This is a genomic window from Vicinamibacterales bacterium (genome assembly GCA_036496585.1).
GTDB lineage: Bacteria > Acidobacteriota > Vicinamibacteria > Vicinamibacterales > 2-12-FULL-66-21 > JAICSD01.
Genome location: DASXLB010000080.1, coordinates 1 through 57,671, shown reverse-complemented (window position 1 = coordinate 57,671; position 57,671 = coordinate 1). Strand labels below are relative to the sequence as shown.

The window sequence follows — 57,671 nt, the reverse complement described above, 5'->3', positions numbered from 1 at the left end:
GACAGCGTCGACGCGGCCGCGGTGCAGGTATTGACGCATGTCGACGCCGCGGCCCAGACTCGCTCGGGCCTCCGCCGTCTCGAGCAGATAGCCGCGAACGGTATCGTGCATGCGCATGTCGTAGACGCCGTTCCAGACGACGAAGGCGAGCGCGAACCAGAGGATCAGCAGTCTCTTCTCGATCCGCGACGTGGGGTTGCGCCGCTCGGCCTCTCCGGCGCGCTCTTTCGCGGTCGGTCGTTCACCAGCCATCGCGGGTGGCTCATCGGACATCGGCTAGCGGTCACCGGCGCCATAGCGGAGTACCAGCGCCGTGATGTCGTCACTCTGTGGAGCCCCCTTGGTGAACGCCCGCACGTCGGCAAAGATCTCTGCTAACAGATCGGCCGGCTCGTCGCCGCGGTTTTCCGCGGCGACGGCCAGGATACGCGTCTCCCCGTATTCCTCGCCCGACACCGACAGGGCTTCCGAGACGCCGTCGCTGAACACGATCAGCCAGTCGCCCGGTTCGAGGATCACCGTTTCTTCCTGGTAGGTGGCCATCTCGAAGAGACCGACGATCGGCCCGCCGGTCTCGAGGCGGCGCACCCCCTGTCTGCCGACGACCAGCGGCGGGTTGTGGCCGGCGTTGCAGTAGGTGAGGCGGCCGTCCGGCTCGAGCGCGCCGTACATCAGGGTCACGAACCGCGACTCGATCCCTCGCTTGTAGAGGGCGAGGTTGACGCGCGTGATCGTCTGGCACGGCGAATCCGAAGAGGCCGCCTGCGCCGCAAAAATCCCCTGCATCATCGCGCTGAGCAGTGCCGCCGGCGGTCCCTTGCCCGCGACGTCGCCGAGCGCGAACCCGAACGCCCCGTGCGGCAGGTCGACGTAGTCGTAGAAGTCGCCGCCGATCGAGCGGCACGGAATCGAGGACGCGGCGGTGCGGAAGAACGCGCCAGAATGGCCGGCGCGCGGCAGCAGCGCCTGCTGGATCTCGGCGGCGATGCGCATCTCCTGCTCCATCTTCGCCTTCTCCATCGTCTCGCGATAGAGCCGGGCGTTCTCGATCGCGACCGCCGCCTCGGTCGCCAGCGTCTCGAGCGCGCCGCGCGTGGAGTTGGAGACAAACGAGCCCTTCTCCCGGCTGTCGAGATAGAGGACGCCAATCCGGCGTTCTCCCGCCACGTCGTCGGCGCGATCGACGTAGCGCACGAGCTTCAAGGGCACGCACTGGACGCTGCGGATACCGAGCGCGACCGTGCCCATGTTGACGTTGGCGAAGGCGTCGTCGAGCAGGTCCATCACGAGCTTGGGGTCGCCGGTGCGGAAGACCTCCTCGGGGATCTTGCGGCTGGTGGCGAACGTCGTCCCGGGCAGGGTCTGGTGGCGGCGGCCGCGCGCCAGCTTGAACTCGAGTGTGTTGTCGGCGCCGGCCAGCATGATGAATCCGCGCTCGGCGCCGGTCACCTCGATCGCCGAGTCGAGCACGAGCGCCAGCACGTCGTCGAGGACGCGACCGCTGCCGAGTGCCCGCAGGCCCTCGAGCAGCGCCGCGATCTGCCGCAGATCGCCGATCGCCGTGGTCGTCGCCTTGTCCTGGTGCGGCGCGGTGTCAGCCAGCAGGAAGACCAGTTCGGCGCCGCCGGAGCGGCCCAGCCGAATCCGATCCCCGTGCGACAGCGGCCGCTCGCTCACCTGCTCGTCGTTGACGAAGGTTCCGTAGCGCGATTGCTTGTCGCGGACGAGGAAGCCGGTGACGCCCGAAATGATCTCGGCGTGGTCGCGCGACACCTCGCTGCCGGCCAGCCGCAGATCGTTCGTCTCGCGGCGGCCGATACCGAACGCGTCCTTGGCGATCGGCACGATCCGTCGACCGAGCGCGTCGGTAACCTCCAATCGGGCGTCAGGCATGGAACGCGGGAGAGTCTATCAAAACGGCTGAGAAATCCACGGCATCAGTGACAAGGAACTCGGTGCCGAACACGTGGGCGCGGCGGCCGACATACCAGGCGAGCACCGCCAGCAGGACGACCACCACGACGATGACCACCGGCTGGAGGGGGGAACGCCGGGCGCGGACCGCCGCCGGCTTCCGTGCAGGCTCTGTCGTACCCGCCCCGCACCGGTAGCAGACGATGGCTTTATCCGCGATTTCCGTCCCGCAGCTACGGCAGACCATCTACGGATGATACAATCCCGATAACGTGATCAGTCTCGCCGGCTTTACGCGGCGGCGCAAGGCACTGGTATCGGCGTTCCTGCCCTACCTGCTGCTGTCGGTGTTCGTGGACTTCGTCCACCTGCACCGGCTAATCAACGGCCCGGTGTCGGCCTCCGCGGCGTCGGCTCACGCCGATGCCGGCGACCCCGCCGGCTCGAAGCCCCCGGAAGCCTCGTGCGCCATCTGCCAGTGGATGCGCGCCGGCACCGGCATGCAGGCGGCGGTCTCGACCGAGCACGCGCCGGCAAGCGCCGCGACGACCCTGGTTGCTCGATCGACCTCCCCCGCCTCGCGTCCGGAGATCGGCTCCCCTGATTTCCGCGGTCCGCCTCCCGCCCTCTCCCGCTAGTTCCATTCGTTTTTCCGGCATCGTTGTTTGCCGCGCGGCCAGACGCCGTGCGGACAGTGGCGTATACGCAGGCCACGCCGAACCGCCGGATCGGCCGTTTCTCTGGAGAGGTTCATGCGCGCAGGTTTTCTAGGTAGCCGATGCGCGGCAACGGTCCTCGCGACCGTGCTTCTGCCGTGTGCCGCCGCGGCTCAGGTCGGGCCGCCGGTGCCCCAGCTGTCGATGGACGATGCCGTCCGCATTGCGCTGGCCCGCAACCGGGCGATGATGGCGCAGCGGCTGTCGGTCGACGCCTCGCGGGCCGACGAAATCACCGCCGCACTCAAGCCGAACATCAATTTCTCCTTCGGTGTCGCCGGGTTCACCCCGTTCACGCCGAGTACGCTGACCTTCGACTTCCTGCACAACGGCGCCAGCTACGACGTGTCGGCTGCCTATCTCTTCGAGCGCGGCGGGAAGCGCGACAACCGGCTGGCGGTGGCGCAGGCGACGACCGAGCAGACCGGCCAGAACATGCGCGACGCGGAGCGCCAGCTGCGCTTCCAGACCGAGCAGGCGTTCATCGGCCTGCTGTTCGCGAAGTCGACGCTGGACCTGGCGCAGCAGAACCTCAAGAGCTTCTCCGACGTCGTCGACGTGAATCGCCAGCGGGTCACCGCCGGCGATCTGGCGGAGGGTGAGTTCTACAAGATTTCGCTCCAGAAGCTGCAATTCGAGCAGGACGAGTCGGCCGCCGAGGTCGCCCTCGAGCAGGCGCGCGCCAATCTCCGGCAGTTGGTGGGCTTCGACACGGTCTCGGAGACCGTCGAGCCGATCGGCGATCTGGCCTACACGAGCCACGCGGTGGACCTCGAGGCCATCAAGCAGCTGGCGGTGATCGCCCGCACCGACCTGCAGGCGGCGCAGAGCGGCGTCGATCTCGCCAGGAAATCGTTGACGCTCGAAAAGAGCAACAAGGCGCGCGACATCACCGGCGGCCTCGACTACACGCACACCGGCCCGCAGAACGTGCTCGGGGTCAGCGCGTCGCTCGATCTGCCGATCCACGACCGCAACCAGGGCAACATCGCCAAGGCCGAAGTGCAGGTGCTGCAGGCGACCGACACCGAGCTGGCGACGCGCTACCAGGTGCTGACCGACGTGGTCAACGCCTACTACGGCTTGCGGAGCAGCGAGAAGGTCGTCAAGCTCTACGAGTCGGGCTATCTCGATCAGGCGAAGCAGTCGCTCGACATCAGCCGCTACGTCTTTCAGCGCGGCGCCGGCAACCTCCTCGACCTGCTCGACGCCGAGCGTACCTACCGCGACACCCAGCTCGGATACCGGCAGGCGCTGTCCAACTACATGACCAGCGTCGCGCAGATCAACTTCGCCGTTGGCAGACAGGTGATTCCATGAAGCACTGGATACGCGGGTCTCTCGTCCTGGCGCTCGCCGCCGCTGCGGCCTGCTCGCGGAGCGCGCCGCAAGACGCGGCAGGCGGCGCGCCGGCGCCGGACGCGTCGGCCGGGACGGCGCCGGCCGCCTCGTATTTCAGCGTGCCGCAGGAACAGCTGTCGCACATCGAGATCGCGCCGGCCCACCGCGCGCCGTTCGCCACGGAGGTCAAGACGACCGGCACGGTCGACTGGGACAACGACCACACGGCGCAGGCGATCACCCAGGTCAGCGGCCCGATCACGCGGATCCTCTACGACACCGGCGTCCACGTGACCGCGGGGCAGCCGCTCCTCTACGTCGCCAGCCCCGACATCACCAGCGCCTTCTCGACCTACCGCAAGGCGCGCAACCGATTGGGGCTGGCCAAGCAGAACCTCGATCGGAACAAGGACCTCCTCGAGCACAAGGCGATTGCGCCGCGTGATTTTGAGCAGGTGCAGGCCGACTACAACGACGCCCAAACCGACGTCGAGACGGCGCTGGAGGGCCTGAAGATCCTCGGCGTCTCAGAAAAGGAGACGGCCGACGCGGAACAGCAGACCGGCACGGTGCGTCCGGAGCTGCCGATGCGATCGCCAATCGCCGGCACCATCGTGCAGAAGCTGGTGAATCCGGGACAGGTGATCCAGGCGGGCTCGACGACCGCGTTCGTGATCAGCAACGTCTCGACGGTGTGGGTCCAGGCGCATGTCTACGAGAAGGACCTGCGCAGTCTCCGCGTCGGCGACGCCGCCGACGTCCGCAGCAACGCCTTCCCCGACGTCTTCCCGGGCCGGGTCGGCTACATCGGCAGCATGCTCGACCCGGCGACGCGCACGACGCCCGTCCGCATCGTCACCGGCAACCCGAACGGCTTTCTCAAGAAAGATCAGTTCGTCGACGTGACCGTTCGCGACGCCTCGACGCGGCAGGCGCTGGTCGTACCCACCTCCGCCATCCTCTACGATGCCGAGAACCTGCCGTTCGTCTACGTCAAGGTGGAAGCCGGCAAGTTCGCGCAGCGGCAGATCGGGATGGGCCTGCAGCAGAACGGCGCGACCGAGATCACCCAGGGCCTCAAGGACGGCGAACCGGTCGTGACGCAGGGCAGCTTGTTCCTGCAGTTCGCCAACAGTTACAAGGACTGAGTCGCCGATGATCGATCGTCTCGTCTCTTTCGCCCTGGCGCAGCGGTTCATCGTCGTGGTCCTGATGCTGGGCCTGTCGATCTGGGGCATGGTCTCGTTCAAACGGCTGCCGATCGACGCCTATCCGGACCTGGCGCCGCCGCGCGTCCAGATCGTCAGCCAGTGGCCGGGCCACGCCGCCGAGGAAGTCGAGCGGCTGATCACCATTCCGCTCGAAGTCGAGATGAACGGCATCCCGAAGCTCGACGCGCTGCGGTCGATTTCGCTCTACGGGCTGTCGTCGATCACCATGAACTTCGACTACGACACCGACCCGTACTTCGCGCGGGCGCAGGCATTCGAGCGGATCCCGAACGCCTCGGTGCCGCAGGGAGTGTCGCCCGGCATGTCGCCGCTGTTCTCGCCGAGCGGCCTCATCTACCGCTACGTGCTCCAGAGCCCGGACCGTTCGGCGCAGGATCTGAAGATCCTCAACGACTGGGTGCTCAGCCGTAAATTCCGCTCGATCCCCGGCGTCGCCGATCTCTCCGGACTGGGCGGCACGACGATGCAGTACCAGGTGCTGCTGGATCCGGCGCGGCTCTTTTCATACGGCGTGACGGTGCAGCAGATCACCGACCAGCTCGCCGCCAACAACGCCAACGCCGGCGGCGGCTTCTACTCGCAGGGGGGGCAGTTCTTCTACGTGCGCGGCCTCGGCCTGGTCAGGAGTCTCGCCGACATCGAGCAGATCGTCGTCGCCACCCACGCCGGCATTCCGGTCTACGTCAAGGACGTCGCCACCGTGACGATCGGCTACGCGCCGCGGCTCGGCCAGTTCGGCTACATGCGCCAGGCCGACGCCGTCGAAGGGGTTGTCCTGATGCGGACCGGGGAGCAGGCGCAGAACGTTCTCCAGAGCGTCCAGGCGATGACCGAGACGCTGAATCGCACCGTCCTGCCGCCCGACGTCAAGATCGTCCCCTACTACGATCGCACCGACCTGATCCACGAGACGACGCTGACCGTCGAGAAGAACCTGGTGCGCGGGATGGTTCTGGTCCTGGTGATTCTCGGCGTGATGCTGTTCAGCGTCCGGACGGCGCTGATCGTGTCGGTCACCATCCCGTTCGCGCTGCTCTTTTCGTTCATCTGCCTCGACTGGGCGAACATCCCGGCCAACCTGCTGTCGATCGGCGCGATCGACTTCGGGATGATCGTCGACGGTGCCGTCGTCATGGTCGAGAACATCTTCCGCGAACTGGCGTCGCGCCACGGCACGAACTATGACCTGACCGAAGTGATCCGCCGCGCCGCCCGCGACGTCGAGCGGCCGATTTTCTACGCGATCGCGGTGATCATCGCCGGCTACCTGCCGATCTACGTCCTCACCGGACCGTCGGGACGGCTGTTCCGGCCGATGGCCGACACGATGTCGTTCGCGCTGGCCGGCGCGCTGCTCTGCACCCTGATGCTGCTGCCGGTGCTGTGCGCGTTCTTCATGCGCTCGAACCTCAAGGAGCCCGAGGTGCCGCTCTACAAGTCGGTCGAGCGCGCCTACGACCGGCTCCTGGACACCTGCCTGCGCCGCCGCTGGCTCACGGTCGCCGTCTGCACGCTGATCTTCGCCGCGTCGCTGCTGCTGCTGCCGTTCATCGGCGCCGAGTTCATGCCGCACCTCGACGAGGGCTCGCTGTGGGTGCGCGCGACGATGCCCTACACGATTTCGTTCGAGGAAGCGTCGAAGCTGGGACCGCAGGTGCGCGAGACGCTGCTCGGCTTCCCGCAGGTGACGACCGTCGCCAACGAACTCGGCCGCGACGACGAGGGCACCGATCCGATCGGCTTCTTCAACGACGAGTACTTCGTCGGCCTCAGGCCCTACGGCGACCCGGCGTGGCGCGGCGGGATCCGGACGAAAGAGCAGCTCGTCGCGGCCATCCAGAAGAAGCTGGACGCATTCCCCGGCATCATCTTCAACTTTACGCAGCCGGCCGAAGACGCCGTCGACGAAGCGTCCACCGGCCTCAAGAGCTCGCTGGCCGTCAAAATCTTCGGGTCGGAGCTCGAGACGCTCGAGAGCAAGGCGGAAGCGGTGCGGCGGACGCTGGCGGCGGTACCTGGGATCACCGGCATCACGCTGGTGCGCGAGCTCGGACAGCCGAGCCTCATCATCGAGCCTGACCGCGCCCGCATCGCCCAGTACGGCCTCAACGTGTCGGATATCAACACGCTGATCGAAACGGCGATCGGCGGCGCGGCGGCGACCCAGGTGATCCAGGGGGAGCGCGAGTTCGATCTCGTCGTCCGGCTGCAGGAGCCGTTCCGGCAGAACATGGACGCGATCAAGAACCTGCTGATCACCACCCCCGACGGGCAGCACCTGCCGCTCGGGCAGTTCGCGTCCATCCGCATCGAGCAGGGGGCGTCGTTCATCTATCGCGAGTCCAACTCGCGGTTCATCGGCATCCAGTTCAGCGTGGAGGGACGCGACCTGGCGAGCGCCGTCCAGGACGCGCGGGCCAGAATCGCGGCGGCGGTGCCGCTACCGCTCGGCTATACCTACGACTGGGGCGGCGAATACAAGGACTATCTGGCCGCCCGCGCGCAGATGCTCATCATCGTGCCCTTGACCATCGCGCTGATCCTGCTGATCCTGTTCGCGCTCTACGGCAACTTGAAGTTTCCGCTGATCATCATGTTCAGCGTGCTGGTGACCGTGCCGGTTGGCGGCCTGCTGGCGCTCAAGCTGACCGGGACCCACTTCAGCGTGTCGTCCGGCTTCGGATTCGTGGCGCTGATGGGCGTCGCCGTGCAGACGAGCGTCATCCTGTATTCGTTCATCAACAAGTTGCGGCTCGAGGGCAAGGACGTGACCACCGCTACCCACGAGGCGTCGCTGCTGCGGCTGCGGCCGATCCTGATGACCGCGCTGGTCGCCTGCATCGGCCTGCTGCCGGCCGCGATGTCGACCGGCATCGGCAGCGATTCGCAGCGGCCGTTCGCCATCGTCATCGTCGGCGGCCTGATCTCGCGCCTGGCGCTGTCGATCTTCCTGGCGCCGGTGCTCTACAGCCTGGTCGCCGGCAAGGACGACGTGCTCAAGGTGTAGCCGGTCCTCGAGCTTGAGCGGGACGCCGTCACCCGCGATCCCACCACTTCGACAGCCCCGCCTCGGTCGCCCGCGGGTGGTCGGCGTAGTGGGACGTGTCGTTGAAGAGCATCAGCCGCGCGCGGACGGGATCCTTGAAGTCGACGACGTTCAGGCAGGCTGGCGACTGATCGAGCCGATCACGGTAGCCGCGCGCATCGAAGCCGAGCAGGCTGCTGAGCACGAGACGCAACGTCGCCTTGTGCGAGACGACCACGACCTGGGCGCCCGCGTGCGTGGTGACGACCTCACGGACGACCGGCAGCGCCCGCGCCAGCACCGCCACGCCCGACTCCCCCGCTTCAGGCGCGAACGTGAAGGGATCCTCGCTCCACGCCGCGTATTCGGCGGCGAACTGCTGCGCGACGTCGGCGCGCTTCATCCCCTCCCAGTGCCCGTGCCCGATTTCGCGCAGACCGTCGCGGACGAGGGGCTCGAGCCCGCAGCGGCTGCCGATGATCCGCGCGGTGTCGAGCGCGCGCGACAGCGGACTCGCGTAGATGGCGGCGACCGGCAGCGCCGCCAGACGCTCGCCCAGCCGCGCCGCCTGCCAGCGGCCCTCGTCTGAGAGCTCGGCGCCGCTCGATCCGGAAAAACGATCCTCTTCGGTCGCGGTGGTCGCGCCGTGGCGTACGAGGAGCAGCCGGGTGATGGGCATGATGGGAGCAGTATGATCGAATTTCCGCATGTGGACCACCCTCATGGCGACGGCGACGCTGCCGATCGCGCTTCTTCCGGCCCGCGAGATTGGCGCAACCGCGTGGGCCCCCGACGTCACCGCCACCTACGGCGTCCACCGACACGTCGGCGCGTGGGATCTGATGCTGCACGGCAACGCCTTCGTGCAGTTCATCTACGAGCCGCCGCCCAGCGTGCATCGCACCGGCGGACCCGCGACCACGCAGACGACCAGCGTCAACTGGGGCATGCTGATGGCCCGCCGCCGCGCCGGCGCCGGCCGCGTCGGGGTCGAGCTGATGCTCAGCCTCGAGCCGTGGACCGTGCCGGCCTGCGGCACGCTGAACTACTTCCAGACGGGTGAGATGTGCGCCGGCGACACGATCCACGATCGGCAGCATCCCCACGATCTGTTCATGGAGATCGCAGCCGAATACGACCGGCCGTTCGCCGCCGGCATGCGGTGGCAGATCTACGGAGGGGTGGCAGGGGAGCCGGCGCTCGGCCCGCCGGCATATCCCCACCGCCTGTCGTCCATCGACAACCCGGTCGCCCCGATCACCCACCACTGGCTGGACTCGACGCACATCAGTTTTGGCGTCGTCACCGGCGCGCTCTTCACCGACACGTGGAAGCTCGAGGCGTCGGTCTTCAACGGGCGCGAACCCGATGACCACCGGACCGACCTCGACCTGGGGCCGCTCGATTCGGTGTCGGGCCGTGTGAGCTGGCTGCCGACGCCCCGGCTCGCGCTGCAGTTCTCGGGCGGCCATCTCACCGACGCCGAGCAGCAGTTCGCGCCGTATCCGCGCACCAGCGACGCGCGTGTCACGGCGTCGGCGATGTATCAGCGGATGACCCGCGCGGGCTGGTGGGCGTCGACCGCCGCCTACGGTCTCAACGGCGCGCACATCCTGCTGCCGGGCGGAATCGACGCGTTCCGTTACTCGAACGCGGGCATAGCCGAAACCACGCTGATGATCGCGGAGCGCCACGCCGTGTTCGGCCGTCTCGAGCTCGTCGGCAAGCCCGCGCATGACCTGCACCTCGATTCCGATCCGCTGGCGGTGCTGCCGGTCTTCAAGATGCAGGCCGGTTACACGCGTCATTTCTCGGCCGGGCCGGTGCCGTTTGGCCTGGGCATCTCGCCGACACTGAGCCTGGTGCCCCCGGAGCTGCAGGCGCGCTACTACGGCCGGTTCGCCAAGGGTCTGGACGTGTTCGTCGTCATACGGCCGCCGCGCCACACGATGTAAACGCGCGCCTACTCGGCGAGCGTCTGGTGCACGAGCGAGATCGCAGTCGAGCCCTCTCCGACGGCGGAGGCCACGCGCTTCATGCTGCCGCTACGCACGTCGCCGACCGCGAAGACGCCCGGCAGGGTGGTCTCGAGCACGTGGGGTAGCCGCGTTCGCGGCCAGCGCGCCGCCTCGAGCTCGGCCGCGCTCAACGCCGTTCCGGTCTTCACGAAACCTTTGTCGTCGAGCGCGAGGCAGCCGCGTACCCAGCCGGTGTTGGGCACGGCGCCAGTCATCATGAAGACGTGCCGGATGTCGCGGGTCTCGGTGCGGGAGGTCTGCTGGTCGCGCCAGACGACACGCTCCAGGTGCGCCCCTCCCTCCAGCGACACGATCTCCGTGAGGACGTGGAGTTCGATGTGTGTGCTGTCGTCGATCCGCCGGATGAGATACCGCGACATCGTCGAGGACAGCCCCGCGCCTCGCACCAGCAGGTGGACGCGGCGCGCCGCCGCCGAGAGGAAGACCGCGGCCTGCCCGGCGGAGTTGGCGCCCCCGACGACGACGACCTCTTCGCCGCCACAGAGCTGGGCCTCCATCGGCGTGGCGCTGTAGTAGACGCCGGCGTTCTGGAAGCGCGAGAGGTTCTCGATCGGCGGATGCCGGTACTCGGCGCCGGTTGCGAGGATGACGGTTCGCGCCGGAATCGGCACCCCCTCGTCCAGCTGCACCGCGTAGGGCCGTTCGCCACAGTGCAGCGACACGGCGCCCTTCGCCACCAGGACCTCCGCGCCGAACTTCTTTGCCTGCATGAGGGCGTTGTCGGTCAGCTCGCGCCCCGAGATCCCCAGCGGGAAGCCGAGATAGTTCTCGATGCGGGAGCTCGAACCGGCCTGCCCTCCCGGCACGTTCGATTCCACGACGAGCACGTCGAGCCCCTCGGAGGCGCCGTACACCGCCGCCGCCAGTCCCGCCGGACCGCCGCCGACGACCACGACGTCGCGCACGTGGCCGCGATCGACGCCGGCGTTGAAGCCGAGGCAACCCGCGATCTCGTCATTCCCCGGCTTGCGCAGGATCGTGGTGCCTCGGCAGACCACGACCGGGACGTCGGCGCTCGAGACCTGAAACAGGTCGAGCAGCGACTCACCGTCGCGGTCGTGATCGAGGTCGACGTAGGTGAACGGATGGCCGTTGCGGATCAGGAACTCCTTGACGCGGAGCGTGCCGGCGCAGTGCGCCGATCCCAGCACGATGACGTCGCCGAGCCCCTGATCGATCAGCTGGGCGCGGCGGTAGAGATACGCGCGCATCATGACGTCGCCGATCTCAGTGTCGGTCTGGATGAGCGTCAGCAGCTCGGCGCGCGACAGCTCGACGGCCTCGCCTGCCTCGACGACGCGGACGCGGGTCATCGGCGGACGGCCGAGCAGTCCGTTCGCCTCGCCGGTGAACGCGCCGGGGCCGTGCGTGACGACGAGCTGCTCGCCGCGCGGCGTCTGGCGCAGGATCTGGATGCGTCCGCTGCAGAGCACGAAGAACTGCGCCGGCATCACGCCGGGTTCGACGAGCGTGTCGCCGTCGACGAGCGGGCGGAGGCGCCCGTGCGCGACCACCCGTGCCAGCTGCGCGGCGGTCAGCGCCGGGAACATCAGCACGGCCTGTTCCGGGGTGACGGTGATTGCGGCGGGCAACGCCTCGGCCATCTCCACAGTCTAACGCCTGGCCGGCGCGCGTCTTATACTCGCTGCATGTTCCCGGTCAGCGACGTCATCCCGTCGCGGACGGTGCCGGTCGTCACCATCGCCCTCATCGTCCTCAACGCGCTCGTCTTTCTCTATGAGGTGACGCTCGGTCCGACCGAACTGCGGGTGTTCATGGCGTCGTACGCGGTCGTGCCGACCTCGTTCTGGTGGCCGTCGCTCGTCACCAGCCAGTTCCTGCACGCCGGCTGGATGCACATCATCTGGAACATGGTCTACCTGTGGATCTTCGGCGACAACGTCGAGGATCGGCTCGGTCATGTCGGGCATCTGGTGTTCTATCTCGGCGCCGGCGCCGCCGCCGCGCTCCTCCAGGTGCTGTTCAACCCGTTTTCCGCGATCCCGATGGTCGGCGCGAGCGGCGCCATCGCCGCCGTGATGGGGGCGTACTTCGTCCTCTACCCGCAATCGCGGGTGCTCACCGCGGTGTTCCTCCTGTTCTTCTTCGATCTCGTCGAGATTCCGGCGGTCGTCTTCCTGGGCTTCTGGTTTCTCATGCAGCTGCTGAGCGGCGTCGGATCCCTTGGCGTGAGGAATGCGGCCGCCGGCGGCACAGCCTTTTGGGCCCACGTCGGAGGATTTGCGGTCGGGGCGGCGGTCGGGTTCGTGCTGCGGCGGCGAGGCCACTCGTGGCACGACGACAGTTACGTGGCGTGACGCGCCCTCATCTGCCCTCGCCCTGTCTGGCGCGGATCTCGCGCGAGACGCGCGCGAAGGCGACGATCAGGCGCTCGAATTCCAACTGGTAGTCCGCAGCCGTCAGCAGCAGGCGCCGCTCCTTGAGATCGTCGAGATCGACCTGGATGGCGGCTCGCTTCTGCAGCAGCAAGAGCAGCGCCTCGTCGGTGGGCGGCGCACCCGGAACATCGAGATCGAGATAGACGCGCGCGGCCGCCGCGCCGTCGTTCCCCTCGCCTCCCGCCTCCCGTCCGATACCGTCACCGTTGTCGTCCATCAGCGCGCGCTCGGTCGCCAGGCGGCCGCGCTGCGTAAAGTAGCGCCGCACGCCGAGGCTTGCCGCGTTGAATGCCTCCCAGACCGAGATCCGGCCGTTCTTGTCGAGATCCGCATCGGGGTCGGCGAGCGCATGGATGAAGTATTCCGGGAAGACCGTGTCGAAGCGCTGCGTCACCGAATCGGTGGCGCTGATGACGATCCGCCGCGGCGATGCGAGTCGCTCGAGGAAGGGAAAGCTCGCGGCGCTGGCATCGACGAACACGAGCGTCCCAGCCAGCGGCTCGAGCAGCGCGGCCCACTCCGAGGCGGACAGATCCGGCCCGACCAGGTTGAACTTGGCCTCGGCGCCGTCGAACGAACCGTGGCCAAGGAGAACAACCAGCACCAGATCATCGGACTTCACGCGCGTCCGCAGTCGGCCGATCGCCCGGCGCACGCCGGACGCCGTCGAGGCGTGGTCGGCATCGCCGCCTTCATATAGCGTCATCACCGCGCGCGCGTCGAAGCCTAATCGCTCGATGAGCGCGACGGACGCGGCCTGCCGCCACTCGGCATATTGCGGTCCATAGCTCTCTTCACCATGCGCGCCGGTCACGATCAGCGCGTAGCGTTCACCGGCTGTGGCCGCAGGCGCTGCGATGGTCAGGAGCGCCACGCACAGCCCCGCGTACCGGGACCATCGCGCCGCGAACTGCCGCCCGGCGTGTCTCATCGCAGCCCCGCGGCGCGTCTGGCCAGCCATTCGAGCGCCAGCAGACCGGCAAGGATCGCGAACGACCAGCCGGTGTGCCACAGATCCACCCGGGCGCGAAGCGCCGCAACGGGCGCCGCTGCCTGCAGCCGATCGAGCAACGCGGCGGTATCGATGCCCTGCGCGGACCCGATCACGGCCCCGCCCGACGCGCGCGCCACGCGCCGCAGCGCCTCCTCGTTCAGGCGCGGATCGACCATCTCGGCGTCGACACCGCCGACCAGCAGCGTACCGAGGGAGGCGCCGAGCGCAGTCGATCCCTCCCGCGCGTCGGCGGCGAAGCGGTAGACGCCGGGTTCCGGCGCGCGCAGGGTCGCAAGGAACGTCCCACCTGGACGCGGCGCGGCGCGCACGGTCTCGATGCGGCCCGAAGGGGCGGTCATGCGCACGTCCACGATGGCGTCGGGGCGCGTCACGAAGGCACGGTCTCGGACCGCGACGCTGACGGCAATGCCGTCGCTGGGCGCCGACGCCGCCGGCAGCGTCATCGACACTGGATCCGGCGCCGCGTGCGCCAGCCAGCGGATCGCCTGCCTCCAGAATCGATCGTAGGACTGGTCGCCCGCCGGCAGGTTCATCTTCCAACGCCAGGATGCCTCGCCGGTGAAGATCATCGATCGGCCTTCGCCGAAGCGTTCCACCGCAACGAGCGCCCGCGGCACGCCGCCCGGACCGCCGCTGATCGCCAGCACGCTGGCGCCGGCCCTCGGTCCGCCGAGCGCCGACACCGACGCCAGCGCCGGAATCGCCGCCCACCGCCGCTCGTTCTCACCTGCCGCGGCGGTGAGCTGCATGATCGGGTGTGCCCGGCCGGCGGGTGTCAGCGCGACGCGATCGCGCCCGGGCTCCCCCACCGGCGGCAGCGCACCGCCGCTCTTGTCGCCGAGCTCGAGCGGCAGCACCTCCTCGAGCGGGGTGTTGCGAAGCCCCTGGTGCTGGAGGGCGCGCGCCCCGAGCAGCAGCAACCCGCCGCCGCGCTCCCCGACGAATGCCCGCGTCATCGCCAGCTGCGCGGTGCTCAGTAGATCCGGATCGACGTTCGAGAGCACGATCGCGTCGTAGGCGAAGAGCGCCTCGCGGGTCGCCGGGTAGCCGCCGATGAGCGCCTGGGCGCGTGATGGATCCGCCTGCACGTAGAACGTCTGCGCGCCGGAGTCGTCGCGTCCCTTGCGGACCACGGTATCGACTTCGAGCGCGCGATCCGTGATCCACGCCCGCCGCAGGAACGCATGGTCGAAGCCGGGCGCCCCCTGCACGAACAGGATGCGACGGGGCCGATCGGCCGGGGGAACGAGCACGCTTCGCGCGTTGTTCTCGGCGACCAACTCGTCGCCGGCCGCGGGAATCTCGACGGTGTAGACGGTCGGCACGTCGCGCGCTGGCGACACCCGAAAGGTCTCGCTGACCGGTACGCCATCGGCCGCCGGCGTCGCCCTCCGCAGTTCGACGGACCGCCCGTTCTCGAGCAGCCGCAGTTCGATCGGCGCCGCGCCGTAGCCGTGCGCCACGGCCTCGGCGGTGACGTCGATGGTTGCGTCGCTCATCACCGACTCTGCGGCCGTCACGCTGACCAGTTCGCGATCCCGGGAGGTCGCCGGCGATCCGACACCGATCGCCAGCACCGGCGGCCCGCCGGCCGCCGCCGCGGCCGCGTCGGCCACGCCGTTGTCGCCACCGTCGCTGACCAGCACGATGCCGGCGACGGGGCGCCCGCGGTAGCGATCCGTCACGGCGCGCAAGGCGTCGGCGAGAGCGGTGCGGCGATCGGTCGCCGAGAGATCTGCCGGCGTCGACGCGGCCATCCGATCGCCGAAGCGAAGCAGCTCGGTCTGGAAACGCGGTGCGATCGCAGGCAGCACTTCGCGCTGGACGACGTCGCGCGCGCGATCGATGCGGCGGATGCCGCCCGCGTCGGCAATCCCCATGCTGCGTGACGTATCCACCAGGATCGGCACGACGGCGTCGTGAAGCGCCGCCGCCGACGGCCGCCCGACCGGCCGCATCAGGCAGACGACAATCCAGAGCAGCGTGGCGCAGCGGAGCGCCGACAGGGCGCGGCGCCGGAGGGGCCCGATCGGCACACTGCGGTAGGCGAGTGACGCCACGCCCGCCGCTGCTGCGACGACCGCGACGAGTCCCCACCAGGGCAGCGGGTTCTCGAAGGTCACCGGCCGCCTCCCGACCCGGCCGCGATCGCCTCGAAATAGCGCGACACCTGCCGCCGGTACGCGTCCGGGACGCGTTCGCTGCCGCCGGCCGCCAGCCGATCGCGGGCCAGTGACGACGACAGACGAGCCGAGGTCGTCCGCTCGGCGCGCTCGAGCGCGCGGCCTGCCTCCGCCGTCAGCGACTGCCAGCGGCCGTAGTCCTGCTTGAACGCTTCCGTTCCCGGCGCGGAGTGGCTCCACTCGTGCGCTTCCGGCGTCGCCCCTCGGCCGCCCGACTGCGCATCGGCGCGCGGCAGGCGATCGAGTAGATCCCTCGTCCGCGACAGTTCCTGATCGAGCCGGCGCTGCAAGTCGTTGACGCCGGCGTCACCCGCGCCGCCGCGGCGGTCCGACCCTCCCGAGCGCTGGCCGCCCTCGTGCTGAAGGTCGCGCATCTGCCGCTCGAGCCTGGCGATGCGGTCGCGCGCGTCGCGCAGCTCGTCGAGATCCGCGGCAGTCTGCGCGGTGGCGCCCTGCGCCTCTCCGCCGGCTCCGTCCGCGCCAGCGGCTCCGAGCCGCCGGGCGATACCATCGAGGGCCTCCGCCATCTGCTGCTCGGCGGGCGCGCTCGTAGCCGAGTGGCCGTCGCGCAGCTGGCGCGCGGTCTCGCGCATGCGGCGGCCCAAGTGGGCGCCGCTGAGACTGCGCGCCGCCTCCCCGGCCGCCGGCAGCCGGCCGGCCGACTCCTGCAATGCGTCGACGCGATCGGCCAGGCGATCCTTGTCGCCGGCGAGCCGACGCCGCGCGTCCGCGGCGCCGCCCCCTTCCTGATCGAGGCGACCTGCTTCGCCGGCGATCCGCCGCTGCTCTTCAGCGACCTGCTGCGATTCGAGCTGCAGATCGCCGAGGGCGCGTTTCCGGGCGTTCGGTGTGCCGGTCTGGAGCTGCGCTTCGGCGCGGCGCAGCGCCTCCGCCGCCTGCTGTCCCCGGGCCGCCACGGCGGACGCGTCCGCCTGCTGCCCTCCGGCCGCGGCGTCGCGCATCTGCTGCAGCGCATCGGCCAGATCCGGCTCCGGCCGGCCGCCGCGAGTCTGCTGGTTGACGGCGTCCTGGAGCTGCCGCCGCAGCGCTTCCTGCTCGCGGGTCAGCCTTTCGAGCTGCCGAGCCGCCTCGCCTGCGTCGGTGCCCCCCCTGGCAAGATCGCGCTGCTGCCGCGACAGCTCTTCCTGGCGTCGCGCCAGGTCGCGGATCCGGTCGAGCGCGTTTTCGACGCCAGCGGGTTCCTGCTGGTTCCCGGCAGGCGCCTTGTCCTCGTAGTTGCTCTTCTGCTGCCGCTTCAGCTCCCGGTCGAACAGGCTCGACAGATCCACCTGGTTGCGGTTGCCGAACGGATTGCCCGCGCCAGACTGCTGCTGCGCCACCTGGTGTTCCCGAATCTCGGACTGCGCCCGCAGCAGTGCGTTGAGCGCCGCCATCTCGTGCGGCATTGCGCCGGCGGTCTGCTGCCCCTGCAACTGTTCGGCGGCGTGCCCCATCGCCTCGACCGCCGCCCGCACCGGGTCGGAAGCGGCCGCTGGCTGCGGCGTCTGTCGCCCCGCGGCGAGCGCACCGGGCGCTTTTGCGATGCGGCGCCGCTCCTGCTCGGCGCCGGCGGCGCGTTCGGCGCGTCCCTTCAGCTCGATCTGCGCATCGGCGACGCCTTTGACGTCGGTCGAGGATCGCCCTGCTGCCGATCGGCGCTCGAGGTTCCAGGTCGCGCTGATGATTTCCTTCTGAGCGGAGATCAGCCCTTCGAGCTGCGTCGCGATCGCGGCCTGCATCGCCGACTGGCTCACCGCCAGCGAGTACTCCTCGTTGAACGGCTGCACCTCGAGAAAAAAGATCTCGCTCGTGGCCATGGTCGACGGCTTGGCCCGCGGCACATCCCAGGCGCGGGCGTAATACGCAATGACGTCTCCCGGTTTCACCTTCAGGTCCTCGACCGCGAGCGTGCGGGAGCCGACCCGGGCAAGCGGCCCACCTGACACCGCCGTGAACGGCACCACCTGTTCGGTGCCGCCCGCAACCGAGTAGACGAGCTCCATCCTGGCGATCCCGAAGTCGTCGTCGGCGCCCGCTTCAATCGGCACCTCCTGCAGGGACGTGACCCCTTCGTCGTTGCCTGGGCGCAGGATGTGGACGTCGGGCGGACGGTCGTCGATGACGCGAACGAAGTACTCGACGCTCTCCGAGGCCAGCCCGTCGGCGTCGATCAATCCGACGCGGTAGGCGCCTTCCTCCGCCACCGTGATCGAGGCCACCATCGTGCGATCCTCGAGCCGGCCGAGCGTCGCTGGCCCTCGTCCCTGCGAGAACGCCAGCGCGCCGGTGCGCACCGGCTTGTCGGTGTGGACGAGGACGCGCACACGGGTGCCGGCGGGCGCGTAGACGTCGCCGCCGTCGCGTTCGAACCGGGGCGGCAGACTGGTGAACGCGGGGAAGTCGTACTGCAGATCGATGCGCTCGACGTGTGCGGCGTGCAGTGCCGTCACGCTGTAGGCACGCGACACCGCCGGACCGGCCGAGACGCGGTAGTGAAACGACCGGTCCACGCTCGGGACCCTGAGCTGATAGCCGCCTCCGGCACGCTCCATCGGCAGCGTGATCGTCTCTCCGCCGGCGTCGAGCGTGATCTGCGGCGAGACGTGCGCCAGGGACCGCGCGCGCACGCGCACCGCCGCGGTGATGATGGCGGGCTTGCCGGCGGCCACGCGGAGGTCGCCCGGCGTCACGGTCAGGACGACCGCGCCAGGGGACAGCCGCACGTAGGCGATGTCGGCGAGCCGCTGGAGGTACGGCGCCGCGATGGCGAGCGCCGCCGCGCACACCACCGCCGCTCCTGCGGCCCGAAGCGCGGCCACGCCGATGGCCCGCGAATCGACGACGGCGTCGAGATCGAGCGTGCGAAGACGGTGCGCCGCACCGGCGGCGACGAGCGGCGCGAAGTCGCCGGCGTCGGCCGAGCGCCCGGCCAGATCGACCGCGGTCACGATCGCGTCGCCGCATTCCGGGAACCGCTCCTCGACGAATCGCGCCACCGAAGCGTCGTCGGGGCGCCGGCGCAGCCGCCAGGTGCAGACCGCGACCGCGCCCAGCGCCGCCGCCGCGGCAAGGACGCCGAGCGCGAGGGCCGCCTCGTCGCCGACGCGATCCTCTCGACCAAGTGCCCAGGCCGCCGTCGCAATGACCGCGATCGCGAACATCGCCTGAGCCGCCGCGTTCAGCGCAGAGAGTCGGAACCAGCGCCGCCGGACCAGGCCAAGTGCCGCGGTCAGCTCCGTACGCGGCGTCATCCGCGCGCCCCCACGAACGCCTCGACGACGAGCGTCGCGAGCATCAGCATCAGGCCGTACTGCCAGTAGTGCTCCCGACGCTCGGCCTCGGCCGCCTGCCGCGCCGCCTGCGGCCGGACCTGCGCCGCCGTACGGGTGACCAGCGATCGGAATTCCTGCGGCGTCACCCGCTCGATGCGGCTCTCGCGCGGATCGACGTTCACCGCGATGGTCCGCGCGTCGTGCTCGTAGAATCCCGGCCTGGCCGCGATCCCGGGCGGCACGTCGGCGACCAGGAACGTCGCGGGCACCGGCGCGCGCGCCGAGAGATAGCGTGCGGTCTCCTGCGCGAACGCGACGAACGACGCGTGCAGCGGAAAATCGTTCCAGCGGCGGTCGACGTCCGAGGTCAACAGCAGAACCCGGCCGCGCGTTCCCGTCCGTTCGGCGAGCGCGACGTCGCCGTTGGTGAATCGCGCCGCCACTTGCCAGCCGGCGCCCGGATCGATCCGCCACGCGCGATCGAACGTGATCTGTCCGAGATTCGCCGCGACCTGGGCGAACGGCCGCAGGACCGGATGCCGGAGATCGGTGGCCGCCAGCACGCCGGCATCTGCGACCTCGTCAGAAGCGAGCGGCGGCGTCCAGTCGAAGAGCACTGACAGCACGGCGGCATCGACGTCCGGGGCGGCCGCCACGAAGACGCCGCCGCCCGTCTGCAGGAAATGCCGCAGGCGCTCGCCGGCGTGCCGATCAAGTCCACGGGTCGAGAGCAGCGCGATCGCCTGGTCGTTGTGCAGGTCGGCATCGCTCATCGCCGAAAAGGCCACTCCGCTGACGCTGCGCACGTCGAAGTCCGGACCCTCGTCCCCTTCCGCGAGCAGCGCGCGCGACAGGTAGAAGCCGTTCTTCGACCCTGGCGCGCCCGACACGATCAGCATCCGAGGCCGCGAGCGGCTCTCCCCCACCGCATAGCGCTCGTCGTCTGCGGTCGGCCCATCCGCTGCGTCGCCGCTCAGTCTGGCGCGGACGGCGCGCACGTCGGCGGGCGCCTCGAAGGCGACGTCGACGGTGTCGTTCCCTTGCAGCTCGAGCCGGCGCGCCGGCAGATCGCGCCCGTCGGCGGCGACCGAGAGCACGGCGGTGCGCGGCGCCGGCCCGCCATTGCGGGCGGTCACGATCACTCGGCGGTGGTCGATCGTCGCGCTGGACACCGACAGGTTTGCGGTCGCGCCGCCGGCGTCGAGCACGCGGAGATCGATGCCGTCCGGCAACGTCGCCCCGCTCTGGTCGAAGCCGCTCCGCTGCAGGTCCGACACAATCACGAGCCGCCCGCCGTCGGCGTCGACCAGCAGATCGGCGGCTTTGTCGAGTGCCGCCGCGTAGACGGTGGCGCCGTAGCCCGCCTGCATCGACGCCAGCGCCGCATGCGCGTCGGCGACGGTGCCGGATGCCGAGACGACCTCGGCGCGATCGTCGAATGCCACGACCACGACGCGATCGCCGCGGGCGCCGTCGATCGCCTGCTGTGCCAGCTCACGCGCCCGTGCCATCCGCGCCGGCGGCCCCATGCTGAACGAGCGATCGACGGCGACGACGGTCGTCCCGGCCGGCGCGGCGACCGCGGCGCGGTACGGCCGCGCGAATGAACCGGCCAGCAGCAGCAGCGCCGCGACGCGGGTCGCGAGCAGCAGCAGGTCGCGGAGATGGCGGCGGCGGGTGCGGGCGACCGGCGTCCCGCGCAGCAGGTGCACGGCGGTGAACGGCACCGGCGGCGCCACATCGCGCCGCAGCAGATGCAGCACGACGGGCAGCAGCACGAGCGCGCCGCCGATCAGATAGAGGGGAGTGAGGAACGACACGATCCTATGTGGCTGCCCTCAATTCCCGACCGTCTGCCCACTGCCCATGGTTCCTCACCGCCCCTTCCCCTTTCCCCGCGCGTCCAGATACGCGAGCAGCGCGAAATCGAGCGGCTTCGACGTATCGAGCCCGAGGAAGTCGATGCCGTGGCTGCGCAGCGCCTTCTCGTACCGCGCGCGCAGCCCGTCCATCGCGTCGAGATACGGCCCGCGCACCTGGGCCGGATCGGCGGTCACCACGTCGGCCGTTTCGACATCGGTGAAGCGGGCGGCGCCGCGAAACGGAAACTGGAGTTCGTGCGGATCGAGGACCTGGAAGACGATCACGTCGGTGCCGCGGTAGCGGAGGTGCTCGAGGCCGCTGACGATCCGGTCGGGCTCGTCGAGCAGATCCGAGATGACCACCGCCAGGCTGCGCTTGGTCAGCGTGTCGGCGAGCTGGTGCAGGGGCCGGCCGACGTTCGATCGCCCTGCCGGCGCGATCCGGTCGAGGGCGTGCAGGATCGCCTGGAGGTGGCCCGGCCGCGCCGACGCCGGCAGCCGCGGCCGGATCGTCTCGTCGAACGGGATCAGCCCGGTGGCGTCCCGCTGCCGGCTCATGAGATAGGCGAGCGAAGCCGCCAGCATGCAGCCGTACTCGAGCTTGCTGACCGCTGCGCCGCCGCGATAGCCCATCGATCCGCTGACGTCGAGCAGGAGATGGCATTCCAGGTTCGTCTCCTCCTCGAACCTCTTCACGTAGTGCCGATCCGAGCGCGCGTAGACCTTCCAGTCGAGCCTGGACAGGTCGTCGCCGGGGAGATACTGCCGGTACTCCGCGAACTCGACGCTGAACCCCTTGTAGGGGCTGCGGTGCAGCCCGGACAGGAAGCCCTCGACGATCGTTCGCGCCTTGAGCTCCATCGACCCGAGCCGCGCGATGACGGCGGGATCGAGAAAGCGGAGGTCGCGGGAAGCGGCTGGCGCGGGCATGACAGGCTACATGCCGCTGCGCGGCGCCGGCACCGCGTCGATGAGCCGATCGACGAGGATGTCGGACGTGATCCTCTCCGATTCCGCGTAGAAGTTGGGGATGATCCGGTGGCGGAGGATCGGCTTGGCCAGGGCGCGCAGGTCGGCGACCGACACGTGGTATCGCCCCTCCATCAGCGCGCGCGCTTTCGCCGCCAGAATCAGCGACTGCGAGGCGCGCAGCCCGGCGCCCCACTTCACCCAGTCCTTGACGAAAGCGAGCTGCTGCTGCCGCCCAGGGCGCGACGAATCGACCAGCCGCACCGCGTACCGCGCCACCTCCTCGGCGACCACCACCTGGCGGACGAGATGCTGATAGTCCAGGATGTCGGCGCCGCCCAGCACGCGAGCCGGCCGCGGCACGTCCGTGCCGGTCGTCTGCGTAGCCACGCGCACCTCGTCGTCTTCACTCAGGTAGGAGACGACAATGTTGAAGAGGAACCGGTCGAGCTGTGCTTCGGGGAGCGGATAGGTGCCCTCGAGCTCGATCGGGTTCTGGGTGGCGAGCACGAAAAACGGCCGCTCAAGCGGATAGGTGCGGCCCGCCGCGGTGACGTGGAATTCCTGCATCGCCTCGAGCAGCGCCGCCTGCGTCTTGGGCGGCGTGCGGTTGATCTCGTCGGCCAGCAGGATCTGTGCGAACACCGGGCCTTTCACGAAACGCAGGCTGCGGCGTCCGCCCTCCTCGTCCAGGATTTCCGTGCCGGTGATGTCGGCCGGCATCAGATCGGGCGTGAACTGGATGCGCTTGAACGAGAGGTCGAAGATCTCGGCCAGTGTCCGGATGAGGAGCGTCTTGGCGAGTCCGGGCACGCCGGTGATGAGGCAGTGGCCGCCAGTGAAGAGCGCCATCAGCACCTGCTCGATCGCCTCGTCTTGACCGACGATCACCTTGCGCAGCTCGGCGAGGATGCGCTGGCGTCCGTCGGCGACGCGCTCGGCGATCGCGGCCATGGGAGTGGTCTGCATGTTCATCGGCGGGCTTCAGTGCGTCAGCGTGTAGATGATTTCGTTGATTTCCATCCGGTAGGCCTGCGCCGTGTACTTCACATAGCCCGGGTACTCCGAGGCGTTCGACCATTCCCAGCCGTCGCCCATGTCGACGTTCCAGTTGATGAGGACCATGGCGCGGCCGTTGTCGTCTTCGATGGCGCGCAGATGCGCCACGTAGCCGCCCTTTTCCCAGGTCCGGCCCATCAGGAACGAGCCGAGCCCAGGCGTCTGCGGGAACGTCTCGAAGTGATAGAAGCAGTTGAACACCGGATGGTCCTTCGGCAGATCGATGATCCGGCGGTCGGGGAACACGCGCTTGAGCTCGCCTTCGACGTTGCTCCACTCGATCGGTCCATGGAAGTCGTCGAAGGTGAGCGTGCCGCCCCGCAGCAGGAACTCGCGCAGGATCGGCACCTCTGCGTCCTTGAGACGCAGATTGCCTCCCTCCACGATGTAGATCCACGGGTGATTGAAGAGGTCGGGATCCTGGAGGCGGATCTCGATCGGGTCGTTGACCTGGATCGCGGTCGCGGTGCGCACCCGGCGCGAGAGATTCCAGTCGGCCGCCGGCGCGTCGATATACCAGGGCTCGTCATACGGGCTCACCCCTGGGCGCGGCGGGAACGTCCACGCCGTGTAGTGAACCCGGACGAAGCCCCACTGCAATCCGGCAAACCGCGGATCGGGCGCCGCCGGCACGGGCGGCGCCTGGGCGAAGAGCGGGCCGCCGATCCAGCGGTCGAGCGCCGGAGGTACAACGAGCCACGACGCCGCTCCCAGCAGCGCGAGCCCCGCCACGCCCCACGCGCGCGTCCGCATGTCAGTGGCTCGGGTGGCCCCCTACCGCAGTGAGGAGCAGCTCCTGGGCGCGCTCGAAGCTGGGCGCGATCTCGAGCGCCGCCAGCGCTTCCTGCTTCGCGGCGGCGCGGTCGCCGGCGAGCAGGTAGCTCTCACCGAGATCGCAGTGCGCGGCGGCCTTGTCAGGAGCACCGGTCAGCAGCGCCGCGCGGAACTCGCGCGTCGCGACGGCCGGGTTGCGTTTCTTCAACGCCATCCGGCCCCAACTGGTGTGGGCGGTCGCATCGAACGGGTCCAGCGACACGATGCGGGTCACCGACAGCGTCATCAGGCGGTCGTCGGCGGCGGCCTCGGCGAGCGTCCACAGCTTACGCGCCGCCTCGACGTTGGTGTGGTCGGAGGCGATGAGCGCCTCGTACTCCTTCATCGCGCGCGGACGGTCGTTCAGCTTCTCGGCAAGCGCGGCCATGATCGCGTGGGGGCTCTCGTCGCCGATGGCGTTCGGCACCAGCGCCGAGGCGCGCTGCAGCGGCGCGAACGCCGACGCGTCGCCTGCCTTGGCGAGCGCCTCGCCCAGCGCGAGCTGCGCGATGTAGCTCTCGGGCTTCGCCGCGGCCGACGCCTTCAGCGCGTCGAGCGAGCGGGCGTCGACCGGCGTGTCGGCGTCGTGCAGCGCCCGGCGCATCGAGCCGAAGCGATCCTCGAGATACGTGCTGAAGCTCGCCTGCAGGCCGTCGAAGTCGACGTTGATCGCGCGTTTCAGCGCCGCGTCGCTGTCGACGCCGTCGCCGAAGGCGCGCACGAGCGTGTTGAGCGCCGGCTGTCCGCGCGTCGACACGATGTGATCGACCAGCAGCGACGCTTCGTAGTACGCGAGCGAGATCGTCTCGGGACGCGTGAATCCGGCGTTCAGCTCCCGCAGCTTCAGCACCTTCCCCTTGTCCATCGCGCGCGCAAACGTCACCTCCATGTCGCGCCCCCATTCGGGACGCTGCCGTCCTTCCTCGTAGACGGAGATGCCTTCGGTGAGCCAGCGGGGAATCCGCTGCTTGGACATCTGGATGGTGATGACGTGCGCCAGTTCGTGCCAGAGCGTCGCTTCCCAGCTGAACTCCCCTGGGCGCGACCGCGCGTTGGGGGAATCCATCGTGACCACATGGCCGAAGCAGGCGCCGAGCGCGCCGATCATCCCGGGCAGGCCGAGATTGCGCACCGCAAAATCGTCGTGGTCCGGGAAGATCTCGATGAAAATCGGGCCGGTCGGCGTGAAGCCGTAGCGGGCCGAGAGCGTCGCGATCGCGTCCTTCGCCAGCGGCACCGCGTATTCACGGAGCACCGGCGCTTCGCTCGGCGCCATCTTGAAGACCATGTCGCCGTCGCGCTCGACCGCGAACTTGTCGAGCTTGTCGAGCATCTGCAGCAGGTTGAAGGTGACGACGTCGAACGGGTCGGCGCGAAACGAGCGCTCGAGCGTCTGCCGCGCCGCAGCCTCGTCGCCCGTGCGCAGCAGGTGCATGCCCAGATCCGCTGCGGCGCGCGAGTTCGAGGGATCGAGCGCCACCGCCTTTTGCGCGAGTGCCACCGCCTCCTCGAATCGGTAGTGCGCGGCCGCCAGCTCACCGGCCAGCCGGTAGCCCTCACCGTAGACCGGGTCGGTCGCGAGCGCCGCCGCCATCTCGCGCTCGAAGGTACCGGTGTCGTCCTTGACATAGGCGATCGCCGCGCGCAGCGCGTGCGCGTGCGGATGACCGGGATTGACCGCCAGCACCTTGTCGATTTCGGCCCTGGCATCCGCCTCCTGGTCGGCATCGAGATGCAGACTCGCCAGCACCAGGCGCGCGTCGGCCATCTCCGGGTCGATCGCCACCGCTCTGTCGGCCGCGGCCGCGGCCTTCGTCGAGTCCTCGTCTTCGAGCACCCGGGCGAGGCCGGCGTGCGCCGGCGCCCATTCAGGATCGGCGGCGAGCACCGACTGGAACGACTTCAGCGCCTCGGCGACCTGGTGCTTCTCGAGGAACAACTCGCCCCATGCCTGCTGCACCAGGACGGCGCCGCCACCGGCGCGATCCGCCTCGCGAAACAGGGTGTTCGCGTCGCGCGGCCGGTTCAGCGCCGCTGCCGCACGGCCACCGCGCACCAGGGTCGCCGCATCCGACGCGCCGCTGGACTGCCGGAGCACCGCCGCGAACAGCGTGCTGGCATCCGCCTGCCGACCGACCTCGCGCTCGATCGTCGCCAGCTCGAGCGCGGCATCGCCCGCCGGATCGCGCGCCACCACAGGTTCTAGAAGCGCCAGCGCGTCCTTATAACGGCCGCGGTGGACGGCAAGCTGCGCCAGCACGACGGCGGCGGCCGGATCGGACGCGCCCTTCGCGTTGGCCATCCGCTCCGCATCGGCGCGTTTGCCATGCGCGATCGCCGCCGCCGCCGCGCTGCGGAAATCGGTCGGGGCCGGCGTCCCCTGCGCGCCACGTACGGACGAGCCGGTCGAAGCACAGCACACCGCCAGCGCGATGACGACGAAGAGGCGGGCCGGATGGGACAACCGCAGCATGGAATCGGTCGATTATAGTGCCGCCAAGACAGCCACTCGGACCGTCGAGCGACACCATGCCGATTAGACGGCCGACGCCGCCGGCCAGTCTGCCGTCAGCACGACACTCTCCGTGCGGAGGACGCGCGCGGCGTGCCGGTGGTGTCAGAACAGCGGGCGCCAGGTGAAGAAGATCGCCACCGCCAGCCCCTGTCCGATGGCGAAGGCTGTGATGAGCGCCTGCGTCATTCGCGGCGACGACATCGCCGCGAGGGCGATGAACGCGGGAAAGAGCGTCGACGAGAGCCGCCCGATCGACAGCACGCCGCCGGCCAGCATCGGCGGCACCGCGTTGATGACGATGAAGAGCGCCAGCGCCGGCCCCAGCCGCTTCAGCACCGGCCACAGCATCAGCAGCGCGAACACCAGACCGAGGCTGTTCAGCGTGTCGTACGGAACCCCCTCAATCACGTGGAACAGCCCTTCGTCGGTGATCCAGCCATACGCCCGCTCCACCGGTGCGAGCCCCTCATAGGCGCGTCCCCAGGCCGCTTCGTGCAGCCGCGCCCACCCGAACCATCGGCCGGTTACCTGATGCACGTACGCGCTGTAGGCCAGCATGCCGAGGCCCGGCATCGCGGCGGAGGCGAGGGATTTGAAAATTTTTAAAATGTGGAGATGTGGAGATGTGGAAGTGTGGCGGTCGCGCCAGAGACGCTCGGCCAGGATGGCGGCGAGTACGACACTCAGGAAGCAGCCGTTTGGCCGGGTGAGGCCGACCAGCGCCCCCCACAGCCCGGCCACGACCCATTGGTCGCGCCGGAAATGGAAGACCGCCGCGACCGCGCCCAGCAGGAACAACGCCTCCGTATAAGGAGCGCTGAAGTACAGCGAAAAAGGATACGCGGCGAGCAGCGCGACCGCGCCGGTTGCGCTCGCCTCTCCGGCGATGTCGCGCGTCAGGCGCCACAGGTAGGCCGAGGCCCAGCCAAACGCGGCGAGCGAGATGAAGACGCCCCCCCAGAGCAGCCGCACCATCCGCTTCTCGGGCGGCATGCCCGGACCGAACGCCCCGATCGGATAGCCGACGGCGCGCATCAGCATCGGAAAGGCCGGAAAGAAGGCGATGTTCTGCTGGTGCTTGAAGTCGCCGCCGAAGTAGTAGCCGTCGAGCGCGATGCCGCCGTACCACCCGGCGTCGAAGCGCGCCGGCAGGTTCGAGAGCTTGTCGCGCGACACCACGAAACCCGTCGTCGCAACATTGACGCCGATCGTCACCACCGCCATGTAGGCGACGAACAGGACGGCCACCCGTGACGAGAGGCCGAACGCCGCCGCGTTGAGCGCCGGCCGCTCGTGGCTGCCGCGCAGCCAGCCGGACAAGCGCCGGTGCAGCGGCATGGCCGGATGTGCCGCGTGGCGAACCGCCAGCAGCGCCAGAGCGACGAACAGCAGGCGGCCCGTGGAATGGATCCGTACGGGTGACAGCGTGAAATAGATCGCGAACCCGCCGAACAGAAACACGGTGCCGGTCAGCACAAGGGCGAACACGGCCGCGGCGTCGAGCGCGCGCACCCACAGCGGTAGCTTCACGGCGAGGATTCTATCGCTGCGCGAGCGCGATGTCCTCGATCGCGATGCGGCGTCGGATCAGCAGCCCGAATCCGACCACCGCCGCCACGCCTGCGATTGGCGCGTGGGCCGCAACGCCGGCGCCGGCCAGCTCACCGACGACGGCGAGGTAGTTGGGATGCGTGAGCCAGCGGTAGGGTCCGGCGCTGGTCGCCGTGGAACGTGGCGGCACCAGCACCCGGAACGTCCAGCGTTCGCCGAGCGTCGCGATCGCCCAGTACTTGAGCGCCTTGGCCGCCACCAACAGTCCGAGACCCGCGGTGAACCATCCGTCGACCGCGCTCCCGCGCAGGAGGCCTTCGACGAAGATTGCCGCGAACGCGCCGGGATACGCCAAGGCCATCGCGCGGTAGACGTCGCCGGCGGGCTCGACGGCGCCGCGCGCGCGCAGCGCCCGGGCGTGCCGCGACGAGAGCGACGTCTCGCCGAGCATCGTGCCGAAGGTGATTGCGGCGAGGGCCGGGACGGCGGCCGTCATGCCGGCACGTCGCCCGCGAACCCGATTGCGCGCCGCAACGCCCACGGCGCGGCGGCGGCGATGAGACCGGCGGCCTCCACCGTCGCGCCGCTCGCGACCACACGGCGAATCAGGCGGTTGAAGCGCCACTTCCCGCCGAACTCGCGACGCCGGGCGCGCCGCAGGGCGACATGCGGTCGGGCCAGCCGGCCGGCGAGGGCCGCGAGCAGCGCCTCGGCCGCCAGCTCGCCGCCACGCACGGCGAAGCGGAGGCCGTCCCCGGTGATCGGATCGATGAAGCCGGCGGCGTCTCCGGCGAGCACCAGGCCGTCCATGCCGGCCTGCGGCGCGTCAACGGCGAGCGGGCCGAGCACGGCGGGACGGGCGATCAGGCGGGCGGCGGCGAAGCGGTCGCGAAGCGCCGGCTCACAGCGGATGGCATCGAGGAGCAGCGCCGCGGGATCGTCGATGCGAACCGGCGCCGGCACGACGAGGCAGACGTTGGCGGCCCCACCAGGGACCGGCGCCACGCCGATATAGCGGCGGCGGCGGACGTGCATTTCACCGAATGTCTGCAGGCCCTCGACGCCGGCGAAGTAGGCGCCGATAGCCCAGCGTCGCGGGTGCGGCGGCTGGCGGGCGAGGCCCAGCGGGATCGCGAGCGACGATCGCCGTCCGTCGGCGGCGATCACGAAGGGTGCCGGCACCCGCACATCGCAGCCGTCGCGGCCCGCGATGATGACGCCGCGAACGCGCGACGTCGCCGCGTCGACCAGCGCCGAGCGGACCGCGACGCCCTCCTCGAAGCGCGCGCCTGCGTTCACAGCGGCCGCGGCGAGCCCGGCGTCGAGATCGCAGCGCGCGATCGAGAGGGCGTGGACGCCCGGCCCGTAACGGCAGCTGACGGCGACCCGCCGCTCGCCGGTCACCACCATGCCGTCGAGCCGCAGGGCCCGCGCTTCGATCGGCGCGCTCACCGCCTGGCGGCGCAGGATCGCGAGCGTGCCCGGATTGAGGGTGTCTCCGCACAGCTTGCTCCGCGGAAACCTCGCGCGATCGAGCAGCAGCACGCGCGCGCCGCCGCGCGCCAGCACCAGCGCCGCGGTGGCGCCTGCCGGACCGGCGCCCGCTACGATCACGTCGAACACAGGTCCACTCCTCACCTTCGCCGTTCGGCGCGCGCCGGGTGGAGTCGCGGGGTCGACACCGGCGCGGCTTCAGACGGCGCCGATCACCATCGCCGAATTCTTCGATCCGAACCCGAGGCAGTTGCACAGCGCCGCCGCGGGGGACGCCGCGCGGCCGGCGTTGGGAATGTAGTCGAGATCGCAGTCCGGATCGGAGTCGCGCTGGTTGATCGTCGGCGGCAGGAAGCCGCGCGACAGCGCCAGCGCGGCGGTGACGATCCCGGCGGCGCCGCTGGCGCCTTGCGGATGGCCGATCATCGACTTGGTCGACGATCCCGGCACCGCGTCGGCGCGCGCGCCGAACAGCCGACGGACACAGCGCGATTCCACCGCGTCGTTGAGCTGCGTCGACGTGCCGTGGTAGTTGACGTAGCCGATCTCTTCGACGGCGCGGCCGGAGCGCTCGATCGCCAGACGCATCGCCCGGATGATCTGCTCGCCATCGGGCGCCATCTGCACGCGATGATAGGCGTCGCAGGTCGATCCGTACCCCTCGACCGTCGCGTAGATGTGGGCGCCGCGGGCCCGCGCCCGCTCTTCGCTCTCGAGCACCAGCATCCACGCACCTTCTCCGAGCACGAAGCCGTCGCGGCCGCGGTCGAAGGGGCGCGACGCCTGCGCCGGCGTGTCGTTGTAGTGCGTCGCCACGGCGCGCATCTTGGCGAAGCCGAAGATCATCCCCGGGGTGACGCAGGCGTCGGCGCCGCCGGTGAGCAGCATCTCGGCCTCACCGGCCCTGATGAGCGAAGCCGCGTAGCCGATCGCGTCGGTCGAACTGGTGCAGCCGGTCGACAGCACGTGGCTGATGCCGTGCAGCTCGAGGGCGATCGAAATCTCGCTGGAGATCATCCCGACGATCGACACCGGAATCGCGTAGGGCGTGACGCGCTTCCACCCGTCGTTGAAGAACTCGAAATACTGCCGCTCGGCGACGTCGATGCCGCCGGCGCCGCTGCCGACGATGACGCCGCCACCCGGCTCGTTGATACGCAGCCCCGCGTCGGCCCACGCCTCGCGCGCGGCCATCACCGCGATCAAGGATGCGCGCGAGTAGCGCCGCGGATCCGGCCGTCCGTTCCCCTCGCCGGCCCGCGTTTCGACTGCTGCCGCGTCATCGATCGACACCGAAGACGGCACCGGTGCCGCGACGCTGCAGGGGAACACGGATGCGTCGAACTCGGTGATGGCGCGGGTCGCGCTGCACCCTTTGCTCACGTAGGTCCAGAACCGCTCGCGTCCGACGCCGTACGGGGAGACGACGCCGATGCCGGTGATGGCGACGCGTGGGCGCGACATGCGCGAATTGTACGTCACGGCTGCGCGCAGCACGAGCAACGGTTCTGGAAAATGCGCGACGAATCCGGTAAGCGCCGCGAAGTTCGTTATCCTAGAAGGATGAGGTCGCCGCAGCCGGCTCTGCTGCTCGTGCTCGTCGGCGTGATCGGCGCGGTCGCACCGGCGCCGGCTACCCGGCCGATCGCGCCGGCGCTCGACGACATCCGGATCGATGCGCTGCGCGCCTACGTCGAGACGCTGGCCGGCGACGACTTCCGCGGCCGCGGCGTCGGCGATGTCGGCAACCAGAAGGCCGAGACCTACGTGTGCGACACCCTCACCCAGGCCGGCGTCACGCCGGCGGGTGCCGAGGGATCGTGCTATCAGCCGGTCGACGTGTATCGTCCGACGCTCGGCCCCGGCGCGCATCTGACCGTGCGCGACGAAGATGGCTCGACGCTGGGCGAGTTCGCCGCCGGTCCGGACTTCTATCCGCTGCCGGAAACCGGCGATCGGGATGTCACCGCACCGCTCGTCCAGGCGGACGGCGGCGTGGGCGACGCCGTCGCGCTCGTCAGCACCGATGGCGACCCCGACCCGCAGGTCGCCGCGGCGCTGTTGCACGGCGCGCTCGGCGCGGTGGTCGTCGGCCGCTACCTGCCGCAGCTGGCCAGCGTGTGGCCCGCTCGTCCGTCGGTCCGCGAGGCGACCTATCGTCTGATGACCGCGCTGCGGTCGCAGCCCGCGCCGATCGTGACGCTGTCGCAGCCGGCAGCCCGGCCCATCGAGGCCGCGCTGCGCGCCGGCCACCGGCTGAGCGCGACGCTCTCGCCCGCCCTGGTGGCCGAGCCGCTTCGGATCCACAACGTGCTCGGGGTCGTCGAAGGAAGAGACAGCCGCCACCGGCATGAGCTGGTCGTCGTCGGCGCGCATCTGGACCACGACGGCGTCGACGACGCCGGGCGGATCTACCACGGCGCCGACGACAACGCGTCGGGGACGGCGGCGGTGATGGCCGGGGCGGCGGCGTTCGCGCAGGCGGCGGCCCATGGCGAGCGGCCGGCCCGGGCGGTGCTCTTCGCGTTGTGGAACGGCGAGGAAAAGGGAGAATTGGGCGCCGAGGCGTTCGTCGAAGCCGGCCGCCCGGGCCGCCGCGTCATCGCCAATATCAACCTCGACATGGTGGGGCGCCACGAAGAGGTGCCAGACCCCGACGACTGGCGCTTCACGGGATTCCCGAAGATCGACGCCGCCTCGAGCACGAACACGCTGCACGTGCTCGGCTACAGCTACACGCCGGAGCTCGCCGCCGACGTGCGGCAGGCCAACGGCGCCGTCGGCCTGAGCCTGAAGGAAGACTACGACGTCGGTGCCCAGGATCTCCTTCACCGCTCGGACCAGTGGCCGTTCCTGCGGCACGGCATCCCGGCGGTTTACTTCACGACCGGGCTTCATCCCGACTATCACACGCCATCGGATGAGCCGGCGCGGATCGATTTTGGCAAGCTCGAACGGGTCGCGCGACTGGCAGCGCGCACCGCCTGGATCGTCGCCGAGCGCGGCGCGACGCCGATCAAACGCCAGGACCAATGACGGACCACACGCGGATGCGCACGACGACACACGAAGACGGCACACGCATGAGAGTCCGAACGGCGACGCCGCTCGGAAAGAGACGACATGGCTGACACTGCAACCACTCCACCGCTCCCCAGCGAGCTTCCCGTCGTGCCCCTGCGCGGCTCGGTCGTCCTGCCGATGACCGTCGCGCCGCTCGGCGTCAGCCGTCCACTCTCGCTGGAAGCGGTGAACAAGGCGTTGACCGGCGACCGCATGGTCCTGCTGCTGCTGCAGCGGGGCGACGCCGACGATCCGGGTCCCGACGATCTGCACCGCGTCGGCACCGTGGCGATCGTCCGCCAGATGGCCAAGGGGCAGGGAGGCATGCGCGTGCTCGTCGAGGGGATCGTGCGCGCGCGCGCCGAGTTCCTGCAGAACGAGAAGGGCTACTTCTCGGCGCTGATCAAGCCGATGCCGGAGAAGGTCGATCGAACCCTCGAGATCGACGCGCACGTCAGGCGCCTGCAGGATCTCGTCGATCGCGCGCTGTCGCTGGCGTCGGGTCTGTCGCCCGAGATCCGCACGCTCATCTCGTCGCTCGACGACCCGCTGCGGATCGGCTACCTGCTTGCCAGCCTGGTCGACATGAAGCCGGAGGACAAGCAGCAGCTGCTCGAGGAGAACAACGTCACGGTGAAGCTCGACGCGGTGGCCGCCGCCCTCGGCCGCGAGATCGACGTACTCGAGCTGAAGGGGCGCATCGAGTCGCGCGCCGAGAAGGAGATGTCGAACCAGCAGCGCCAGTACCTGCTGCGGCAGCAGATGAAGGCGATCCAGTCCGAGCTCGGCGAGGGAGAGAACGGCGAGGCCGACGAACTGCGCACGCGGATCGCGGAGGCCGCCCTGCCCGAGTCGGTCTCGACGGTGGCGTCGAAGGAAGTGGATCGGCTGGAGCGGATGACGCCGGCGGCGCCCGAATACCAGATGATCCGCACCTACCTCGACTGGCTGCTCGAGATTCCGTGGGCGAAGCGGACCGAGGATCGGATCGACCCGATCGAGGCGCGCCGGGTGCTCGACGAGGATCACTACGATCTCGACAAGGTCAAGGACCGCATCGTCGAATACCTCGCGGTGCGGAAGCTGAAGGGGGACATGAAGGGCCCCATCCTCTGCTTCGTCGGGCCGCCCGGCGTCGGCAAGACCTCGCTCGGCCAGTCGATCGCGCGCGCGATGAACCGCAAGTTCGTGCGGATCTCGCTCGGCGGAGTGCGCGACGAAGCCGAGATCCGCGGACACCGCCGCACCTACATCGGCTCGATGCCGGGACGACTGGCGCAGGCGCTGCGCGGCGCCGGCTCGTCCAACCCGGTGCTGATGCTCGACGAGATCGACAAGGTGTCGGTCGGCATCCAGGGCGACCCGGCGGCCGCGCTGCTCGAGGTCCTCGATCCGGCGCAGAACCATGCCTTCCGCGATCACTACCTCGAGATACCGCTCGACTTGTCGAGCGTGCTGTTCATCGCCACCGCGAACCAGCTCGGCACGATCCATCCGGCGCTGCTCGACCGCATGGAGATCATCTCGCTGAGCGGCTATACGGAGGACGAGAAAATCCACATCGCCAGGATGTATCTGGTGCCGCGGCAGCGCGAGGAGCACGGACTCACGCCCGGGCAGATCACGATCGACGACGCGGCGCTGCGGCGCGTCACCACCGAGTACACGCGTGAAGCCGGCGTGCGGTCGCTCGAGCGGCAGATCGGCACGCTCGCCCGTAAGGTGGCCGCGAAGGTCGCCACCGATTCGACCTACGTGGGTCACGTGACGGCGGCGGCGGTCCCCGACTATCTCGGCCCGGCACGGTTCCGTTCCGACGGCGCGTTCCGTCTCTCGCGTCCCGGCGTCGCCACCGGTCTCGCGTGGACCGAAGCCGGGGGGGACGTCCTCTACATCGAAGCGGTGCTGCTGCCCGGCGGCAAGGGCGGCCTGACGTTGACCGGACAGCTCGGCAACGTGATGCAGGAGTCGGCGCGCGCCGCGCTCAGCCACGTCCGCCAGCAGTCCGACGCGCTCGGCATCTCGCCCGAGACACTGAGCAGCCACGACCTGCACATCCACGTACCGGCCGGCGCGATTCCCAAGGACGGGCCGTCGGCCGGCATTACGATGGCGACCGCGATCATCTCGGCAGCGCGGCAGATCCCGGTGCGGCCCGACGTGGCGATGACGGGAGAAATCACGCTGTCGGGTCTGGTGCTGCCAATCGGCGGCATCCGCGAGAAGTCGATGGCCGCCCGCCGCCAGGGCATCCACACCGTGATCCTGCCGAAGGGCAACGAACAGGACCTGGCTGAACTCCCCGAAGAAGTGAAGAAGGAGATGACGTTCGTGCCGGTCGACACGCTGCAGGACGTGATCAAGGTGGCGATGCCCGATGTCGCCGCGGGACCGGCCACCGCGGCCGGGACGCCGTCAGCCGGCACCAGCGCCGCCGCTGCCGCCCCGCGACCGTGACGGTCGCCTTCTACATCAGCGGCCACGGCTTCGGCCACGCCTCGCGGCAGGTCGAAATCATCAACGCCCTGGTCTCGCGCCATCCGGCGGTGCGGGTGTTCATCCGCAGCGCCGCCGCGCGATGGCTGCTCGAGCGCACGCTCCGCGTGCCATTCGAGCTCGATCCACGCCCCTGCGACACCGGCATCGTCCAGATCGACAGCCTGCGCCTCGACGCGCGCCAGAGCCTCCTCGACGCGCGCGACTTCTACGCGACGCTCCCCGCGCGCGCCGACGACGAGGCGCGGCTGCTGCGCGAGCGCGACACGCGACTGGTGATCGTCGACGCGGCGCCGCTCGGCTGCGAGGCCGCCGCGCGCGCCGGCATCCCGTCGGTGGTGGTGTCGAATTTCACGTGGGACTGGATCTACGAGGAGTACGCGGAGCTGCTGCCGCTCGCGCCCGATCTGGTGCCGGTGATTCAGCGCGCGTATCGGCAGGCGCGAGCCGCGTGGCGGCTGCCGATACAGGGCGGCTTCGCCAGCTTCGACGCGGCGTGGCAGGCCGACGCGCCGCAGGAGCGACGCGTGCTCGACGTGCCGTTCGTCGCCCGCCACGCCGATCCGTCGCGCTCGCGCGAGGAGGTGCTCGGGCGACTGTCGCTCCCGGGCGATCGCCGCGTAGCGCTCGTCTCCTTCGGCGGCTACGGCGCCGGCCGCCTGGCGCTCAATCGCCTCGACTGCGCCGACACGTGGACCGTCGTGCTGACCGGCGGGGCCGGCGAGCGCCTCGACCGCGGACACCTGCGGATCATCGCCGACACCGACATCTACGACGCCGGCCTGCGCTATCCCGACCTGGTGCGCGCCAGCGACGTCGTCGTCACCAAGCCTGGCTACGGCATCGTGTCCGAGTGCGTCGCCAACGGCACAGCGATGGTCTACACCCCGCGCGGCCGTTTTGCCGAGTACCCCGTGATGCTGCGTGAAATGCCGAGATATCTGCGGTGTGCGCCGCTCGACAACGCGGCGCTGCTCGCGGGCCGATGGCTGGCGGCGCTCGATGCGGCCGCCGGCGCACCGCCGCCGCCCGAGCAGCCGGCGACCGACGGCGCCGAGGTGGTTGCGGATATGATCGCCGCATGTTTACGCGACGCGAGTTCCTCGCCGGCTCCTCTGCGCTCCTAGTCGGCTCGCAGCTGCCGGCGCCGATCGCGTCGCTGCCGTCGATGAAGGCCCAGGCTGCCCCGATCACCGCCGACGAGCGGCGCGCGCGGATCGAGCAGGCGCGCCGGCTGATGGCCGCTCACCGGATCGACGCGATCATGCTCACGGAGGGCACGTCGCTCGTCTACTTCACCGCCGTCCGCTGGGACGGCGGCGAGCGGCTCTTCGCCTGCGTGGTGCCGCAGAAGGGAGAGCCGTTCTTCGTCTGCCCGGCCTTCGAGGAGGAACGTGCGCGCGAGCAGATCGCCCTCGGCCCGTTCGGCGGCGGCCGGGCGGATATCCGCACCTGGAACGAGGACCAAAGCCCGTACGCGCTGGTCGCCGACGGGCTGCGCGACCGCAGAGTCGCGGCGGGTACGCTCGGGATCGAAGAAACGACCAAACACGTCTGGAGTGAGAGCGTCGCCAAGGCGGCGACGGCCCTCACGCTCGTCACCGCGACTCCGGTCGTGTCCGGCTGCCGGATGATCAAGTCGCCGCACGAGATCGAGCTGATGCGGCTGGCGTCGAGAGCCACGCTGAGCGTCTACGCCGCGGTCTACAAGGCGCTCGCGCCAGGCATGACGCAGGACACGGTGTCGGGGCTCATCTCGGAAGCGTACCGCCGCGTCGGTTTCCCCGGCGAGGCGAGCGTACAGGTGGGCGAGTACACCGCGCTTCCCCACGGCTCCATCCAGCCGCAGACGATCAGGGAAGGCACGATCATCATGATCGACGATGGCTGCACGGTGGAGGGCTACCAATCCGACCTGACGCGCACCTTCGTACTCGGCAAAGCCACCGACAAGCAGAAGCGCGTGTTCGACATCGTCAAGACCGCGCAGACGGCGGCGCTCAAGGCGGCGCGGCCAGGCGCCACGCTCGATTCGATCGACGCGGCGGCGCGCACCGTGATCACCGACGCAGGCTACGGCCCCGGCTTCAAGTTCTTCACCCACCGCGTCGGACACGGCATCGGCATGGACGGCCACGAGTGGCCGTACCTGGTGAAGAACAACATGTTCGGCTGGGAGCAGACCATCACCGCGCAGCCGCACATGACGTTCAGCGACGAACCCGGCGTCTACATTCGCGGCGAATTCGGCGTGCGGCTCGAAGACGACATGCACATCACCGAGAACGGCGCGGAACTGTTCACGCCGCAGTCGGCGTCGCTGGAGAATCCGTTCGGGGGGTAACCGCTGCTGGCCGCTGGCGGGTGGCCGCTTACTTCACGCAGGTAACGAGCGACCAGATCTTGGGGATGTTGACCTTTTCGATCGACACCGGCTGCAGGATCGCCTGCGCGAGAAACGCGGGCATGTCGAGGTCTGACTTGAAGCCGATGTGGATCGTCGCCGGCGAGATCCAGCGCTCGACGCGCGAGAGGAGCGGATTCGGGCTGAGGAAATGATTCAGGAAGATGATGCGCCCGCCGGGCCGGCAGACGCGCCGCATCTCCTGCGCCACTTTGACCGGATCGGGGACGACGCTGATCAGGTACGGGGCGTAGACGATGTCGAACGAGTTATCGGCGAACCTGAGGTCGGCGGCGTCCATCTGCAGCAGCCGCGCCGGCGTGCCCGTACGCTTGGCGGCGCGTTCGCGCGCCTTCTCGAGCATCGACGCCGTGTAGTCGATGCCGGTGATGGCCGCGTCCCGCGGGTAGAGATCGAGGTTGATGCCCGTGCCCACGCCGACTTCGAGCACCCGCTCGCCCGCCTGGATGTTCATGCGCTTGATGGCCCGGAGCCGGCCCGGGTGCAGCGTCGGCCCGAAAAACAGGTCGTAGACCTTCGCGAGCTTGTCATAGACGCTCTCGACGAAGTGGTTTTCGACGGCCGCCACCGACAGGGCACGCGTGGCTGCGTCGCCCGTGACGTTCTCTTCGGGCTTCCGCTCGAATATGGCCATAGCCTCCGGACTATATCCCCTGGACGCGGAGTTCGGCAAGCAGAAGCGTGCCGCGGCGGCCGCCGAGTCGGCGAGACACGAGGCTAGGCGCCGACGGCCTCGATGAGGCCCAGGGCCGTGTCGATCGCCTTCGGACCCGTCGAGATCTGCACGCCGCGGACGAACGGCCGGATCTCTGAGGCCACTTCACGCACGATGGCGAGCCCTTCCTCGGCCGCCCGCCCCTCCGCCTCCGCACGCCGCATACGCTCGACGACGGCCTCGGGCACGCGTACGCCGGGAACCTCGTTGGCCAGGAACTCCGCATGACGGAGGCTCTCGAGCGGCATCAACCCGGCAATGATCGGAATGTCGAACGCGCCGACGCGGTCCAGAAATGCGCGGAACTCCGCGGCATCGAAGACCGGCTGCGTGATCGCGAACTCGGCGCCGGCCTGCACCTTGTACGCGAAGCGCCGCAGCTCCTCATCCAGGCTCAGCGCGCCGGGGTTGACCGCCACGCCGATGTGGAACGCCGTCGGACTGCCGATCGCCTGGCCGCCGATGTCGAGGCCGGTGTTCAGGCGCGCGACCGCGTTGACGAGGCCGATCGCATCCACTTCCGAGACGGCGGTCGCGTCGGGGTAATCGCCGACCTTCGGCGGATCGCCGGTGACCAGCAGCACGTTGCGTACGCCCATCGAGTGCGCGCCGAGCAGGTCCGACTGCAGCGCCAGCAGCGTGCGGCTGCGCGAGGCGTAGTGGAGGATCGTCTCCACCCCGGCGTGCTGCTGCACTAGGCAGGCGGCGGCGAGCGCGCTCATGCGGGCGGTGACGTGCGGACTGTCGGGCACGTTGACCAGGTCGACCCCATGGATCTTGAGCCGCTTCGCGTGTTCGACGAGCTGGTCCGACTGGAAGCCGCGGGGGGGCGCCAGTTCGACGCTGACGACGAACCCGCCGCGCACGAGGGAATGCGCCATCCGCGACTTCTGACCGCGTGGAACCGGCGGCGCGGCCGCCGCCGCCGACGGCGCGGCCGCGCCGCGGCCATCCTTGCGCGTCGCCCCCGGCGCCAGCGAGCGTACCGCCACCTTGATCGCGCGGATATGATCCGGCGTCGTGCCGCAGCAGCCGCCGACCAGACGCACGCCGGCGTTGATGAAACGCCGCGCGTACGAGGCCATGTAGTCGGGCGAGCAGAGGTAGAGATTGCGGCCTTCGATCTCGCGCGGCTTGCCGGCGTTCGGCTGCGCCGATAGCTTCACCTGCGCGACCCGCGCCATCCGCTCGAGCGTCTCGAGCATCGCCGCCGGCCCGACGCTGCAGTTCAGGCCGATGACGTCGGCGCCGCGCTGCTCCAGTTCGGGAACGAACGTCTCCGGCGCCACCCCGTCGAGGCTGTTGCCGTCCTCCTCCGTCGTCATCTGCGCGACGATCGGGAGGGTGCCCAGACTGCGGACGGCGCGAATCGCGGCGCCGATCTCGTTGACGTCGCGGAACGTCTCCAAAACGAACAGGTCGACGCCGCCTTCGATCAGCGCCCGCGCCTGCTCGCGAAAGTATTCCTCGGCCTCGTCGACTCCGGTCCTGCCCCACGGCTCGATACGAATGCCAAGCGGCCCGATCGCGCCGGCGACGAACGCCTGATCGCGCGCGGCGTGGCGGACGATCCGCGCTCCCTGGACGTTGATCGCGTGCACGCGATCGGCGAGGCCGAACGCCCCCAGCTTCACCCGGTTGGCGCCGAACGTGTTGGTTTCGATGACGTCCGCGCCGGCACGCACGTATGCCTGATGCACTTCGGCGACCAGATCAGGCTGCGTCAGGTTGAGTTCGTCGAACGAGCGGTTCAGGAAGATGCCGCGGGCGTAGAGCATCGTCCCCATGGCCCCGTCACAAACGAGCACACGCGATTCGAGGGCTTCGAGAAATGACGGGCGGGACACGATCAATTGTACCTCGCCGATACGCAGGAGCGTCTCTATCACCCCGGCGCCAGCCGCCGTCCCCAGAAACACTTCGCCCGCCGGCGCGCGCGAAGCGCTTCGCCTATCTCCCGGCCGAGGTCATCGGGGTGTTGACGCTGCTGGTACGCGCCGCGCGCTCCAACCTTCGCCGCACTCCGCGCGGGCGTTGCCGCCCGTCACGCGCGACAGCGAAAATCGACGCGTCCGGCGCAATCAGGACGGTTTGGGCGCGGCCCGGATCGCGAGCTCGAGACGGCTCGTGACGCGGTACTTGTCAAAGACGGGTCCGAGGCCGTTCTTCACGGTCTGGACGCTGATGCCCAGCCGCCGGGCGATTTCCTTGTTCGGCAGGCCCTCGAGTATCGCGCGGACGAGATCCTGCTCGCGTGGCGTGAGCCTCGGTTGTAACGTCGATTCTGGCAATTGGGGGGTGGACAAGGCCGTTAGTACCTCCTCATCCGTATCAAACGCCGCCGCGGCCCGAACCGAACAAGCCGTCGGCGCATAAATTATCTAGAGAGTTAACATGTCTATATTCAATGACTTGGAGTCGATCAGCAGGTAGGATCGCGAAACCAGGTCTAGTCCGATCGACCTGACACCTTCCCGTATCTGGTCAGAAGCGCGATGGTGGTGCCCGAAGAGGTGCAGCCGCGGCTGCATGGCCGACAGCACATCGTTGATCGGGCGTTTGCCCGCATCAGGGCCGCGCTCGCCGGCATACGGACGGAACGGCGCCGCCGCCTCATGGGTCAGGAACACGTCGATGTCGCGCAGTCGCTGGCAGGCCTCGACCTGGGCCCGGACGAAATGCCGCCTCTTGTCGGCGAGCTCAGTGGCGCGGACGCTGCCCTTCACCGGGTGCGGCAGATCCTTCGCTGGCGTTTCGTACCACGTCGGCGCGAACGTCCCGCCGAGGCCCGCGACCCGCATGCCCGCGTCTACGCTGGTGCCGCTGTGGACGTAGACATAGCCTGTCGGGAGGGCGCCCGCTGCGATGGCGTCCAAGTTGTCGTTGTTGCCGTGAATCCAGTAGAGCGGCGCGCCGATGGACTCGTACGCGCCCGCGTGGCTCGCCACGTCACCCACGCACAGCCAAGCCGGCACCTCGGGGTGTCGGGCGACAATCCGCCGCGCCGCCTCGAAATCGCCGTGGATGTCGCCTAACGCGCCGAAGCGCATGGGGAGATGTGGAAATTGGGAGATGTGGGCATGTGGGAATGCCGCTGATTCCCACACTCCAGCATCACCGGCTCGTGCCGGCAGGTACGAGCAGGTCGGTCTTGTCCCAGATGAAATCCTTGTTGCTGTAGACCGCCAGCTCGTAGTCTTTCCCCATGAAAATCGCGGAGACCGGGCACGCCTCTTCGCACATCCCGCAGAAGATGCAGCGCGTCTTGTGGATCTGGTAGACCTTCGCGTAGCGAGGACCCGCCTGCACTGTCCCGTTGTTTTCCGCCGCCTCGAGGTAGATGGCGTCGGCCGGACAGGCGACTGCGCACAGGCCGCACGCGACGCACTTCTCGAGTCCGTGCTCGTCGCGCATCAGCACCTGCTTGCCGCGCCACTTCGGAAAGACGGGGATCTTCTGTTCCGGGTAGTTGACCGTGATTTTCGGCTGGAAGAAATGCTTCAGCGTGGTGGCGAAGCCGGTGATCATCGGACCGATCATTGGAGAATCATATCAAGTTTGCGTTTACGGGTGGGTGGCAGTTGCCGCCCGCAGCTGTCGCCGTTAACGGTAAACTGTTGACTGCCGACTGATTCCCGATGCCTACTCATCTCGTCAGCGGCCAGGTGCTGCTCTTCACGCTGATGGCCAAGCTCGCCGTGGGCGCGATCGTGGCGACGATGCTGGTGCGTTTTCCGTGGTTCCGCCGCATCCTGCTGACCGAGAACAGGGACTGGCCGGCCCGCCTCGTCTTTGCGGCTAGTCTCGGCCTGCCGCTGACCGCCGGGGTGGTCTCGCGCCTGATCCTGAACTATCAGGCCGCCGACCTGACCCTGGCCGGCGCCTTCCTTGCGGGGCTGCTGGCCGGGCCCTATGCCGGCGCCATCGTCGGCGTCATGATCGGCCTGCCGCCGGTCTTCGCGCCGGTCTCCGAGTGGGGCGCCCTGCCCTTCGCGATCGGATGCGGGTTCGCCGGCGGCGGCCTGCGCGAGATCTGTCCCAAGGAGGCGATCTGGCACTTCTCGCCATTCTTCTTCATGGGACTGCCGCGTCACGTCTGGCGGCTGGTACGCCGCTTCGAGATCGACTGGGTCGTCATCCTGCTCGGCGTGCCGATCGGCCTCGAGCTCATCGCGCAGGCGGTCGGCGCGCACTGGCCGTCGCGCTTGTTCGTGCTGGAGACGACGACCTGGGGCCTGCGCATCGCCGTGCTCGTCGCCACCGTGATGTCGATCGCCATTCCGATCAAGATCTGGAACAGCGCGCGCGTCGAGCACCGGCTCCAGGAGCAGGAGAAGCTCCTGATGGCATCGCGGCTCGATGCGTTGACCAGTCAGATCAACCCGCACTTCCTCTTCAACACGCTCGCCTCGATCTCCTCGCTCATCCGCTCGGAGCCCGAGAAGGCGCGCACGCTCATCGTGAAGCTGTCGGGCCTGCTGCGGCGGCTGCTGCGCAGCCAGGAGCATTTCGTCACGCTGCGCGAGGAGCTGGCGGCCGTCGACGAATACCTCGACATCGAGAGCATCCGGTTCGGGCCGCAGCTCAAGATCGAGAAGCACATCGATCCGGCGACACTCGACCTGGTCGTGCCCAGCATGATGCTGCAGCCGATCATCGAGAACTCGATCAAGCACGGGCTCGCGCAGAAGATGGGCGAGGGGCGGATCACGATCCGCAGCCTGCGCGAGCGCGAGCACGCGCTCATCGACGTCATCGACAACGGCATCGGCATCGCCTCCGAAGAGTCGGGGCGCGTCAAGGGCACGGGCATCGGGCTGCGCAACGTCAACGAGCGCCTCCACGTCATCTATGGCGCCAATTACCAGCTCCAGCTGGACAGCGTGCCCGGTGAGTACACCTGCGTGCGGATCGTCATCCCGCACATCGGCATCGCGCAGCGGGGCATCGCGTGAGTCCGCAACCCGGCGACCTCAAGACCATCGTCGTCGACGACGAACAGCTAGCGCGGGATGAGCTGCGCTATCTGCTCGAGGAGCTCGGCGGGGTCGAGATCGTGGCGCAAGCCGGTAACGGCGTGGAGGCGCTGCGCGTAATAGAAGAATATCAGCCGGATCTGGTGATGCTGGACATCCAGATGCCCGGCTTGACCGGGTTCGAGGTGGCGCGGCGCGTCTTCGAAGCCGGCCTGGAGTGTCAACTGGTGTTCGTAACGGCCTACGACCAGTACGCCATCGACGCGTTCGAAGTGAACGCGGTCGACTACCTGCTCAAGCCTGTCGAGCCAGAGCGGCTCGCCACGGCGGTCGAACGCGTCCGGCGGCGGATGGCCGCGGAAAAGCCGCGGAAGGAGGCCGAGCTGGAGCCGCTGCTGCAGATGCTGGCCGATCGCCAGGCGCGGCGCGAGCAGCTGGCCATCAAGATCGAGGATCGTTTCCTGCTGGTACAGGCCGATGAGGTGGTCCACGCCTCCGTCGAGGACGACCAGATCCGGGTCGTAACGAATAGCTTGTCTGGAACGTCCAACTATCGGACACTGGATGAATTGCAGACGCGTCTGGACCCGGCCGTCTTCTGGCGTGTCCACCGGTCGCATCTCGTGAACATCAACAAGATCAAGGAGATCGTTCCCTGGTTCAGTCGTAACTACATCCTGAAGATGCGGGATGCCAAGGGGACCGAAATCCCCGTCAGCCGTTCGCAGACGCGGCGGCTACGGGACTATTTGAAGTTATGAACGACAGCCACGATCACGACCCGTATTCCGCTCCCGCGCCGGAACCCGTCGAACCGCAGCGGTTCGACACCCAACCGGTGGCTCAGCCGGCTGCCGAACGGATCCTCACGGCCGATCCGCTGCTGCCCTCCGATCCGGCGGCGGCGGTTGCGGCGTCCAACGACCGGCTCGCGATCGATGGCACGTCGGTGTGGCTCAATCGGCTCGGCGAGGAACTGGTGGCGTGGCTGAAGACGCTGGCCTCGGCCGCCGTCTACGCGACCCTGATCGTCACCTTCGGATTCCAGGTGGCGCGCGTCGAGGGGATGAGCATGGCCCCCACCCTGCAGGACCAGGATCGGCTGATCGTCAACAAGCTCGCCTATCGCATCGGCGATCCCAAGGTGGGCGACATCGTGATGCTCTACTACCCGCTCAAGCCCGAGAAGTCGTTCGTCAAGCGGATCATCGCCGAGGAAGGCGACCAGGTGCGCATCGTCGACGGGCGGGTGTTCCGCAACGACGTGCCGCTCGACGACAGTTTCGTGCCGCAGGAGTTCAAGAGCCACGACGACTGGGGGCCGCAGGTCATCCCCGAGGGTTACTACTTCGTGATGGGCGACCATCGCAACAACAGCTCCGACAGCCGCCACTGGGGCTTCGTGCCCAAGAAGTACATCATCGGCAAGGTGCAGCTGCGCTGGTGGCCGATGGGACACGCCAGGGTGTTCTGATTCACCCGCGTCATCGTGCGGTTGCCCGCGTCCTGACGCGGGTCCTCTTCTTCAATCTCGCCGTGGCGGCGGCCAAGCTGGTGCTCGGCTACGCGACGGGCGCCGTCAGCGTCGTGTCCGACGGCTACCACTCGCTGGCCGATTCCACCTCCAACATCGTCGGGCTGGTGGGACTGCAGGCGTCGTTCAAGCCGCCCGACGCCGACCATCCGTACGGTCACCGCAAGTTCGAGACGCTGGCGGCCGGCGGGATCTTCGTCTTTCTCGTCCTCGCCGTTTTCGAGATCGGCCGATCGGCGCTCAAGCGTCTTGGCTCGCCCGCCCCGCCCGAGGTCACCTGGCTGAGCTTTGCGGTCATGCTCGCAACGCTCGTGATCAACGTGGCGATCGTCAAGTACGAGTCAAAAGAAGGGGGCCGGCTGAACAGCGAGATCCTGCGCGCCGACGCGCTGCACACGCGGAGCGACGTCTTCTCGACGATCGGCGTCCTCGTCTCGCTGGCCGCCGTCTGGGCGGGCTATCCGCTGTTCGATCCGCTCAGCGGCGTCGCCATCGCGATCGTGATCGCGCGCACTTCCTACGAGATCGCGCGCGACGCGACGAGCGTCCTGTCCGATCGGATGGTGATCGACGAGGAGGTGATTCGCAGCGTGGTGATGGGGGTGCCGGAGGTGCTCGGCTGCCACCACATCCGCACGCGCGGCTCGCTCGACTACGTGTTCCTCGATCTGCACGTCTGGCTGCCGCCCGAGTCGCCGCTGCGCGACGCGCACCGGCTCTCGCACGTCGTCAAGGACCGGCTGATGGAGCGGTTTCCGCAGATTGCGGATGCGATTATCCATATCGAGCCGCCGCCGACGGAGCGGTGAGGGTGGGGCCGGGCGGCCGGTGCCAAGGGTGCTAAAGGCGCCAACGGGGCCAACGGTGCTGGTGCTAAGGGGCGAAGGGGGCCGGTGCCAAGGGGGCTAAAGGTGCTAAGGGTGCGGGTGCCAAGGGTGCTGATGGTGCGGGCTTAATGGACTGCGGTGCACGGTGCTAGGAGCACCCTTGGCACCGCTAGCACCCGCACCCTTAGCACTCTTAGCACCTTTAGCCCCCTTAGCACCCGCGTCGCTCAGCGGCTCGCGCGCCGCTACAGCCGCCAGGCGACGCGCCGATACTCCGACCGTCGTGTCCACTCGCCGCGCCCGTGTCGTTACCGCCGATCAGTGGGGGGTCCCCGAACGGGACGAGCTGGGACACGCCGTGTGCCGCTGGTGCCGGCGGCCGGTGCTGCCGCCACGGCGCACGTTCTGCGGCGACGCGTGCGTGCGCGAGTGGAAGATCCGCAGCAGCCCCTGGTACGTGCGGCGCGAGGTGAAGAAGCGCGACAAGGGCGTATGCCGCTTGTGCGGCACCAACGTGATCAAGGCGCACCGTGAGTGGCGGCGCGCCCAGCCGCCCGCCGGGGAGCGGAATGCGCGGAAGGCCTGGCGCGCGGCGCGGCCACGCTGGGAGGCCGACCACATCGTCCCGGTCGCCGACGGCGGCGGCGAATGCGGTCTCGAGAACTACCGGCTGCTGTGCCGCGCCTGCCACGTGCGCGTGACGATTGCATGGCGCGCGGCGCGCACCGCCGGGCATCAGCGCGCGATCGGCGGGCCGCCCGAACCGCAGGCGGCGACGTCTGCCTCGATGCCGGTGACGAGCCCGGGCAGGTAGCGCGTGAGCGGGGGTTGCAGCGCAGCGAGCCCGGCGGCCCGCCGCGCATCGTCGCACGCGGCGGCGCGTTTCCCGATCGCCGCATCGAGGCGCCCCATTTCGAACAGTGCCGAAGCCATTTCGCCGCGCGCCGCGCGGTCGTTCGAGACACGCATCGCCGCGTCGAGCACCTGGAGCGCGCGGCTCAGCGACACCCGCGCCTCGGCGAAGCGGCCGCGGTGGCGCTGCACGCGCCCGAGACGCCAGGCGCCCGTGCCCACCTTCAGCTGCGACAGCGCGTCCCGCGGGTCCGACGCGGCCAGCTCCTCGCGGATCCGGAGAGAGGTCGCAAACAGATCTTCGGCCTTCGCCAGGTCGCCGTCCGAGTCGGCCATGTTCGCGAGGTTGGAGTAATCAACCGCCACGTCGAAGCGGATGACGCGGTCGGTCCCGTTCTTCGCCTCGCGGCGGAGATCCAGATCGAGCGCCCGGTCATAGTGGCGCGCCGCCTCGTGGAAATCGCCGCGGTCCTCGTCGCGGCCGCCGACGTATTTCTCGACGAGCGCCACGTTGCGCTGCCGGTCGGCCGCGTCGGGCTGCTCGGCCAGCTCCGTTTCGTAAATCGCGCCGGCTTTCTGCCAGTATTCGAGCGACGCGGGGCCATCGCGCTGCAGAAGGGCGAGGGCGTGATCGAACAGGACCGACGCAAGCAGGTGCCGGACTCGCGGATCGCCGCGGCGCGCATAGGCGTTCTCGCTGATCGTCTGGGCCTCCTGCACGAGTTCCAGCGAGCGGCCGGACTGCCCGGTCAGGTTGAGGATCATGGCGAGCTGCCGATTGCTGTTGACGAACGCGGCCACCGCCTCGAAGCCGGCGTCGGATCGGCGCGCCAGCGGCAGCGCCAGCGCGCGCGCCCGTTCGAGCTGCTGGATCGCGCCTTCGCGGTCGCCGAGATTGGCGCGTTGCGGGTCGCCGAGGATCCCGGCGATCTGCCGGTAGGCGCCCGACAGCTCGAGCTGCAGCGATTCGTCGCGCGCGGAATCGCGCTCGAGTCCTTCGAGGTAGCCGATCGCTTCCTTGACGATCGTCTGCCGCACCGGCGTCGATCCAGGCAGCGGCGCGACCGCGTCGTGGATCTTGAAGATCAGCGCGTTGGCCAGATGACGCACGTCGCGGAAGCGGGACTCGGCGCGCGCCTGCGCCGTCACGGCGACACTTCGCTGCCACACGGCGACGCTCAGCGCCGCGACGATCGCCAGCATCGACAGCGCCGCCGTCGCCACCAGCGCGCGATTACGGGCGCAGACGCGCTGGAGCAGATAGCCGAGGGACGGCTCGCGCGCCAGGACCGGCTCCTTCGTCAGGTATCGCTCCAGATCGTCCGCCAGCTCGCCGGCGGAACCGTAGCGCCGCAGGGGTTCCTTGCTGATCGCCTTCAGCACGATCGCGTCGAGATCCCCCTTGAGGATCCCGGGAGAATAGACCGGCGCGGCGCCGCCGGTCGCCAGGCCGCCGTGCCCCATGGTGCTCGGGCGCGCCGGCTGCGTCGCGAGCACGATCGCGAGCACCTGGTCGAGCGGCTTGCCGGTGGTGTCGTACGGGCGGGCGCCGGCCAGGACTTCGTAGGCCAGAACGCCCAGCGAATAGACGTCGCAGGCGGTGGTCACCGGCAGTCCGCGCAGCTGCTCGGGGCTCGCGTAGTTCGGCGTCAGGGGGCCTGGCATCATGCCGGTCAGCGTCTCGCTCGTCCCGTTCGAGGCTTGCAGCAGCTTGGCGACGCCGAAGTCCAGCACCTTGACGACACCCCCGTCCGTCACCAGGATATTGGCGGGCTTCAGATCGCGGTGCACGATCGAGTGCTGGTGCGCGTGCTGCACCGCGCGACAGACCTGACGCAGAAGCGCGATCCGCGCCGGCAGCCCGAGTGCCTGACGCCGGCAATAGTCGGTGATCGGCTCGCCGGCCACGTACTCCATGACCAGGTAGGCGTCCCCCTGCGGCGTGGCGCCGCCGTCGAGCAGCGTCACGATGTTCGGGTACTGCAGTGACGCCAGAATCTGACGCTCGAACCGGAACCGCCGCGCCGACTCGGGGTCGCGCACCGAGGCCCGTGTCAGCTTGATCGCGACGCGCTGCTCGAAAGTGCCATCAACGCGTTCCGCCAGAAACACGTCGCCCATTCCACCGTGCCCGATCCGGTCGACGATGCGGTACGCACCGATGGTGTCACCAGTCTTGGCGCCGTACTCGCAGTAGGCGGCGACCGGTGACTCGAGAAAGCCGGCAAGGCGGTCGTGCGCGTCGAGGAGCGCCTGCAGCTCGCGCCGGATGCCCTCGCGGCCGGCGCAGCGCAGATCGAGCACGCCGCCTCGCGCCGAAGGCTGAAGTTCGCTCATGTCACTGAAGATCGCCTCGACCTCGAGCAGATCGGAGGGGCTCAGATCGGTCTGCCGCCGCGGCGAGGGCGGAATCATGCGCTCAGCGCGCGAAAGAGCCAGGCGCGGGCGTAGGTCCAGTGGCGCTTCACGGTGGCGGGTGCGATGTCGAGCACGTCGGCGGTCTCCTGGATCGAGAGACCCGTGAAATAGCGCAGTTCGACGATCCGCGCCTTCTCGGGCGCGAACGTGGCCAGCTCCAGCAGCGCCTCTTCCAGCCGTTCGAAGTCCAGATGTAAATCGATCGGTGTATTGAGCGCGTCCTCGAACGGCGCACGGTGCAGATCGGCGCCGCCGCGCTTCTGTGCCCGCCGCTGTCGTGCGTAATCGACCAGGATGCGACGCATCGCCGTGGCGGCGGCGCCGTAGAAGTGCCGCCGGTTCTCCAGACGCATTTCGCGAAGACCGGTGAGGCGGATGTACGCCTCGTGCACGAGCGCCGTCGGCTGCAGCGTGTGCCCCTCGCGTTCGTGGCGCAGCAGGCCGTCCGCCAGCCGCCGCAGCTCCGGATACAGCCGTTCAAGCAGCTGCTTGAGGGCTTCCGGATCCCCTTCGTTCCATCTATCGAGCAACGCAGTGACGTCGTTCATGGATGCCCCGGTCACGGCCATGAGCCTTTTTACGCACGTCGTGCGCCACATATGGTGAGCGTCCTTTTCACTCGACCTGCAGCGGAATTGTCGCACCGACCGCTGCCGCGCCGCGCCAAAAGGCCGCTCCTCAGGTGACAAAAGTTCCGGGCCTTGGATCCAGGAGACGAACATGCGCGTGGCTTCGCGGATTGCGGTTCTCACGATTCTGACCGTCGTCTTCAGCGCCCGCGGCGCGCTGGCGTCGGTCATCACCGTCGCCGAATTCAGCTGGACGTCGACGCTCATCGATCCCAGCCCGAACTGCGACCCGACCGACACCGCCTGCATTCCCGATCCGTTGTTCCAATCAGTATTCCTGCTGACCAACCTCTGGGATGGGCCCGATCCCGGTCCGACGCTCCAGGGCAGTCGCCTGACGCTGCCCGACGGCGAGTCGGTCTGGTTCGATCTCGCGCCACCCAACGATCCGACCGGCACCAACATCGATCAGATCTCCATCGTCGACGTGCTGCCGCTCTTCGCCGACGCGACCATCGGTTTCGCGTTCGCGGGAGAGGACTACGCCCTCACCCGATCGCTCAGCGCGCCGGACACTTCGGCGGTCTTCAGCATCGAGGTTCCCGACACGCCGCCGGCTCCGGTCCCGGAACCAGGAACGCTCGGTCTGCTTTCGCTTGGCGTGGTGGCCGGTCTGTCGCGCGTCCGCCACACGCGACTATCGCGCGCCTGACCCGGATCCGTCGTGACGCCCAACTGGCAGACATCGCCGACTCGATCGGCTGCGGCGCAGCCTCGCGCCGAGCGTCGCCTCGGGCGACCCGGACGCGTGGCGGCGTTGGCGCTCGTCGTCCTCATCGCATCGGTGTCGGCGCCACTACAGGTGCGGCTGTCGGCGGCGATGTCGTTGACGGCGATCGCGCCGCTCGGCGCGTCGGCCGGCGTCTCGGTACAAATCACCGGCACCGGCTTCGACCCGTCGGCCGCCAACAACCAGGTCACGCTGACGCCGGCGTCGGGACCTGCGGTGCAGGTGACCGCAGCGTCGATCACGACGCTCGACGCCTCGAAGAACCTCCGCCGAATCGGCATCACGATTCCGGCCGGCCTTGCCGTCGGTCCCGCGGCCGTCCGGGTCACCAACCTCGTCACGCACGAGTCGGTGACCGGAGGGAAGCTCGACGTCGTCGCGATCTCACTGCCCGCCACGGCGAGCGCGGTTCGCGGGGCCACGCAGGTGCCCGTTCGCATCGACGGAAGCCCCAACGCCGCGTTCGTCGCGGGACGCACGACCGTCTCGATCGGCGCTGGGGTGACCGTCCAGGCCGTGCAGGTCACCTCGCCACAATCGCTCGTCGCGACGATTTCGGTCAACGCGACGGCGGCGCTTGGGACCCGCCTCGTGCTGCTCGTGACGAGCACGCAGACCGCGCAATTGACTGACGGCTTCGCGGTCACCGCGCCCAACCGCGCCCCGGCGATCAACTCGACGCCGCCGTCGACCGCGACCGAGTCGCAGCCTCTGACCTACCAGGCGCGCGCAACCGATCCCGACGGCGACGCCGTGACCTTCCGGCTCGTCTCCGGGCCGTCGGGGGTGGTCGTGTCACCCGACGGAGATCTGCGATGGACGCCGCAATCGAGTGACGTCGGGAGCCGTCAAATCGTCATCGAGGCGTCTGATGGCAAGGGGGGCGCCGTTCAACAGACGTTCACCGTCGCCGTCGCCGCAGCCGTCACGCTGACGTCGATTCAACTGGACCCCGCAAGCCTGCGGCTGTCGGACGTCGGCGCGACCCGCGCGCTGAGCGTGACGGGCCGGCGCAGCGATGGCAGCACTGTCCTGATCACGAGTGCGGCCGCCGGCACTCACTACGAGAGCACCAACACGTTCGTGGCGCGCGTCGACGAGAGCGGACTGCTGACGAGCGTCGGCAACGGCTCAGCGACCATCACGGCACGCAACGGAGCCCTGAGCGCGACGGCGGCGGTGGTCGTCGAAGCGGGCGTGACGCTGCAGTCGCTCGATCTGACGCCGGCCGAGGCGACGCTCCGCGCCATCGGCGCCGCGCAACCGCTCGCGCTGCGCGGCCGATTCTCGGACGGGACGCTGCGCGACCTGACGACCGACGCCGGCGTGACCTACGACTCGAGCGACGCCGCGATCGCCCGGGTTGCAGCCAATGGACTCGTGACCGCTGTCGCCAACGGCGCCGCGACCATCGTTGCCCACTACGACACCGCCACCGCGACGGCGCACGTCGCCGTCAGCGTCAGCTCGGGACGCGGGTTCGTACGCGGCGAAGTCTACGACGACAGCAAGGGCCTGCCGCTCGCGGGGACTGTGGTCACCCTCCTCGAGGACGGCAGCGGACCCCTCGTGCCGGGGGTCGCTGCGTCCGTCGACGCCTTCGGACATTTCTCGATCCCCGCCGCGGCCGGCGCCGGCGTGATCCGTCTCTCCAAATCCGGGTTCACCACTGTCGACCGGCAGGTGCCAGTACCGGCGAACGACGCGGTGACCGCCGTCGACGCGAGGCTCACGCCGCTTGATCCCGGCGGCAAGACGATCGCCTCGGCTCTCGGCGGCGAATTGCGTGACGCCGCCGGACGCTTCCGCCTGCAGATCCCGGCGGGAGCGCTCGGAGACGACGCGCTGATCGTGCTCACGCCCCTCAGCGGTCAGGGTCTGCCGCTCCTGCTCCCGCTCGGATGGTCGCCGACAACCGCTGTGGCGATCGGCGCGCCGTTCGACGCCTTTGGCGCTCCCGTCACGTTGACGCTTCCCAACGTCGCCGGGCTTCCCGCCGGGACTGCCGTGCCGCTCGCGCGTTACGACGCCGACCGTCATGCGTGGATTGTGGAGGCGGCGGCGGTCGTCGACCCTTCCGGATTGACGGCCGTCGTCGACGTCACCCACAGCGGCGCGTACGTACTGCTTCGAGCCGATCCGGGAGTGGCGCCGGCCGGAGCACCCGGAGACTTGCTTGCCGGACTCTCCGCGTCGACGGTGCTGCCCTCGGACGCGTCGGCCACCGGCGAGGTCGTTCCGCGTTCGGCCCCGCCGGGGGACGACGCGCGCGCAGCCGGCCGCATCACCGCGATCGCGCAGAACGCGCTGCCGAGCGGCGCGATCGTCCACGTGCGGGTTCAGGAGCAGTTCGATCTGCTCGATCAAACGCACATAGTCACCCAGCCGTTCGTCGAAGATGTCGTCCTGTATCAGGCGGCGGCGACGGGCGGTGCGGGCAGCGTCGGTGCGACCTTCCCGATTACGCCGTCGCAGTCGTTCACGATTCAGCAGCTGATGCTCGGCGTCGTCCGGCTCGCCGTCACCGCCGCTGACGACTCGACGGCGGTATCCGTCGTCGGATCCGTCGGCGGAACGGTGACGGATGCCGACGGCGATCAACTCCAGGTCCCCGCCGGCGCGCTGAACGGCGACAACGCGATCGCCATGGCGCGGCTGGCGGCCGACGAGGCCGCGGCGTTGGCGCCGGCGGATGCCGATCTCATCGCCGCGATACGAATCGACGCGACCGGCGTCGACTTCGCACAGCCTGGCACGCTGACGACAGCCGCACCGGCGGGTGCGTCTGGACAGGATCAGTTTCTGCTCGCCGCGGCATTTCTCGATCCCTTCGGTCAGCGGCGGCTCCGACTGGTCGCGCTGCTCGACGTCATCTCTGGACGGTTGGTTCCCCGCGCGGCGTCCGGAACCGTCCAACTCGACGGGGTGCGGCACGGTGGCGACTTTTTCGTGGTGCGCGGACGGACGCCGCTCGGGTTCATCAGCGGCACAGTCCTCCGGGCGACGTCTCCGCTCGCCGGCGCGCTCGTGACCAGTACCGCGACCGCGTTCGCGGATGTGACGACGGTTACCGGGCACGCGGTGCTGCCGTCCGCGGCGGGCGTCGCGGCGAGCGTGACGGCCATCGACCCGCCGAGCGGTGACCGTGGCGCGTCGGCAGCGACCGTCACCGCGGCCGCGGTCGTGCCGGTATCGATCGCGGTCGGCGCGCAGACGTTCTCGCTGGCGGCGAGCAATCCTGCGGCCGATGCGAGCAACGTTCCCCTCGATGCGTCGCTCACGCTCGACTTCTCCACGACGGTGGATCCTGCGACGCTGTCGGCGGCTGCCATCACCCTGCGAACACCGGCCGGCGAAACGGCGGCGGCGCTGCTGCTGTCGGCCGATCGCCGGCGGGTGACGGTGCGGCCGGCCGCAACGCTGGTCTCGGCCACGGCCTACAGCGTCATCTTGACCGCCGCGCTGCGCGATGCGGCGGGACATGCGCTGTCGCCGACCGCGATCGGCTTCACCACGCTGGACACGACGAGACCGGCCACCGCGGCCGGCCGAATCACCGCCGCGCTGCCCGACGCCGACGGTGGCGTGCTGGTCTCGGGAAGTGCCGGCGTGGCGCCGGCCAAGGGAGCGGTCACCCTCACCAATGTTCGGACGCAGGAGTCGATCACCGTACTGGCGCTCGGCGACGGGTCATTTCAGGCGCGGGTGGACGCCGTCGTCGGCGACACCCTGCTGCTGGTCATCCGCGGCAGCGACGGCAACGACGTTTCGCTGGAGATCACGCAGTTTGTCGGACCGGACGGGACAACCGCCATCGGGTCGCGCGGCGGTGTCGTCACCGGGCCCGCGGCGCGGACGGCGACGCTGCTGCCAAACAGCCTGACCACGCCCGGCTTGTTCCGCCTGTCCGCAGCCGATACCGCGCCGCCGGCGCTCCCCGCCGGCTTCGCGGTCGTCGACGCATTCGCGATCGACGTCAACCGGGCGGTGTTCAACGATCTGGCGTCGCTGACGTTGACCGACCCACAGAACCGGTTCACGCCGCAGACCGCCTCGCGAGCGGTGTTCGCCGTCACCGGCGATCTGCCGGTGCCCGCCGACGCGCTCGTCAACAGCGCGCTGCGATTCACGGCGACGGCGATGGATGCTGGCGGCACGCGGCGAAGCGCTGACGTGTCAACCACGGCGGTCGCGGCAAACGCCGAGGCGTCGAGGACCGAGGGATCCCAAGTCGCCGATTTCCCGACGCTGTTCGTGGGAGCGCCGAAGCAGGTCGTGCCGGGACAGGAAGCGACCATCGATGCCATCGCGCCAGAGGCGCGGCTCGACCTGCGCATCTCCGCCCCACAGGATCTCGCCGTCGGGGACACGCTGTGGCTGACGGAAGCCGTCACGATTGGCGACGAGCCGCGGCTGGTCCTGGTCGACCGGCTCGACGTGACCGCCGGCGCAGCGCCGATGGCGGTGACGGCGGGACGCGAACTGCCCGGCGCTCGAGAGACCGGCCGCTACCTCGTCGTGCGGGCCAGAACGCCGCTCGTCCTCGCATCGGGCCGCGTCGCCGGCGGGCCTGCACTCGTCGAGATCGACGGGCTGCCGTTTGTTTTCCGGACGTCGGGGCCCGACGGCTCGTTCGTGGCGCCTGTGCCATCCGGCCTCCCTTTCACTCTGCGCGTCGTCGAACTCGACGGATCGAGCCGGGGAACCATCACGGGAACGGCGCCGGCCTCCGGCACCATCAATCTGGGCAGCCCTCTGGCGCCGACCGCCTCGACGTTGACCGTGACCGCCAGCCTCGACGACCGCAGCGTCGTCGAGATCGACAGCGTCTTGACCTTCCGCTTCTCGGAGCCGATCGACTCGAAGTCGGTGGCTCCAGCGATCGTCGTGGTCGATCCAAAAGGTTCGCGCGTGTTCGGCACGGTTGTCGTCTCTCCCGACCTGTTGAGCGCGGCGTTCACCCCGAGCCGGCGCTGGCACTTCGCGACCGCCTACCGCTATGGGGTTGCCGCGTCAATCGTCGCCGCATCGGGTGCGCGGCAGGCCGTTCCCCTCTCGGGAGAGTTCACCACCTTCGCACCCGTCTTGCTCGCGACCGTGCCGCAGACCAACGCGCGCGACGTCGCGGTGAACGGGAGCACGGTTGTCGTCGGCGCCGCGGATGGTCTTGCGGCGGTCGACTGGTCGAACCCGCTCGCGCCGCATCTGGTCGGGACGACGCCCATCGCGGGCGGGATCTCCGCGGTCAATCTCACGGGCGACCTGGTCGATCGCAACGGCGCTCCAGTCGCTGGTCCGCTCGCGCTCGCGGCATCCGGTTCTTCAACCTCAGACGGCGCGTTCGGTGTGTATCAACTGCCGTCCGGACTGGCGCCAAGCCAAGTCGGCCGCGCACAGCTGACCTCGGCTCCCGGCAACCCCGTACCGGCCGGCGTGATCGCGTCGGCTGGGACGCCGCGCGCCCTCGTGGCCGGGCCGGACGGACGGGCGTTCGTCGCGGTGGAAGGCGTCGGCCTGATTGCGGCTCGTCTGTCGGAGGCGATCCCTCCCGATGCGTCCAACCCCGGCCGCGCGGTGGTTGGCAGATATCCGCCGACAACCGAGAACATCACGGGGACTGCGGTGCTGGGCAGCCGTCTCGTCGTGGCGGGGGCGGCCGGTCTTGCCGTGTTGGATTCCTCGCTCGCCCGCACCGGGCTCGCGGACACAGGCGGCACCGCGGCCGCTGTAGCTGCCGCGGCCGGCGTGCGGCTCGACTTGAACGGCGATCACACGATCGAAGCCGATCGGGAAATCGTCGATGTCGCGGTGGTCGCGGGCACGGACGGGACGGTGCAGTCCTACCGGATTCCGGCATCCGGCGATCCACAGTTGCTGTCGATTGTCCGTCTTGGATCCGCCGCGAGCGGCGTCGTGCTCGATCCGGCGGAGCGGCTCGCCTACGTCGCAGCCGGCACGCGCGGCGTGGTCATCGTCGACCTCGATGGGACGGCCGGCATCCAGCCGGTGGACGACGATCACGATGGCATCGACGATCGCATCCTCGGTACGCTGGCGGTGCCGGGCGCCGCGGCGCGGACGGCGATCGATCATGCGCGCGGGATTGCCGCGGTCGCCGGCGGCGCTGGCGGACTCGCCGTCGCGCAGCTGCTGCCACCGCGCACCTTCATTCAGTCGTTCGTGCGCGACCCGCTGAAGGACAGGACCGGCGACGAGCAGTCGATCATCGACACCCACCAGGCGCTCGCCACCGACGACGGTCTGCGCTTGACGGTCAGCGTCGCGAGCGCCGGCGAGCCCCTGTCGCTCGTCATCCAGGAGAACCCGGACGCCGGCGGCACCTCACTCCTGTCTTTCGACAACGGCGCGGGCGGCCGCGACCTGTCGGCGGGACTGAACGACATCGGCATCGTCATTCGGCGCACCGACGGCACGATTGGCAGTCACGCGACGCTGCGGGTGCAGACGGCGGCGGGCAGACAGATCATCGCGATCGACGTCACGCTGCTGCCGGTGGAGCCGGTGCAGATCGCGCCGGCGTATCTGATCGTCACGCCGTCTCCGGCGGCGATTCCCGCCGGCCGCTCAACGGTCCAGCTCTCGGCCGCCGCGGTGACGGCCGACGGACGCCTGTTCAACGTCACGGCGGCGAGCGCCGGCACGACGTACGCCTCCTCGGATCCGCGTGTCGCGACGGTCGACGCCAACGGGCTGGTGCGCGCCGCCGCAGGCGGTTCGACGACGATCAGGGCCGCGAACCATGGCGCCTCTGCGCTGGTCACCGTCTCCGTTGACGCGCCGCCGGTGATCGTGGCGCTGGAGCCCCGCAACCGCAGCCTGACGCTGGTGTTCCCAGGGCTGGCGGTTCCCCTCGACGTTCTCGCGCGCTACTCCGACGGCTCCCTGCGCGACGTGCGCGCGACCGGGTCGGCATTCCGCTCGAGCGCGCCCGGTGTCGTCGAAGTCACGGCCGACGATCGCGTCGTCGCGCACGAGGAAGGCGTGGCGGTGGTGACCGTGAGCAACGGCGCCGTGCAGGCCGACATCGAGATTGCCGTCGAGTTCCGCGCGCCTGCCGTCCTGACGGGCATCGCGCTGCGGCCGATGGCGATCGCGGTACGGGCGGACGATCCGCTCGCCCGCGCCGAAGCGACACTGGCCGGAAGCGGAGCTCTCGATGGACTGCCCGTCACCTTCACGCTGGCGGGCGCCTCCAGCCGTTCGGCCTCGGTCGACAGCAACGTCGATGGCATCGCTTCGATCGCCCTCGCGCCGCTCGAAGGGCGTGGTTCGCTGACCGTCACGGCCACGGTAGTCAATCCCGCCGACGGCAAGACGCTGAGCGCCTCGCAGGTGGTGCAGACGGCATCCGGCGCCGGCGACGTCGAGCCCAACGACACGCCGGCTGCGGCGTCGCGCCTGACGTTCCGCCACCCGGTATCCGGATCGCTCGACGGCGCGTCTGACGTGCGCGACGTCTATGAGCTCGATTCGACCACCGACGGCACGGCGGTGGTCACCGTGTCGACCGCTACCGCGCCGCCGGACACGCTCGCCCTGTCGTTCCTCTCGGCGGACGGCGCGTTGCTGCAGCGCGTTGCGCTGAC

The 57,671-nt window shown here is 69.4% G+C and carries 41 protein-coding genes (1 of these 41 running past the window's edge); 17 read left to right on the top strand and 24 right to left on the bottom strand.

Going from position 1 to position 57,671, the window contains the following annotated elements; all coding sequences use genetic code 11:
- The 3 genes in view from VGI12_22485 to VGI12_22475 are tightly spaced (at most 24 nt apart) and all read right to left on the bottom strand, a layout consistent with a single transcriptional unit that may run on beyond the window.
- Positions 1-252: the 5' portion of a hypothetical protein gene (locus VGI12_22485; GenBank protein HEY2435454.1), read on the bottom strand. It extends 114 nt beyond the left edge of the window; only the first 252 of its 366 coding nucleotides appear in the window; it begins with the start codon at positions 250-252; its stop codon lies off the left edge, out of view.
- Positions 253-276: 24 nt separating this feature from the next.
- Complete coding sequence (locus tag VGI12_22480) at positions 277-1,893, bottom strand: SpoIIE family protein phosphatase (protein ID HEY2435453.1); 1,617 nt, start codon at positions 1,891-1,893, stop codon at positions 277-279.
- Positions 1,886-2,032, bottom strand: coding sequence for a hypothetical protein (locus VGI12_22475; protein HEY2435452.1), 147 nt, complete (start codon positions 2,030-2,032; stop codon positions 1,886-1,888). Before VGI12_22475 ends, VGI12_22480 begins: the two co-directional genes overlap by 8 nt.
- Positions 2,033-2,186: 154 nt before the next feature.
- On the opposite strand from VGI12_22475, the gene VGI12_22470 reads away from it, so the two are divergent.
- The 4 genes from VGI12_22470 to VGI12_22455 all read left to right on the top strand — a co-directional run bounded on the left by VGI12_22470 (position 2,187) and on the right by VGI12_22455 (position 8,210).
- The gene (locus tag VGI12_22470; GenBank protein HEY2435451.1) at positions 2,187-2,552 is read left to right on the top strand and encodes a hypothetical protein; all 366 of its coding nucleotides are present in this window, start codon (positions 2,187-2,189) and stop codon (positions 2,550-2,552) included.
- Positions 2,553-2,717: 165 nt separating this feature from the next.
- The gene (locus VGI12_22465) at positions 2,718-3,950 is read left to right on the top strand and encodes a TolC family protein (GenBank protein HEY2435450.1); all 1,233 of its coding nucleotides are present in this window, start codon (positions 2,718-2,720) and stop codon (positions 3,948-3,950) included.
- A complete protein-coding gene (locus VGI12_22460; GenBank protein HEY2435449.1) occupies positions 3,947-5,119 on the top strand; it encodes an efflux RND transporter periplasmic adaptor subunit in 1,173 nt (390 codons plus the stop codon). Before VGI12_22465 ends, VGI12_22460 begins: the two co-directional genes overlap by 4 nt.
- A 7-nt stretch (positions 5,120-5,126) precedes the next feature.
- Entirely contained in the window at positions 5,127-8,210 is a 3,084-nt protein-coding gene (locus VGI12_22455) for a CusA/CzcA family heavy metal efflux RND transporter (protein HEY2435448.1), read from the top strand.
- A gap of 28 nt (positions 8,211-8,238) precedes the next feature.
- On the opposite strand, the gene VGI12_22450 is transcribed toward VGI12_22455, so the two are convergent.
- Positions 8,239-8,907, bottom strand: a complete 669-nt coding sequence (locus VGI12_22450; protein ID HEY2435447.1) for a histidine phosphatase family protein — start codon at positions 8,905-8,907, stop codon at positions 8,239-8,241.
- 28 nt (positions 8,908-8,935) lie between these two features.
- On the opposite strand from VGI12_22450, the gene VGI12_22445 reads away from it, so the two are divergent.
- Positions 8,936-10,183 (top strand): hypothetical protein, encoded by a 1,248-nt coding sequence (locus VGI12_22445; protein HEY2435446.1) that lies wholly within the window; start codon positions 8,936-8,938, stop codon positions 10,181-10,183.
- A gap of 8 nt (positions 10,184-10,191) precedes the next feature.
- On the opposite strand, the gene VGI12_22440 is transcribed toward VGI12_22445, so the two are convergent.
- On the bottom strand, positions 10,192-11,871 hold the full coding sequence (locus tag VGI12_22440) for an FAD-dependent oxidoreductase (GenBank protein HEY2435445.1): 1,680 nt from the start codon (positions 11,869-11,871) through the stop codon (positions 10,192-10,194).
- A 45-nt stretch (positions 11,872-11,916) separates the two neighbouring features.
- Here VGI12_22440 and VGI12_22435 point away from each other — a divergent pair, with 45 nt between their 5' ends.
- Positions 11,917-12,585, top strand: a complete 669-nt coding sequence (locus tag VGI12_22435) for a rhomboid family intramembrane serine protease (protein ID HEY2435444.1) — start codon at positions 11,917-11,919, stop codon at positions 12,583-12,585.
- A gap of 7 nt (positions 12,586-12,592) precedes the next feature.
- Here the strand turns inward: VGI12_22435 and VGI12_22430 are convergent, their stop codons facing one another.
- The 12 genes from VGI12_22430 to VGI12_22375 all read right to left on the bottom strand — a co-directional run bounded on the left by VGI12_22430 (position 12,593) and on the right by VGI12_22375 (position 30,863).
- Positions 12,593-13,540: a hypothetical protein gene (locus VGI12_22430; GenBank protein ID HEY2435443.1), complete on the bottom strand. Its 948-nt coding sequence runs from the start codon at positions 13,538-13,540 to the stop codon at positions 12,593-12,595.
- A 53-nt stretch (positions 13,541-13,593) separates the two neighbouring features.
- Positions 13,594-15,804, bottom strand: coding sequence for a glutamine amidotransferase (locus VGI12_22425; GenBank protein ID HEY2435442.1), 2,211 nt, complete (start codon positions 15,802-15,804; stop codon positions 13,594-13,596).
- A complete protein-coding gene (locus tag VGI12_22420) occupies positions 15,801-19,115 on the bottom strand; it encodes a DUF4175 family protein (GenBank protein ID HEY2435441.1) in 3,315 nt (1,104 codons plus the stop codon). Before VGI12_22420 ends, VGI12_22425 begins: the two co-directional genes overlap by 4 nt.
- Positions 19,112-20,956 (bottom strand): VWA domain-containing protein, encoded by a 1,845-nt coding sequence (locus VGI12_22415; protein HEY2435440.1) that lies wholly within the window; start codon positions 20,954-20,956, stop codon positions 19,112-19,114. The genes VGI12_22420 and VGI12_22415 overlap by 4 nt, the downstream gene beginning before the upstream one ends.
- A gap of 54 nt (positions 20,957-21,010) precedes the next feature.
- Positions 21,011-21,928 (bottom strand): DUF58 domain-containing protein, encoded by a 918-nt coding sequence (locus VGI12_22410; GenBank protein HEY2435439.1) that lies wholly within the window; start codon positions 21,926-21,928, stop codon positions 21,011-21,013.
- Between the two features lie 6 nt (positions 21,929-21,934).
- A complete protein-coding gene (locus VGI12_22405) occupies positions 21,935-22,942 on the bottom strand; it encodes an AAA family ATPase (GenBank protein ID HEY2435438.1) in 1,008 nt (335 codons plus the stop codon).
- Between the two features lie 9 nt (positions 22,943-22,951).
- Complete coding sequence (locus tag VGI12_22400; GenBank protein HEY2435437.1) at positions 22,952-23,779, bottom strand: DUF4159 domain-containing protein; 828 nt, start codon at positions 23,777-23,779, stop codon at positions 22,952-22,954.
- A 1-nt stretch (position 23,780) separates the two neighbouring features.
- Positions 23,781-26,312, bottom strand: a complete 2,532-nt coding sequence (locus tag VGI12_22395; protein HEY2435436.1) for a tetratricopeptide repeat protein — start codon at positions 26,310-26,312, stop codon at positions 23,781-23,783.
- Positions 26,313-26,456: 144 nt separating this feature from the next.
- Positions 26,457-27,884 (bottom strand): mannosyltransferase family protein, encoded by a 1,428-nt coding sequence (locus tag VGI12_22390; GenBank protein ID HEY2435435.1) that lies wholly within the window; start codon positions 27,882-27,884, stop codon positions 26,457-26,459.
- Positions 27,885-27,894: 10 nt separating this feature from the next.
- Positions 27,895-28,401, bottom strand: coding sequence for an isoprenylcysteine carboxylmethyltransferase family protein (locus VGI12_22385; GenBank protein HEY2435434.1), 507 nt, complete (start codon positions 28,399-28,401; stop codon positions 27,895-27,897).
- Positions 28,398-29,528: an FAD-dependent monooxygenase gene (locus tag VGI12_22380; GenBank protein ID HEY2435433.1), complete on the bottom strand. Its 1,131-nt coding sequence runs from the start codon at positions 29,526-29,528 to the stop codon at positions 28,398-28,400. The genes VGI12_22385 and VGI12_22380 overlap by 4 nt, the downstream gene beginning before the upstream one ends.
- A 69-nt stretch (positions 29,529-29,597) precedes the next feature.
- A complete protein-coding gene (locus VGI12_22375; GenBank protein ID HEY2435432.1) occupies positions 29,598-30,863 on the bottom strand; it encodes a beta-ketoacyl-[acyl-carrier-protein] synthase family protein in 1,266 nt (421 codons plus the stop codon).
- Between the two features lie 99 nt (positions 30,864-30,962).
- On the opposite strand from VGI12_22375, the gene VGI12_22370 reads away from it, so the two are divergent.
- The 4 genes from VGI12_22370 to VGI12_22355 all read left to right on the top strand — a co-directional run bounded on the left by VGI12_22370 (position 30,963) and on the right by VGI12_22355 (position 37,302).
- Entirely contained in the window at positions 30,963-32,435 is a 1,473-nt protein-coding gene (locus tag VGI12_22370; protein HEY2435431.1) for a M28 family peptidase, read from the top strand.
- Between the two features lie 87 nt (positions 32,436-32,522).
- Positions 32,523-34,919, top strand: coding sequence for an endopeptidase La (gene lon / locus VGI12_22365; protein ID HEY2435430.1), 2,397 nt, complete (start codon positions 32,523-32,525; stop codon positions 34,917-34,919).
- Entirely contained in the window at positions 34,916-36,085 is a 1,170-nt protein-coding gene (locus tag VGI12_22360) for a hypothetical protein (GenBank protein ID HEY2435429.1), read from the top strand. Before lon ends, VGI12_22360 begins: the two co-directional genes overlap by 4 nt.
- A complete protein-coding gene (locus VGI12_22355; protein ID HEY2435428.1) occupies positions 36,040-37,302 on the top strand; it encodes a Xaa-Pro peptidase family protein in 1,263 nt (420 codons plus the stop codon). The genes VGI12_22360 and VGI12_22355 overlap by 46 nt, the downstream gene beginning before the upstream one ends.
- A 28-nt stretch (positions 37,303-37,330) precedes the next feature.
- Here VGI12_22355 and VGI12_22350 read toward each other — a convergent pair whose 3' ends face one another.
- The 5 genes from VGI12_22350 to VGI12_22330 form a co-directional block, all read right to left on the bottom strand.
- Entirely contained in the window at positions 37,331-38,017 is a 687-nt protein-coding gene (locus tag VGI12_22350; protein ID HEY2435427.1) for a methyltransferase domain-containing protein, read from the bottom strand.
- Positions 38,018-38,100: 83 nt separating this feature from the next.
- A complete protein-coding gene (locus VGI12_22345; protein ID HEY2435426.1) occupies positions 38,101-39,945 on the bottom strand; it encodes a bifunctional homocysteine S-methyltransferase/methylenetetrahydrofolate reductase in 1,845 nt (614 codons plus the stop codon).
- 234 nt (positions 39,946-40,179) lie between these two features.
- The gene (locus VGI12_22340; GenBank protein ID HEY2435425.1) at positions 40,180-40,404 is read right to left on the bottom strand and encodes a LuxR C-terminal-related transcriptional regulator; all 225 of its coding nucleotides are present in this window, start codon (positions 40,402-40,404) and stop codon (positions 40,180-40,182) included.
- A gap of 75 nt (positions 40,405-40,479) precedes the next feature.
- On the bottom strand, positions 40,480-41,148 hold the full coding sequence (locus VGI12_22335) for a metallophosphoesterase family protein (protein ID HEY2435424.1): 669 nt from the start codon (positions 41,146-41,148) through the stop codon (positions 40,480-40,482).
- 64 nt (positions 41,149-41,212) lie between these two features.
- Positions 41,213-41,638, bottom strand: coding sequence for an NADH-quinone oxidoreductase subunit I (locus tag VGI12_22330; protein HEY2435423.1), 426 nt, complete (start codon positions 41,636-41,638; stop codon positions 41,213-41,215).
- Between the two features lie 98 nt (positions 41,639-41,736).
- Here VGI12_22330 and VGI12_22325 point away from each other — a divergent pair, with 98 nt between their 5' ends.
- The 5 genes from VGI12_22325 (at position 41,737) to VGI12_22305 (ending at position 46,249) form a co-directional block, all read left to right on the top strand.
- Complete coding sequence (locus VGI12_22325; GenBank protein ID HEY2435422.1) at positions 41,737-43,053, top strand: histidine kinase; 1,317 nt, start codon at positions 41,737-41,739, stop codon at positions 43,051-43,053.
- On the top strand, positions 43,050-43,835 hold the full coding sequence (locus VGI12_22320; GenBank protein ID HEY2435421.1) for a LytTR family DNA-binding domain-containing protein: 786 nt from the start codon (positions 43,050-43,052) through the stop codon (positions 43,833-43,835). Before VGI12_22325 ends, VGI12_22320 begins: the two co-directional genes overlap by 4 nt.
- Positions 43,832-44,548, top strand: a complete 717-nt coding sequence (gene lepB, locus VGI12_22315; protein ID HEY2435420.1) for a signal peptidase I — start codon at positions 43,832-43,834, stop codon at positions 44,546-44,548. The genes VGI12_22320 and lepB overlap by 4 nt, the downstream gene beginning before the upstream one ends.
- Complete coding sequence (locus VGI12_22310; protein ID HEY2435419.1) at positions 44,518-45,417, top strand: cation diffusion facilitator family transporter; 900 nt, start codon at positions 44,518-44,520, stop codon at positions 45,415-45,417. The genes lepB and VGI12_22310 overlap by 31 nt, the downstream gene beginning before the upstream one ends.
- Before the next feature lie 301 nt (positions 45,418-45,718).
- Complete coding sequence (locus VGI12_22305; GenBank protein ID HEY2435418.1) at positions 45,719-46,249, top strand: HNH endonuclease; 531 nt, start codon at positions 45,719-45,721, stop codon at positions 46,247-46,249.
- On the opposite strand, the gene VGI12_22300 is transcribed toward VGI12_22305, so the two are convergent.
- Positions 46,171-48,702, bottom strand: coding sequence for a serine/threonine-protein kinase (locus tag VGI12_22300; protein ID HEY2435417.1), 2,532 nt, complete (start codon positions 48,700-48,702; stop codon positions 46,171-46,173). The genes VGI12_22305 and VGI12_22300 overlap by 79 nt on opposite strands.
- Positions 48,699-49,427, bottom strand: a complete 729-nt coding sequence (locus VGI12_22295) for an ECF-type sigma factor (GenBank protein HEY2435416.1) — start codon at positions 49,425-49,427, stop codon at positions 48,699-48,701. The genes VGI12_22300 and VGI12_22295 overlap by 4 nt, the downstream gene beginning before the upstream one ends.
- Between VGI12_22295 and VGI12_22290 the strand changes: the two genes are divergently transcribed.
- Together VGI12_22290 and VGI12_22285 are read left to right on the top strand one after the other, a co-directional pair.
- On the top strand, positions 49,426-49,986 hold the full coding sequence (locus tag VGI12_22290) for a PEP-CTERM sorting domain-containing protein (protein ID HEY2435415.1): 561 nt from the start codon (positions 49,426-49,428) through the stop codon (positions 49,984-49,986). The genes VGI12_22295 and VGI12_22290 overlap by 2 nt on opposite strands.
- 105 nt (positions 49,987-50,091) lie before the next feature.
- Positions 50,092-57,671 (top strand): Ig-like domain-containing protein (locus VGI12_22285; GenBank protein HEY2435414.1); only part of this gene is annotated, 7,580 nt, incomplete at its 3' end.

What these genes read in the sequence shown, in the direction of transcription:
- VGI12_22385 (HEY2435434.1), bottom strand. Translation starts at nt 28,401, where the DNA reads ATGACGGCCGCCGTCCCGGCCCTCGCCGCAATCACCTTCGGCACGATG.
- lepB (HEY2435420.1), top strand. Translation starts at nt 43,832, where the DNA reads ATGAACGACAGCCACGATCACGACCCGTATTCCGCTCCCGCGCCGGAA.
- VGI12_22460 (HEY2435449.1), top strand. Translation starts at nt 3,947, where the DNA reads ATGAAGCACTGGATACGCGGGTCTCTCGTCCTGGCGCTCGCCGCCGCT.
- VGI12_22435 (HEY2435444.1), top strand. Translation starts at nt 11,917, where the DNA reads ATGTTCCCGGTCAGCGACGTCATCCCGTCGCGGACGGTGCCGGTCGTC.
- VGI12_22480 (HEY2435453.1), bottom strand. Translation starts at nt 1,893, where the DNA reads ATGCCTGACGCCCGATTGGAGGTTACCGACGCGCTCGGTCGACGGATC.
- VGI12_22455 (HEY2435448.1), top strand. Translation starts at nt 5,127, where the DNA reads ATGATCGATCGTCTCGTCTCTTTCGCCCTGGCGCAGCGGTTCATCGTC.
- VGI12_22410 (HEY2435439.1), bottom strand. Translation starts at nt 21,928, where the DNA reads ATGCCCGCGCCAGCCGCTTCCCGCGACCTCCGCTTTCTCGATCCCGCC.
- VGI12_22330 (HEY2435423.1), bottom strand. Translation starts at nt 41,638, where the DNA reads ATGATCGGTCCGATGATCACCGGCTTCGCCACCACGCTGAAGCATTTC.
- VGI12_22450 (HEY2435447.1), bottom strand. Translation starts at nt 8,907, where the DNA reads ATGCCCATCACCCGGCTGCTCCTCGTACGCCACGGCGCGACCACCGCG.
- VGI12_22370 (HEY2435431.1), top strand. Translation starts at nt 30,963, where the DNA reads ATGAGGTCGCCGCAGCCGGCTCTGCTGCTCGTGCTCGTCGGCGTGATC.
- VGI12_22355 (HEY2435428.1), top strand. Translation starts at nt 36,040, where the DNA reads ATGTTTACGCGACGCGAGTTCCTCGCCGGCTCCTCTGCGCTCCTAGTC.
- VGI12_22290 (HEY2435415.1), top strand. Translation starts at nt 49,426, where the DNA reads ATGCGCGTGGCTTCGCGGATTGCGGTTCTCACGATTCTGACCGTCGTC.
- VGI12_22395 (HEY2435436.1), bottom strand. Translation starts at nt 26,312, where the DNA reads ATGCTGCGGTTGTCCCATCCGGCCCGCCTCTTCGTCGTCATCGCGCTG.
- VGI12_22350 (HEY2435427.1), bottom strand. Translation starts at nt 38,017, where the DNA reads ATGGCCATATTCGAGCGGAAGCCCGAAGAGAACGTCACGGGCGACGCA.
- lon (HEY2435430.1), top strand. Translation starts at nt 32,523, where the DNA reads ATGGCTGACACTGCAACCACTCCACCGCTCCCCAGCGAGCTTCCCGTC.
- VGI12_22335 (HEY2435424.1), bottom strand. Translation starts at nt 41,148, where the DNA reads ATGCGCTTCGGCGCGTTAGGCGACATCCACGGCGATTTCGAGGCGGCG.
- VGI12_22445 (HEY2435446.1), top strand. Translation starts at nt 8,936, where the DNA reads ATGTGGACCACCCTCATGGCGACGGCGACGCTGCCGATCGCGCTTCTT.
- VGI12_22325 (HEY2435422.1), top strand. Translation starts at nt 41,737, where the DNA reads ATGCCTACTCATCTCGTCAGCGGCCAGGTGCTGCTCTTCACGCTGATG.
- VGI12_22405 (HEY2435438.1), bottom strand. Translation starts at nt 22,942, where the DNA reads ATGAACATGCAGACCACTCCCATGGCCGCGATCGCCGAGCGCGTCGCC.
- VGI12_22300 (HEY2435417.1), bottom strand. Translation starts at nt 48,702, where the DNA reads ATGATTCCGCCCTCGCCGCGGCGGCAGACCGATCTGAGCCCCTCCGAT.
- VGI12_22295 (HEY2435416.1), bottom strand. Translation starts at nt 49,427, where the DNA reads ATGTTCGTCTCCTGGATCCAAGGCCCGGAACTTTTGTCACCTGAGGAG.
- VGI12_22400 (HEY2435437.1), bottom strand. Translation starts at nt 23,779, where the DNA reads ATGCGGACGCGCGCGTGGGGCGTGGCGGGGCTCGCGCTGCTGGGAGCG.
- VGI12_22440 (HEY2435445.1), bottom strand. Translation starts at nt 11,871, where the DNA reads ATGGCCGAGGCGTTGCCCGCCGCAATCACCGTCACCCCGGAACAGGCC.
- VGI12_22375 (HEY2435432.1), bottom strand. Translation starts at nt 30,863, where the DNA reads ATGTCGCGCCCACGCGTCGCCATCACCGGCATCGGCGTCGTCTCCCCG.
- VGI12_22420 (HEY2435441.1), bottom strand. Translation starts at nt 19,115, where the DNA reads ATGACGCCGCGTACGGAGCTGACCGCGGCACTTGGCCTGGTCCGGCGG.